54 protein-coding genes (2 of these 54 running past the window's edge) are annotated in these 56702 nt (G+C 71.6%); 18 read left to right on the top strand and 36 right to left on the bottom strand.

Annotated features, from left to right (window positions below; genetic code table 11):
- Positions 1-153 carry the start of a sensor histidine kinase gene (locus SALPAC3_RS0118455; RefSeq protein ID WP_018222665.1) on the bottom strand. 1095 nt of this gene lie to the left of the window's left edge, so the window shows 153 of its 1248 coding nt (coding positions 1-153); its start codon is at positions 151-153; its stop codon lies off the left edge, out of view.
- A 196-nt stretch (positions 154-349) separates the two neighbouring features.
- On the opposite strand from SALPAC3_RS0118455, the gene SALPAC3_RS0118450 reads away from it, so the two are divergent.
- The 3 genes from SALPAC3_RS0118450 (at position 350) to SALPAC3_RS0118440 (ending at position 3398) form a co-directional block, all read left to right on the top strand.
- Positions 350-1705 carry a PspC domain-containing protein gene (locus SALPAC3_RS0118450; protein ID WP_018222664.1) on the top strand — a complete coding sequence of 452 codons (1356 nt, stop codon included), beginning with the start codon at positions 350-352 and terminating at the stop codon, positions 1703-1705.
- A complete protein-coding gene (locus tag SALPAC3_RS0118445) occupies positions 1702-1971 on the top strand; it encodes a hypothetical protein (RefSeq protein WP_018222663.1) in 270 nt (89 codons plus the stop codon). Before SALPAC3_RS0118450 ends, SALPAC3_RS0118445 begins: the two co-directional genes overlap by 4 nt.
- A gap of 173 nt (positions 1972-2144) precedes the next feature.
- Positions 2145-3398 carry a phosphatidylserine decarboxylase gene (locus SALPAC3_RS0118440; RefSeq protein WP_018222662.1) on the top strand — a complete coding sequence of 418 codons (1254 nt, stop codon included), beginning with the start codon at positions 2145-2147 and terminating at the stop codon, positions 3396-3398.
- 73 nt (positions 3399-3471) lie between these two features.
- Here SALPAC3_RS0118440 and SALPAC3_RS0118435 read toward each other — a convergent pair whose 3' ends face one another.
- The 3 genes from SALPAC3_RS0118435 to SALPAC3_RS0118425 all read right to left on the bottom strand — a co-directional run bounded on the left by SALPAC3_RS0118435 (position 3472) and on the right by SALPAC3_RS0118425 (position 6807).
- Positions 3472-4374 (bottom strand): CDP-alcohol phosphatidyltransferase family protein, encoded by a 903-nt coding sequence (locus SALPAC3_RS0118435; RefSeq protein ID WP_018222661.1) that lies wholly within the window; start codon positions 4372-4374, stop codon positions 3472-3474.
- Positions 4375-4812: 438 nt separating this feature from the next.
- Positions 4813-5763, bottom strand: coding sequence for an NUDIX hydrolase (locus SALPAC3_RS0118430; RefSeq protein WP_026185700.1), 951 nt, complete (start codon positions 5761-5763; stop codon positions 4813-4815).
- A 96-nt stretch (positions 5764-5859) separates the two neighbouring features.
- A complete protein-coding gene (locus tag SALPAC3_RS0118425; protein WP_018222659.1) occupies positions 5860-6807 on the bottom strand; it encodes an NUDIX hydrolase in 948 nt (315 codons plus the stop codon).
- 143 nt (positions 6808-6950) lie between these two features.
- On the opposite strand from SALPAC3_RS0118425, the gene SALPAC3_RS26015 reads away from it, so the two are divergent.
- Positions 6951-7262: a PspC domain-containing protein gene (locus SALPAC3_RS26015; RefSeq protein ID WP_018222658.1), complete on the top strand. Its 312-nt coding sequence runs from the start codon at positions 6951-6953 to the stop codon at positions 7260-7262.
- Positions 7263-7269: 7 nt separating this feature from the next.
- On the opposite strand, the gene guaA is transcribed toward SALPAC3_RS26015, so the two are convergent.
- From guaA to guaB, 5 genes are all read right to left on the bottom strand, one after another.
- A complete protein-coding gene (gene guaA, locus SALPAC3_RS0118415) occupies positions 7270-8823 on the bottom strand; it encodes a glutamine-hydrolyzing GMP synthase (protein WP_018810163.1) in 1554 nt (517 codons plus the stop codon).
- Between the two features lie 99 nt (positions 8824-8922).
- On the bottom strand, positions 8923-10614 hold the full coding sequence (locus tag SALPAC3_RS0118410; protein WP_018222656.1) for a GMC oxidoreductase: 1692 nt from the start codon (positions 10612-10614) through the stop codon (positions 8923-8925).
- Between the two features lie 43 nt (positions 10615-10657).
- Positions 10658-12076: a M1 family metallopeptidase gene (locus SALPAC3_RS0118405; protein WP_018222655.1), complete on the bottom strand. Its 1419-nt coding sequence runs from the start codon at positions 12074-12076 to the stop codon at positions 10658-10660.
- A gap of 49 nt (positions 12077-12125) precedes the next feature.
- Positions 12126-13289 carry a GuaB3 family IMP dehydrogenase-related protein gene (locus SALPAC3_RS0118400; protein ID WP_018222654.1) on the bottom strand — a complete coding sequence of 388 codons (1164 nt, stop codon included), beginning with the start codon at positions 13287-13289 and terminating at the stop codon, positions 12126-12128.
- Between the two features lie 30 nt (positions 13290-13319).
- Positions 13320-14882 carry an IMP dehydrogenase gene (gene guaB / locus SALPAC3_RS0118395; RefSeq protein ID WP_018222653.1) on the bottom strand — a complete coding sequence of 521 codons (1563 nt, stop codon included), beginning with the start codon at positions 14880-14882 and terminating at the stop codon, positions 13320-13322.
- Between the two features lie 206 nt (positions 14883-15088).
- On the opposite strand from guaB, the gene SALPAC3_RS0118390 reads away from it, so the two are divergent.
- Positions 15089-15496, top strand: a complete 408-nt coding sequence (locus SALPAC3_RS0118390) for a DUF5319 domain-containing protein (RefSeq protein WP_018222652.1) — start codon at positions 15089-15091, stop codon at positions 15494-15496.
- Positions 15497-15612: 116 nt separating this feature from the next.
- Here the strand turns inward: SALPAC3_RS0118390 and SALPAC3_RS0118385 are convergent, their stop codons facing one another.
- From SALPAC3_RS0118385 to groES, 4 genes are all read right to left on the bottom strand, one after another.
- A complete protein-coding gene (locus SALPAC3_RS0118385) occupies positions 15613-16422 on the bottom strand; it encodes a response regulator transcription factor (RefSeq protein WP_026185699.1) in 810 nt (269 codons plus the stop codon).
- A gap of 827 nt (positions 16423-17249) precedes the next feature.
- Positions 17250-18845 carry a molybdopterin-dependent oxidoreductase gene (locus SALPAC3_RS0118380; protein WP_018222650.1) on the bottom strand — a complete coding sequence of 532 codons (1596 nt, stop codon included), beginning with the start codon at positions 18843-18845 and terminating at the stop codon, positions 17250-17252.
- 127 nt (positions 18846-18972) lie between these two features.
- Positions 18973-20604, bottom strand: coding sequence for a chaperonin GroEL (gene groL, locus SALPAC3_RS0118375; protein ID WP_018222649.1), 1632 nt, complete (start codon positions 20602-20604; stop codon positions 18973-18975).
- 70 nt (positions 20605-20674) lie between these two features.
- Positions 20675-20989, bottom strand: a complete 315-nt coding sequence (gene groES / locus SALPAC3_RS0118370; RefSeq protein ID WP_018222648.1) for a co-chaperone GroES — start codon at positions 20987-20989, stop codon at positions 20675-20677.
- A 307-nt stretch (positions 20990-21296) separates the two neighbouring features.
- Between groES and SALPAC3_RS0118365 the strand changes: the two genes are divergently transcribed.
- Both SALPAC3_RS0118365 and ybaK read left to right on the top strand, forming a co-directional pair.
- On the top strand, positions 21297-22526 hold the full coding sequence (locus SALPAC3_RS0118365; protein ID WP_018222647.1) for a class I SAM-dependent methyltransferase: 1230 nt from the start codon (positions 21297-21299) through the stop codon (positions 22524-22526).
- 9 nt (positions 22527-22535) lie between these two features.
- Positions 22536-23018, top strand: coding sequence for a Cys-tRNA(Pro) deacylase (gene ybaK / locus SALPAC3_RS0118360; protein WP_026185698.1), 483 nt, complete (start codon positions 22536-22538; stop codon positions 23016-23018).
- Positions 23019-23165: 147 nt separating this feature from the next.
- Here ybaK and SALPAC3_RS0118355 read toward each other — a convergent pair whose 3' ends face one another.
- A complete protein-coding gene (locus SALPAC3_RS0118355) occupies positions 23166-23903 on the bottom strand; it encodes an ABC transporter permease (protein ID WP_018222645.1) in 738 nt (245 codons plus the stop codon).
- A complete protein-coding gene (locus SALPAC3_RS0118350; RefSeq protein ID WP_018222644.1) occupies positions 23884-24795 on the bottom strand; it encodes an ABC transporter ATP-binding protein in 912 nt (303 codons plus the stop codon). The genes SALPAC3_RS0118355 and SALPAC3_RS0118350 overlap by 20 nt, the downstream gene beginning before the upstream one ends.
- 84 nt (positions 24796-24879) lie before the next feature.
- On the opposite strand from SALPAC3_RS0118350, the gene SALPAC3_RS0118345 reads away from it, so the two are divergent.
- The 5 genes from SALPAC3_RS0118345 (at position 24880) to SALPAC3_RS0118325 (ending at position 30182) form a co-directional block, all read left to right on the top strand.
- Complete coding sequence (locus SALPAC3_RS0118345; RefSeq protein WP_018222643.1) at positions 24880-25470, top strand: TetR/AcrR family transcriptional regulator; 591 nt, start codon at positions 24880-24882, stop codon at positions 25468-25470.
- 199 nt (positions 25471-25669) lie between these two features.
- A complete protein-coding gene (locus SALPAC3_RS0118340; RefSeq protein ID WP_018222642.1) occupies positions 25670-26758 on the top strand; it encodes a sugar ABC transporter substrate-binding protein in 1089 nt (362 codons plus the stop codon).
- Between the two features lie 104 nt (positions 26759-26862).
- Positions 26863-27678: an ATP-binding cassette domain-containing protein gene (locus SALPAC3_RS0118335; RefSeq protein WP_018222641.1), complete on the top strand. Its 816-nt coding sequence runs from the start codon at positions 26863-26865 to the stop codon at positions 27676-27678.
- Positions 27675-28937, top strand: a complete 1263-nt coding sequence (locus SALPAC3_RS0118330) for a sugar ABC transporter permease (protein ID WP_018222640.1) — start codon at positions 27675-27677, stop codon at positions 28935-28937. Before SALPAC3_RS0118335 ends, SALPAC3_RS0118330 begins: the two co-directional genes overlap by 4 nt.
- Positions 28938-29000: 63 nt before the next feature.
- Positions 29001-30182, top strand: coding sequence for an ROK family protein (locus tag SALPAC3_RS0118325; RefSeq protein ID WP_018222639.1), 1182 nt, complete (start codon positions 29001-29003; stop codon positions 30180-30182).
- A 34-nt stretch (positions 30183-30216) separates the two neighbouring features.
- On the opposite strand, the gene SALPAC3_RS0118320 is transcribed toward SALPAC3_RS0118325, so the two are convergent.
- From SALPAC3_RS0118320 to glmS, 11 genes are all read right to left on the bottom strand, one after another.
- Positions 30217-30471, bottom strand: coding sequence for a hypothetical protein (locus tag SALPAC3_RS0118320; protein ID WP_018222638.1), 255 nt, complete (start codon positions 30469-30471; stop codon positions 30217-30219).
- Positions 30468-31532, bottom strand: coding sequence for a tRNA (adenosine(37)-N6)-threonylcarbamoyltransferase complex transferase subunit TsaD (gene tsaD / locus SALPAC3_RS0118315; protein WP_018222637.1), 1065 nt, complete (start codon positions 31530-31532; stop codon positions 30468-30470). Before tsaD ends, SALPAC3_RS0118320 begins: the two co-directional genes overlap by 4 nt.
- Positions 31525-32028, bottom strand: coding sequence for a ribosomal protein S18-alanine N-acetyltransferase (gene rimI, locus SALPAC3_RS0118310; protein ID WP_018222636.1), 504 nt, complete (start codon positions 32026-32028; stop codon positions 31525-31527). The genes tsaD and rimI overlap by 8 nt, the downstream gene beginning before the upstream one ends.
- The gene (tsaB, locus tag SALPAC3_RS0118305; RefSeq protein WP_026185697.1) at positions 32025-32702 is read right to left on the bottom strand and encodes a tRNA (adenosine(37)-N6)-threonylcarbamoyltransferase complex dimerization subunit type 1 TsaB; all 678 of its coding nucleotides are present in this window, start codon (positions 32700-32702) and stop codon (positions 32025-32027) included. Before tsaB ends, rimI begins: the two co-directional genes overlap by 4 nt.
- 55 nt (positions 32703-32757) lie before the next feature.
- Positions 32758-33459: a uracil-DNA glycosylase gene (locus tag SALPAC3_RS0118300; protein WP_018222634.1), complete on the bottom strand. Its 702-nt coding sequence runs from the start codon at positions 33457-33459 to the stop codon at positions 32758-32760.
- Between the two features lie 142 nt (positions 33460-33601).
- Complete coding sequence (gene tsaE, locus SALPAC3_RS0118295) at positions 33602-34111, bottom strand: tRNA (adenosine(37)-N6)-threonylcarbamoyltransferase complex ATPase subunit type 1 TsaE (RefSeq protein WP_018222633.1); 510 nt, start codon at positions 34109-34111, stop codon at positions 33602-33604.
- Positions 34108-35202 (bottom strand): alpha/beta fold hydrolase, encoded by a 1095-nt coding sequence (locus SALPAC3_RS0118290; protein WP_018222632.1) that lies wholly within the window; start codon positions 35200-35202, stop codon positions 34108-34110. The genes tsaE and SALPAC3_RS0118290 overlap by 4 nt, the downstream gene beginning before the upstream one ends.
- Positions 35199-36317, bottom strand: a complete 1119-nt coding sequence (gene alr / locus SALPAC3_RS0118285) for an alanine racemase (protein WP_018222631.1) — start codon at positions 36315-36317, stop codon at positions 35199-35201. Before alr ends, SALPAC3_RS0118290 begins: the two co-directional genes overlap by 4 nt.
- 21 nt (positions 36318-36338) lie before the next feature.
- Positions 36339-37844, bottom strand: coding sequence for an NAD(P)H-hydrate dehydratase (locus tag SALPAC3_RS0118280; protein ID WP_026185696.1), 1506 nt, complete (start codon positions 37842-37844; stop codon positions 36339-36341).
- 43 nt (positions 37845-37887) lie between these two features.
- On the bottom strand, positions 37888-38256 hold the full coding sequence (locus SALPAC3_RS0118275; protein ID WP_018222629.1) for a holo-ACP synthase: 369 nt from the start codon (positions 38254-38256) through the stop codon (positions 37888-37890).
- Between the two features lie 123 nt (positions 38257-38379).
- Positions 38380-40293, bottom strand: coding sequence for a glutamine--fructose-6-phosphate transaminase (isomerizing) (glmS, locus tag SALPAC3_RS0118270; RefSeq protein WP_018222628.1), 1914 nt, complete (start codon positions 40291-40293; stop codon positions 38380-38382).
- Between the two features lie 164 nt (positions 40294-40457).
- On the opposite strand from glmS, the gene SALPAC3_RS0118265 reads away from it, so the two are divergent.
- Positions 40458-41645, top strand: a complete 1188-nt coding sequence (locus SALPAC3_RS0118265) for a pyridoxal phosphate-dependent aminotransferase (RefSeq protein WP_018222627.1) — start codon at positions 40458-40460, stop codon at positions 41643-41645.
- Between the two features lie 42 nt (positions 41646-41687).
- On the opposite strand, the gene glmM is transcribed toward SALPAC3_RS0118265, so the two are convergent.
- The 6 genes from glmM to SALPAC3_RS0118235 form a co-directional block, all read right to left on the bottom strand.
- Complete coding sequence (gene glmM, locus SALPAC3_RS0118260) at positions 41688-43043, bottom strand: phosphoglucosamine mutase (RefSeq protein ID WP_026185695.1); 1356 nt, start codon at positions 43041-43043, stop codon at positions 41688-41690.
- Between the two features lie 114 nt (positions 43044-43157).
- The gene (gene rpsI, locus SALPAC3_RS0118255; protein ID WP_018222625.1) at positions 43158-43622 is read right to left on the bottom strand and encodes a 30S ribosomal protein S9; all 465 of its coding nucleotides are present in this window, start codon (positions 43620-43622) and stop codon (positions 43158-43160) included.
- 20 nt (positions 43623-43642) lie between these two features.
- Entirely contained in the window at positions 43643-44086 is a 444-nt protein-coding gene (gene rplM, locus SALPAC3_RS0118250) for a 50S ribosomal protein L13 (protein ID WP_018217015.1), read from the bottom strand.
- Positions 44087-44328: 242 nt separating this feature from the next.
- Complete coding sequence (locus tag SALPAC3_RS0118245; protein ID WP_018222624.1) at positions 44329-45696, bottom strand: NarK family nitrate/nitrite MFS transporter; 1368 nt, start codon at positions 45694-45696, stop codon at positions 44329-44331.
- 195 nt (positions 45697-45891) lie between these two features.
- On the bottom strand, positions 45892-46197 hold the full coding sequence (locus tag SALPAC3_RS0118240) for a type II toxin-antitoxin system PemK/MazF family toxin (RefSeq protein ID WP_018222623.1): 306 nt from the start codon (positions 46195-46197) through the stop codon (positions 45892-45894).
- The gene (locus tag SALPAC3_RS0118235) at positions 46175-46432 is read right to left on the bottom strand and encodes a DUF6364 family protein (protein WP_018222622.1); all 258 of its coding nucleotides are present in this window, start codon (positions 46430-46432) and stop codon (positions 46175-46177) included. Before SALPAC3_RS0118235 ends, SALPAC3_RS0118240 begins: the two co-directional genes overlap by 23 nt.
- A 121-nt stretch (positions 46433-46553) precedes the next feature.
- On the opposite strand from SALPAC3_RS0118235, the gene SALPAC3_RS0118230 reads away from it, so the two are divergent.
- Genes SALPAC3_RS0118230 through SALPAC3_RS0118210 form a run of 5 tightly spaced genes read left to right on the top strand, consistent with a single transcriptional unit; the run spans position 46554 to position 54074 of the window.
- The gene (locus SALPAC3_RS0118230; RefSeq protein ID WP_050563702.1) at positions 46554-48701 is read left to right on the top strand and encodes a molybdopterin oxidoreductase family protein; all 2148 of its coding nucleotides are present in this window, start codon (positions 46554-46556) and stop codon (positions 48699-48701) included.
- Positions 48698-50134, top strand: coding sequence for an FAD-dependent oxidoreductase (locus SALPAC3_RS0118225; protein ID WP_018222620.1), 1437 nt, complete (start codon positions 48698-48700; stop codon positions 50132-50134). The genes SALPAC3_RS0118230 and SALPAC3_RS0118225 overlap by 4 nt, the downstream gene beginning before the upstream one ends.
- Positions 50131-52644, top strand: coding sequence for a nitrite reductase large subunit NirB (nirB, locus tag SALPAC3_RS0118220; protein WP_018222619.1), 2514 nt, complete (start codon positions 50131-50133; stop codon positions 52642-52644). Before SALPAC3_RS0118225 ends, nirB begins: the two co-directional genes overlap by 4 nt.
- Positions 52641-52985: a nitrite reductase small subunit NirD gene (gene nirD / locus SALPAC3_RS0118215; protein ID WP_018222618.1), complete on the top strand. Its 345-nt coding sequence runs from the start codon at positions 52641-52643 to the stop codon at positions 52983-52985. Before nirB ends, nirD begins: the two co-directional genes overlap by 4 nt.
- Positions 52986-54074, top strand: coding sequence for a uroporphyrinogen-III synthase (locus SALPAC3_RS0118210; RefSeq protein ID WP_018222617.1), 1089 nt, complete (start codon positions 52986-52988; stop codon positions 54072-54074).
- Positions 54075-54163: 89 nt separating this feature from the next.
- Here the strand turns inward: SALPAC3_RS0118210 and SALPAC3_RS0118205 are convergent, their stop codons facing one another.
- The 4 genes from SALPAC3_RS0118205 to SALPAC3_RS0118190 all read right to left on the bottom strand — a co-directional run.
- Positions 54164-54781 (bottom strand): GTP-binding protein, encoded by a 618-nt coding sequence (locus SALPAC3_RS0118205; protein WP_018222616.1) that lies wholly within the window; start codon positions 54779-54781, stop codon positions 54164-54166.
- Positions 54762-55127 (bottom strand): DUF742 domain-containing protein, encoded by a 366-nt coding sequence (locus SALPAC3_RS0118200; protein ID WP_018222615.1) that lies wholly within the window; start codon positions 55125-55127, stop codon positions 54762-54764. The genes SALPAC3_RS0118205 and SALPAC3_RS0118200 overlap by 20 nt, the downstream gene beginning before the upstream one ends.
- An 86-nt stretch (positions 55128-55213) precedes the next feature.
- Positions 55214-55621 carry a roadblock/LC7 domain-containing protein gene (locus SALPAC3_RS0118195; protein ID WP_012015079.1) on the bottom strand — a complete coding sequence of 136 codons (408 nt, stop codon included), beginning with the start codon at positions 55619-55621 and terminating at the stop codon, positions 55214-55216.
- On the bottom strand, positions 55621-56702 hold the 3' portion of the coding sequence (locus SALPAC3_RS0118190) for a sensor histidine kinase (RefSeq protein WP_018222613.1). Its footprint extends 1993 nt past the window's final position; the window shows 1082 of its 3075 coding nt (coding positions 1994-3075); its start codon lies off the right edge, out of view; it ends in the stop codon at positions 55621-55623. The genes SALPAC3_RS0118195 and SALPAC3_RS0118190 overlap by 1 nt, the downstream gene beginning before the upstream one ends.

Raw genomic sequence — 56702 nt, 5'->3', positions numbered from 1 at the left:
CAACAGCAACCCGAGGCCGTTGAAGCCGAGCAACACCAGGAACGCGACCCGGACCCAGAGCACCGGGATGCGAAGGTGCCCGGCGATCCCCGCCGCCACCCCAGCAGCGATCCGGTGCTCGCGGGCGCGATAGAGGCGCGGGGGGTTGGTCACGACACTGATCGGGGCTCCCTAGCTAGTCGCGGCGGTTCTTCCCGGCGAGCGGCACGCGCCGCTGGTTCCGATCGTCACACGCCAGGTAAGCACTCGACCACGGGGGCGTCCCGGAGATCCTGCTGCCCGGATCTCAGGGTGAGGTCAGGGTCTCCGCCGGAGGCCGACGAGGCGACGAGGGAGCAGGATCGAGGTCATGACCGAGGAAGCCGCCCAGCACCAGCCAGCCGCGGCGACGCCACCACCTGCGGCGCCGGCGGGTGAACCGCCACCACCCACGGGTCCGCCCACCCCGCCGCCGCCCGGGAGCCCGCCCACCCCGCCGCCGCTCGGGGGCGGCGGCTTCACCTCGCGGTACGGGCTGGTCCGTCCGCGCGACGGCCGCTATCTGGCTGGCGTCTGCGCGGCGATCGGCCGGGCGACGAACACCGATCCGGTGCTGTGGCGGGTGCTGCTCGCGGTGCTCGGCTTCTTCGGCGGCGTCGGCATCCTGGTGTACATCTCCGCCTGGCTGATCATCCCGGGCGAGGGCGACACCGCCTCACCGATCGAGTCGATGTTGGGTCGGGGACGCTCCAGCATGTCCCCGGTCACCGTGATCGTGCTCGGCATCCTGGTGGCGGTCAGCTTCGCCTTCATCGTCACCGACGCGTTCCGGGCCGTGCTGCTCGGCGCGGCGATCCTGATCAGCGGGGCGCTGTTACTCAACCGCGAACGTCCGGGCCAACCCGGCCCGCCCGTTGCACCGCCGCCGGCCTGGCCGACCTCGGCACCGCCGCCGCCCTGGCCGACCTCGGCACCGCCGCCGGCCTGGCCGACAGCGCCCGAGGCTCCACCTGGCGGCGTCCGCCTGCCGTTCGCCCCACATGGGCCGTACGCCTCACCGACCCCGCCGCCCGCACCACCGGCCCCGCGGCCGGAGCGGAAACGACCGCGGGAACGCTCCGCGCTCGGCGGGGTGACCTTCTCGCTGGTCTTCCTCGTCCTCGGGTTGCTGACCCTCCTCGATCTGACCGGCGTACCCGCCCTCGGCGCGTCCGCGTACTTCGCGGCCGTCCTGGCCACCATCGGCCTCGGCCTACTCGTCGGCGCCTGGTTCGGCCGGGCCCGCTGGCTCATCGCGCTCGGCCTGATCACCGCCGCCGCACTGGGGGTGGCCACGGTGGCCGAGTCCGACCGGTTCCGAACGGTGAACCAGGCGGTGACCTGGGCGCCGGCCAGCCATGCCGAGCTCGCCAACCGCTACGAGAACCTCTCCGGCAACTCACTACTCGACCTACGCTCGGTGGATTTCACCGGAAAGCGCAGCGAGGTCACGGTGACGGTCACCGCCGGGAAGGCCACCGTGATCTTGCCCCCGGACGTCGACGCCACCGTCACCGCGACCGTCACCGTCGGCGACGCGGTCGTCTTCGACCAGGGCGTCGCCAAGCGCAGCGGCTCCACCGGTTCGCGCCACGAAAGCACCGACCTGGGGGCGGACGGCCCCGGCGGCGGAACGCTACGCCTCTCCGTTCACGTTGACGTCGGCACGCTGGAGGTGACCCGGTGAAACCCCATCGCACCGACTCGGTGTCGTTGATCTTCGGGCTGCTCTTCCTTCTCCTTGCCGCCTGGTGGCTGGTCGCCCGGTTGCTCGAACTCACGCTCCCCCCGGTGGGCTGGTTCCTGGCCGGCGCGCTGCTACTGATCGGTGTACTGGGGCTGGTCGGGGCGCTTCGCGCGGCCCGGTTCGGCAGCCCGGCCGCTCCGGAGGCGGAGGCGCCGCCAACCGGTGCGACGCCGGAGCCCGGGCCAGCCGAGGGGGATCGGCGCTGAGCGCAACGCCGGCTCGACCCGGCTCGGGGCATATGCTGGCCGGTGGCGCCCGCCCCGCCACGCACTCGCCGGGTTCGACCCGGCAGCGCGCCCACGGGCGATGCCGAGCGACCCGACGCCGATCGCGCCGATCTCACCGACCCGTCGTCCCGACCGTCAGGAGCTTGTCCGACATGACCCAGTCCCCCGCCGTGCCTCCCACCGGCCGCTCCGGTCCGGTCCGTATCGGCGAGCGCGCCGCCCGTGTCCTCGTCTCGGAACTCGCCCGGATCAACGCGCCGAAGGCCGCCCTGCTGGTCGACGCCAGCCTGGAGTCCCCGGTACTCGCCGCGGCGATCGAGGCGCTGTTGCCCGGTGACACGCTCACCGTCGTACCGGCCGGCTGGTCGGACGCCGAGATGCTGCGCGCGCACGTAGCCGCCCAGGGCCCCTGGGTCGCCGAGCGGGTCCGGGTCGTTGACGCGCTGGCCGACGCCGAGGCCGCAGCGGTGGCGATCATCGGTGAACCGCTCACCGGGACGATGGAGGAGACCCGCGCCACCCTCGACGGGCTCGGCAAGTACCTCGACAACGGGGCCACGTTGAGCCTCGCCACCCCCGCCATCACCAGGCGCACCGGCGGCGCGAGCGACGAACTGGCCCGCCAGGCCGCGCTGCACGGCGTCGGTAGCGACCTGCTGCTGCGCAACAACCCACCGCTGCGGGTGCACCGGCTCCGCTTCAGCCCGGCCACCGCGGCGGCGGCGGTGGGGCTGGCCCCGGCGTACCGACCCGCCAGCGTGCCGCTGACCCGCACGATGCACATCGACAGCAACGGGGTGGCCGCCGCCGGGATCGCCCTCGGGCTGGCGGCGGTGGCCCGTGTCGCCCGGCCGACCTCCAAGCTGTGGCTGCTGCCGGCCCTTGCCGCCGCACCGGTCGCCGCCTTCTTCCGGGACCCGGAGCGGGAGGTGCCAGCGGATCCGTCCGCGGTGGTCGCCTCGGCCGATGGCAGGGTGCTCTCGGTACAACGCCTCTCCGACGAGCGGTTCGGCGACGGCGAATGGCTGCGGATCGCCGTGTTCCTGTCGGTGCTCGACGTCCACATCAACCGCTCCCCGGTGGCGGGCAAGGTGGTCGACCACTTCGTGACCGACGGCGGCTTCGCCAACGCGATGAAGCCCGATGCGGAACACAACGTCGCCGCGTACACGGTGTTGGACACCACCAACGGAACGGTGGTCGTGGCGCAACGTACCGGATTGATCGCCCGGCGGATCGTGCAGCGGGCGCCCATCGGTTCGCTGCTGGCCAAGGGCGAGCGGTTTGGGCTGATCAGGTTCGGCTCACGCACCGATGTCTACCTGCCGGCCGAGGCGGCGCAGCCACTCGTCGGGCCCGGCGACCGGGTCGTCGGCGGGTCGTCGGTCATCGCCCGCTGGCACTGACCGCGTCGCACGGGCGCCGGAAGGAGCTGTGGCGGGGCGCCGGGAAACCACGGTGCCCCGCCGGGAAGCCGAATCAGACGGTACGGCGCTGCCGCAGCCAGAGCACCGGACCGCTGAGCAGGTAGCCCACCACGACCAGGGCGAAGGTGAGCCGGATGTCGACCAGCGCGCCGACCAGCGGAGCCAGCCAGACCCAGGGTGGCAGCTTCACCAGGCGAGCGAGCTTCGCGTACGGAAAGCTGGAGACCATCGCGAAGGCGAGCAGCGCCACCCCGCCGAGCAGGACCAGCCCGGACACCGGCAGCCCGATGGCGACGGTCAGGGCCAGCATGGCGGCCGCCATGGTGGTGGGCACCCCGCAGAAGAAGCGGCTGTCCTTCGGCGAGACATTGAACCGGGCGAGACGGATCGCGGCACAGGACGCGACGAGCGCACAGGCCACCGCTGCGGCGGCCGGGGGCACCGAGCCAGCCAGTGAGGCGTAGACCACGACCGGGGCGGCGAGGCCGAAGGAGCACATGTCGGCCAACGAGTCCATCTGGGCGCCGAACGGGCTGGCCACGCCGAGTCGGCGGGCGAGGGCACCGTCGAGACCGTCGAAGGCGACGCAGGCGATCAGGCAGAGCGCCGCGGGCCGCACCTCGCCCTGCATGGCCAGGAAGATCGCCAGCATGCCGAGGGTGAGGCTGGCGAGGGTACAGCCGTTGACCAGCACGAATTTCATCCGCCGGGCCGGCGTCCGGACACCGGGAAGGAGCGGAGTCGAGATCGCCACCGCTTCGTCCACCGGCGGCGCCGGGGCGACAGCAGGGCTGACCGGGACGATCGCCTCCACCTCGGCGTCGTACCGCGGGTAGCGGCGCTGCGGGAACCGGCGCTCGATCAGCGGCCGGTCAACGCCGCCACGGAGGCCACCGTCCGGGCGGCCCGCCCGAACCCACAGCACCTGACGGGCGATTGTGCCGCTGCGCCGCAACGGGCCTGCCCATCGACGCCCTGCAGGACGTGGACTGTCTGTCGTACGACGCCGGCGCCAGGGGGCTCTCGGCACGTTCCCTCCATCACCGGATCGGCGCACCGCCGCGGTGGCAGGGCGTCCGGCTGTCTCGTGCCAGACCTTCTTGGCCCGGCAGCCGTTTTGCGGGGTACACCATCGCACAGGCAAACGGGGCTTGGCGATAGCTGCCGGCGGTACTTAAAACTCCCTTAAACCGCGCGAACCGCCCTCATACTCCTAATCCGGATCGCATCGCCCGTTACACCGTTAACTCCCCGCACTCAAATGTACCGGAGTCCAGCGGCATCACATGATGAGCACTCTTCAGCGTCCGCAATGCCCCAATTACAGCTATATTGGGATCGCATTTCCAACCGGGTCACCCACCCGGGGCCAACACACACCGGACCAGGATGGTCAGCGGAGCTCAGCGACCGTCCGGGCAGCGATATCGCTGAGCCGCAGCCCGCTGAGCTCGTCAACGCCAAACCAGCTCGCCCGTGCGGTTGACCCCCCAGCCAGCTCCAGCACCCGCGCCTCGGTCGGCTCCTCCACCACCACCGTGTAGATGGCCCGAACGGTGTGCCAGTCCAACGGACGCCCCTCCGGCCCGACCCTGCTGGGGTGGTGAAAGCTGTCCACACCGATCAATCTGACGACCCGTCCGACCTGACCGGACTCCTCCACCAACTCGCGGAGCAGCCCCGTCTCCGGCGCCTCACCGTAGTCGGTGCCACCGCCGGGCAGGTGCCAGCTGCCAGCGCCCGGGTAGCCCTCCGCGATCAGCGTCAGCAGCACCCGCCCAGCCGGGTCGGTGACCAGCCCGTACGCACCGAAACGGTGCCGCAGAGCGGTCGCCCCCGGAGCCGTTGCCGCCGGAACCGTTGCGGCCGAGGTCATCGGCACCGGAGCCATCGGCGCCGACGGCAGCACCCGGGACGACCCCGAAGGCAGGGGCGCGCCCGACAGGCCGAGCAACTCCGCCGTGAACGGCAGCACGGGCGCCGCCGCCGCTGATTCGGGCGTGAACCACCCCAGCCTGGCACTGCCGCCGCCCTGCTCCGGCTGGAGTACGCCATCCGTCGCGGTCACGTCGAACACCAGCCGATCGGTGTGCAGCCCGGATCCGGCGGCGTAGGTGGCCACATCGGCTACCGCCGCCCGGACCCCGGCCACCGTCACGGCCAACCCGGTCTCCGCGGCGAACCCGCGGACGACCGTGGCGGCGGGATGCTCGGCGTGCCGAAGGTCGCCGCCCGGCAGCCGCCAGGCACCCCGATCCGGGCTCCCGTCCCCACCCCGTACGAGTAGCACCCGCCCACCGTCATCCCGCAGCACCCCATATGCCGCCGTCCGCCGCTGCTGCACCCTGCCCCCGCCCTACGCCGAATCGATGAGAAGTTGCCGCGACCGACGATAGCTGCGGGAACGTCAGGCTGGGGCGGTCAGGTCAGGCTGGGGCGGTCAGGTCAGCCGAGCGGCCTGGACCGCCTCGGCCGTCACCTCGGTCAGCCGATCGGCCGGGAGGGCGCCCAGTTCCTCCTTCGCGAACCAGCGAGCCTCGCAGGTGGAACCGCCGACGTCGATCACGGTTGGCGGGGCGGGGCGGTCGACCACGACCCGGTAGAAGGCCCGAACCCCGTGCCAGTCGATCGGGTAGCCCTCCGGACCGAGCGAGGCGGCGTCCCGGTGACTCGCCACGCCGAGGAGCTCAACCAGCCGCCCGGTCTGCCCGGTCTCCTCAACCAGCTCACGGATCAGCGCCGCGCCCGGCTGCTCACCGTAGTCTGTCCCGCCACCCGGCAGGTGCCAACAACCGGCACCCGGGTACCCGTCCGAGACCCGGGTGAGCAGGACCCGCTCGTCGGGGTCGGTGACGACGGCGTACGCGGCGAAGCGCTGTGCCCGATGCAGACCGTCGGGCCCCTCGACCGCATAGAAGGACGGAAACTCGGGCGGTTCGTCCGGCACGATGTCCGCCGCCGAGGCGGGCAGGCCGAGGGCGCGCGCCGTGAACGAGCGTAGGGGCAGCTCGCGGGCCTGCTCAAGGGAGAACCAGCGGACCAGGTCGGTGGGCTGGTCGGCGCGGTCGGCGAGCGTCCCGCCCCGCACCGAGACCTGGTAGAGCAGGCGGTCGGTGTGGATCGTAATGCCCCGCTCGGGCAACGCTCGCATGTCGGCGAGCACGTCGGCGAGGGTGGCCACGCTGACCGACAGCCCGGTCTCGGCGGCGGTCTCCCGCACGACCGTGTCGCAGGGGTCCTCGCCGTGGTCGACCGCGCCCCCGGGCAGCGACCAGGCGCCGGGGGTCCCGGAGCGCTGCGACGCACGGACCAGCAGCACCTGACCGACCGAGTTGGTACAAACCGCGTACGCCGCAATCCTACGAAGCGGCTCCAGCATGAGGGTCACAGAGCCAAATTCTCCCCGTTCCCCGCCACCAACGCCGAAAAGGGTCGGAATAATGACTCCCGGCTCGCGGGCAAGGGGCAGATCAGGGTAAGGCCCGGGAAATCACCGAGGTCGGCCGGAGCCGGGCGACGCACCATGAGGAGATGACAAGCACCGGAACTGCCCAGCCCCCGTACAAACAGCTCCGTCGCCCCACCACCGACCGAATGATCGCCGGAGTGGCCAGTGGCGTCGGCCGCTACTTCAACCTCGACCCCACGCTGATTCGGGTCATCTTCGCGGTGACCGGCCTGCTCACCGGTGGGATCGCGGTGCTCGCGTACCCGATCATGTGGTTCCTGATCCCGGCGGAGCCGGCGGGCGCGCCGGCCTGGCCGCACCCGACGGCGCCCGGGGCGACCACCGCCACCCCCACCTGGCCGGGGCCGCAGCCGCCGGCTCCCCCCGTCAGTTGAACGCGACTCACTCCCACTCGATGGTGCCCGGCGGCTTACTGGTGACATCCAGCGCCACCCGGTTCACCTCAGCGACCTCGTTGGTGATCCGGGTGGAGATCCGGGCAATCAGGTCGTACGGCAGCCGCGACCAGTCGGCCGTCATCGCGTCCTCGCTGGAGACCGGGCGCAGCACCACGGGGTGCCCGTAGCTGCGTCCGTCCCCCTGCACACCCACACTGCGTACGTCGGCCAGGAGGACCACCGGGAACTGCCACACGCCGCGGTCCAGGCCAGCAGCGCTGAGCTCCTGCCGGGCGATGAAGTCGGCCCGACGGAGCACATCGAGCCGCTCCCGGTCCACCGCGCCGATGATCCGGATCGCGAGCCCCGGACCGGGGAACGGGTGCCGCCAGACCATCGCCTCCGGCAGGCCCAGTTGGAGGCCGAGTGCGCGAACCTCGTCCTTGAAGAGCGTGCGCAGCGGCTCGACCAGGGAGAATCCGAGATCCTCCGGAAGCCCGCCAACGTTGTGATGGCTCTTGATGCTGGCCGTGCCCGCACCGCCGCCGGACTCCACCACGTCCGGATAGAGGGTGCCCTGCACCAGGAACTCCACATCGCCGTGGGCGGCGATGTCCCGGGCAGCGGCCTCGAAGGTCCGGATGAACTCCCGGCCAATGATCTTGCGCTTCCGCTCCGGATCGGTCACCCCGGCCAACGCGGTCAGGAACTGGTCCGCCGCGTCAACCACCCGCAGCTTGATTCCGGTGGCGGCGACGTAGTCCTTCTCCACCTGCTCCGCCTCGCCCGCCCGAAGCAGACCGTGGTCAACGAAGACACAGGTCAACTGGTCGCCGATGGCCCGGTGCACCAGCGCCGCGGCGACCGCGGAGTCAACGCCGCCGCTGAGACCGCAGATGACCTCCTTGGCACCCACCTGCTCCCGGATCCGGGCCACCTGCTCGTCGATGATGTTCTCCGGCGTCCAGGTGGGCTCGATGCCGGCGATGTCGTAGAGGAAACGGGTCAGCATCTCCTGGCCGTGCGCCGTGTGCCCGACCTCCGGGTGGAACTGCACCCCGGCCCGGCGCCCGGCCCGATCCTCGAAGGCCGCCACCGGGGCCCCCGCTGACTCGGCGGTCACCGCGAAGCCAGCCGGCGCCTCCGTCACACAGTCGCCGTGGCTCATCCAAACCGGAAGATCATCAGGGAGATCGCGCAGCAGCATCCCGGCTTCCGGCCGCTGGCGCAACACCGTGCCGCCGTACTCCCGATTGCCGGTCTGCGCGACCGTGCCCCCGAGTGCCTGCGCCATCGCCTGGAAGCCGTAACAGATGCCGAAGACCGGCACCCCGGCCTCGAACACCCCGGCGTCGACACCGGGCGCGTCGGGCGCGTAGACGCTGGACGGGCCACCCGAGAGGATGATCGCTGCCGGGTCCTTCGCCAGCATCTCGGCCACCGACATCGTGTGCGGGACGATCTCCGAGTAGACCCGGGCCTCCCGCACCCGACGTGCGATGAGCTGGGCGTACTGGGCTCCGAAGTCCACCACCAGGACAGGGCGCGGGGTGCTCATGTGCAGAAAGCCTACCCACCGACACGCCCGACGCCGACCCGGGACCCGAGTCGGCGCAGCGGCCCCGCCGACCGCGCCGTGCCGCGGTCTCCCCCGGTGCTACCGCAGCGCACCAGGGGCATGCGCCGGCACCGCCGGATGGCGCGGGGCCACCGGGGTCAGCCGCACGTACGGGGCGCCGAGCGGAGGGCGGGGATCCGGCTCCCCCTGGTTCGGCCAGAACGACATGGCCCGCTCGGCCTGGGCGGTGATGGTCAGGCTTGGGTTCACCCCGAGATTGGCCGAGACCGCCGCGCCGTCAACGACGTGCAGCCCGGGGTGCCCGTACACCCGCTGCCACGGGTCCACCACGCCGTCCTCCTCGGTGGCGCCGATCACCGCGCCGCCCAGGATGTGCGCGGTCACCGGGATGTTGAATGGTTCGGTGAGCGCACCGCCCGGCACCCCGTTGATCTCCTCGGCCAGGAGCCGAACCGCCCGGTTGCCGGCCGGTATCCAGGTCGGGTTCGGCTCCCCGTGACCCGGTTCGCAGACGAGTCGACGACCGCCGAGCCCACGGCGTAGCCGGGTGGTCAACGAATTGTCCGCCGACTGCATGACCAGGGCGATGACCGTGCGCTCGGACCAGTTGCGGACCGACAACATCTGCGCCGCCGCACGCGGCCGCCGCACGAGCGCGCCCAGCCAGCGACGTATCCGGCGCGGGCCGCCGTCTACCAACAGGGTCTGGAGCAGCCCCATCGCGTTCGAGCCCCGGCCGTAGCGGACCGGCTCGATGTGGGTCTGCGAATCAGGGTGGAACGAGCTTGTGATCGCCACCCCCTCGGTGAAGTCGACCCCCGCCGCCCGCGCCGCCCGTCGGGACACCGACGCGCCGAGAACCGCCTCCGAATTGGTACGGGTCAACGCGCCGAGGCGGGACGAGAGCCGCGGCAGCGCCCCAGCCACCTTCATCCCGTGCAGCAGACGCTGGGTACCCAACGCACCGGCGGCGAACACCACCTGGTCGGCGTGGATCACCTGCGAACGCCCCCGCAGCCAGGAACCGGTGCGCCGGGTCTGCACCGCGTACCCGCCCCCCTCGACCGGCGTGACCGCGGTCACGGTCGTCAACGGATGCACCTGTGCACCGAGCCGCTCGGCCAGCCACAGATAGTTCTTGGCCAGCGTGTTCTTCGCGCCGTACCGGCAACCCGTCATGCAGGCGCCGCAGTGCGTGCAGCCGGTTCGCTCCGGCCCCGCCCCGCCGAAGTAGGGATCGGGCACCCGCTGTCCCGGCTGGCCGAGGTGCACGCCGACGGGGGTGGCCCGGAAGGTGTGCCCGACCCCCATCCGCTCCGCCACCGCCCGCATCGCCCGGTCCGCCCCGGTGGTTCCCGGGTACGTGCTGACGCCGAGCATCCGCTTCGCCTGATCGAAGTGGCGGGTCAACTCCTCCCGCCAGTCGGTGATGTCCCGCCACTGCGGATCTTGGAAGAAGGCGTCCAGCGGCTCGTACAGGGTGTTCGCGTAGACCAGGGAACCGCCGCCCACCCCGGCGCCGGAGAGCGCCAGCACGCCACCGGCCCGGCGCCGGCCCGCCCGCAGCAGGGTGATCCGCTGTATGCCGTAGCAGCCCAGCCACGGTGCCCAGACGAAGCGGCGCAGCTGCCAGGAGGTCTGTGGGAAGTCGCCGTCGGCGAAGCGTCGGCCCGCCTCCAGCACCCCGACCCGGTAGCCCTTCTCGGCCAGCCGCAGCGCGGCGACGCCCCCGCCGAAGCCGGACCCGATGACGACCACGTCGTACCGCATAGCTGCATCATTACCGACCGGTAGCAATCGCGCCAGAGGCAGCTCAGCCCGGTTCGGGGAGAGCGGGCCGGGTGGCGCCGGAGAGCCAGGCGTCGAAGAAGTCGTCGAGCTGCGCCCCGGAGACCCGCTCAGCCAGTTCGATGAAGTCACCGGTGGTGCCGTAGCCGTCACGCCGCTCGGCCGTCCAGGCCCGCAGGATGGCGAAGAAGGCATCGTCGCCGACCGTCCGCCGCAGCGCGTGCACGGTCAGTGCTCCGCGCTGGTAGACGGCGGTGCCGAACATCTGCTCCGGCCCCGGGTCCAGGGCCGGCAGCGACCAGTCCGTCACGGCGTAGAGCTCCTCGAACGCGCGCTGCAACGACCGACCCTCCTCGTGCTCCGCCCAGAGCCACTCGGCGTAGGTGGCGAAGCCCTCGTTCAGCCAGATGTCCCGCCACCGGGTCACCGCCACGCTGTTGCCGAACCACTGGTGCGCCAGTTCGTGGACGACCACATCGAAGTTGGGCCGCCCACCGAGGAAGAAGGCGGGGCCGTACACGGGACGGGACTGCGTCTCCAACGCGTACCCCACCCGTGGGTCGGCGACCACCACCCCGCCGTAGGAGTCGAACGGGTACGGCCCGAAGCGGTCGGCCAGGAAGTCGGCGATCTCGCCCGTACGGGCCAGCGAGACGGCCTCCGGGCCGGTCTCCGCGAGCGACTCCGGCACGGCCGTGACGATCGGCTTCCCGGCGTGGGTGCCGGTCTCCACCCGGTAGGCGCCGATCACCAGGGTGGTCAGATAGCTCGCCATCGGGGCCCGCTGCGCCCAGCGCCAGGTGGTCCGGCCGTCGGCGCTGCTCTGCTCCCCGGGCACCCCGTTGCTGAGCGCGGCGAGCCCGTCCGGGACGGCGACCTCGATGTCATACGTCGCCTTGTCGCTCGGGTGGTCGTTCACCGGGAACCAGGCGGCGGCCGAGTAGGGCTGGCCGAGCACGATCGCACCGTCCTCGGTGTGCAGGAAACCACCGCCGCCCAGCGGACCGTTCGGCCGGGTGCCGGGGCGGCCGGCGTACTCGACCGTGACGGTGAAGCGGTTGCCCTGGGCCAGCCCCCGCGCCGGCGTCACCACCAGCTCGTCGCCGTCGCGGTGGTGCCGGGCCCGGTCCCCATCCACCCCGACCGCCGTGACCTCCAGACCCTGTAGATCCAGGTTGAACCGGGACAGCGGTTGGGTGGCGACGGCGGTGACCGCCGCCTGTCCCCGGAGCCGGTCGCTGGCCGGGTCGTAGTCGACGGCGAGCCGGTAGTGCTCCACGTCGTATCCGCCGTTGCCCGCGCCCGGCACGTACGGGTCACCCAGCTCGGAGGCGCCCGGGCGGAAGTCGTCGCCCGGGCTCGCGGAGGAGCAGCCGGTGAGCAGGGCCGCCGCCACGACGGCGGCGGCGAGGCCGGGTCGAACCCGGGCGGAGGTGGAACGCACCGGTCGAGCCTAACCACCCGACCGGCGCAATGATGTCCCTCCGCGCTGGCTAGCGATCCAGGACCAGGCCGACCTTCTGGAACTCCTTGAGGTCACGGTAGCCGCACTTGGCCATCGCCCGGCGCAGCCCACCGAAGAGGTTGAGCTGGCCATCCGGCTCGTCGGCCGGGCCGTACAGCAGCCGTTCCATCGAGCCGACCGGCTCGCCGGCGGCCTCGAAGGCGCCCCGGGGCAGTGCCGGGTGGCTGGCGGCCGAGTGCCACCAGGCGCCGCCGGCCGGCGCCTCCGGGCAGAGCGAGAGCGGCTCGCCCAGCATCACCGCGTCGGCGCCGCAGCCAAGCGCCTTGGCGATGTCACCGGAGGTCCGAATATCGCCGTCGGCGATCAGGTGGACGTAGCGGCCGCCGGTCTCGTCCAGGTAGTCGCGGCGCGCCGCCGCGGCGTCGGCGATCGCGGTGGCCATCGGCACCCGGATGCCGAGCACCGACTCGGTGGTTGACCAGTCGTCACCGCCGATCCCCACGATCACCCCGGCGGCGCCGGTGCGCATCAGGTGCAGGGCGGTCTTGTAGTCGGTGCAGCCGCCGACGACCACCGGTAGGTCGAGGTCGGCGATGAACTCCTTGAGGTTCAGCGGCTCGTCGGTGGTGGAGACGTGCTCGGCGGAGACGATGGTGCCCTGGATCACCAGGATGTCCACCCCGGCGTCGAGGATCACCGGGGCGAGCGCCAGGGTGTGCTGCGGCGAGACACGTACCGCCACCGTCTGGCCGCCGGCCCGCAGCTCACGAACCCGCTCGGCGATCAGGTCCGCGCGGATCGGCTCGGCGTACACCTCCTGAAGCCGCCGGGTGTGGTGCAGCCCGGTCGCGCCGGCGCGGGTGGGGCGGGGCGACGGGCCGGTGGCGTCCGCGCCCAGGCTGGCCAGCTCCGCGAGCACCTTCGCCGGGTTCTCGTACCGGGTCCACAGACCCTCCACGTTGAGCACACCGAGGCCGCCGAGCTGGCCGAGCCGCACCGCCGAGGCCGGGCTCATCGTCGCGTCGGAGGGGTGGCCGACGCAGGGGATGCCGAACGGGTACGCGTCGAGCTGCCAGGCCGTCGACACGTCATCGACGTCCCGGGTACGGCGGCTCGGCACGATCGCGATGTCGTCCAGGTGGTAGCCGCGCTGCGCGGTCTTGCCCAGCCCGATCTCGACCACGTCACGCATGGGGACTCCAGACGGTAGGGGGTGGTGGGGTCAGCGGGTGTGGTAGTTGGGCGCCTCAGCGACCATCTGGATGTCGTGCGGATGGCTCTCCTTGAGCCCGGCCGCGGTGATCCGAATGAGCTGTCCGCGCTGGTGCAGCTCGGCAACGCTCTCCGCGCCGGCGTACCCCATCGCCAGCCGCAACCCGCCGACCAGCTGATGGGCGACCTGGGCGAGCGGGCCACGGTACGGCACCTGACCCTCGACGCCCTCGGGGACGAGCTTCTCGTCGCTGGTGACATCCTGCTGGAAGTAGCGGTCCTTCGAGTACGACCGGACCTGACCCCGGGACTGCATCGCGCCCAGCGAACCCATCCCCCGGTAGGCCTTGTACTGCTTGCCGTTGATGAAGATCAGCTCACCGGGGCTCTCCGCGCAGCCAGCGAGCAGGCCGCCCAGCATCACCGTGTCGGCACCGGCCACGAGCGCCTTGGCTATGTCGCCGGAGTACTGGATGCCACCGTCACCGATGACCGGAACGCCGGCCGGCCGGGCCGCCCGGGCCGCCTCCATGATCGCGGTCACCTGCGGCACACCGACACCGGCCACGATCCGCGTCGTGCAGATCGCCCCCGGCCCGACCCCGACCTTGACCCCGTCCACACCGGCCTCGACGAGCGCCTTCGCCCCCGCGTACGTGGCGACGTTACCGCCGACGACATCGACCCGGACATCCTTCTTGATCCGGGCCACCATCTCCAGCACCGCCCGCTGGTGACCGTGCGCGGTGTCCACGATCAATACGTCCACGCCGGCGTCCACCAGGGCGCGGGCCCGCTTATACGCGTCCTCGCCCACGCCGACGGCGGCGGCGACGCGAAGCCGGCCGGCGGAGTCCTTGGTGGCGTTCGGGTACTGCTCGCTCTTGGTGAAGTCCTTGACGGTGATCAGGCCCCGCAGCTTGCCGGCGCCGTCAACGATCGGCAGCTTCTCGACCTTGTGCTGCCGCAGCAGGCCGAGCGCGTCCTCCTTGCTGACGCCGACCGGGGCGGTGACCAGCGGGGTCCGGGTCATGATCTCGCGGACCGGCGTGGCCGGGTCGGAGACGAAGCGCATGTCGCGATTGGTGACGATGCCGACCAGTTGCCTGTCGCCGTCCACCACCGGCACCCCGGAGATCCGGTACTGCCCACAGAGCGTATCCACGTCCTGCAGGGTGTCGTTCGGGCCCGCGGTCACCGGATTGGTGATCATGCCCGACTCGGAGCGCTTCACCAGATCGACCTGGAGCGCCTGGTCCTCCACGGAGAGGTTGCGGTGTAGCACGCCGATTCCGCCCTGGCGGGCCATCGCGATCGCCATCCGGCCCTCTGTCACCGTGTCCATCGCGCTGGACAGCAGTGGAATGTTCAGCTCCACGGTGCGGGTCAGCATCGTGCGGGTGTTCACCCGGCTCGGCACGACATCCGACTCGCCCGGCTGGAGCAGCACATCGTCGAAGGTCAGACCGAGTGGAACCACCCGCGCCGAACCGGCGGGCAGCTCCGGCAGGTGACCGCCCAGCTCACCGCTTTCGGCCTCGGTCGGTTGAACGGTGCTGGGCGAATTTTCCACGGTTGCTCTCCTGAGCTGGTCGAACGGGCTTCAGCGAGGTGGCGCGGGCGGGCACCGGCAGAAACCGGGTAGCGGCGCTTCGCCCATCGTACCCATCGACTGGCCGCACCCCTGCTGCCGGCGGGCCGGGTAGGTATACCCGGGGCCGGGCAGGTCACGCCGGCCCAGGGCGGGCGGCGAACGGGCGTTGGGTCTACGGTGAGAGGGTGCACGACGAGCCCATCGATCCCTTCAACGGAGAGCCAGCCGACTCAGTGGCGGGCCAGCCCGATTCCGGCGACGCGGAGCTCGACCCATTGAGCGACGCCGAGCGGCAGGAGGTGCTGGAGGACCTGGCCGACCTGGAGATCTACCAGGCGCTGCTGGCGCCGATCGGCGTACGCGGTCTGGTGATCAAGTGCGAGGACTGCCGGGAGCCGCACTACTTCGACTGGGATCTACTTCGCGGCAACCTGCGCCACCTACTCAGCTCCGGGCACCCCCGGGTACACGAGCCGGCGTACGACCCCGACCCAGATCACTACGTGACCTGGGACTACGCCCGCGGGTACGCCGACGGGGTGCACGACACCCTGAGCGAGGGCACCGACGAGGAGCCGGGCTCCAACCGCTGATCCTGGCGCTCGACCAGGTCTCGGGCCTGGTCGATACCGGTCTCGCGGGCGACACCCGGGTCCGGGCTGATCGACTCCCGGGCCTCGGGCTGATCGACCGACACGTCAGCGACGCATCAGGCGACCAGTCCGGCGCGGAAGCCGGCGGCGACGGCGTGGGCACGGTCCCGGGCGCCAAGCTTGCGGAAGAGGCGTCGGGCGTGGGTCTTCACCGTGTCCTCGGAGACGAACAGCTCCCGGCCGATCTCGGCGTTGCTCTTGCCCTCGGCCATGCCCAGGAGCACCTGTAGCTCCCGCTCGGTCAGCCCGACCGCCGGCCGTGACTCCCGAGCCGGGCCGCCGGCGGGCACCGCGACGGGCTCACCCGCCGGGTCGGCGGGGTCGTCGCCGCGCTGCACCGGTACGACCGTGGGCCCCCCACCGGCCCCCTCGACGGCCCCGGCCGGCCAAGCCGACGGTGGGTCGACGGGAGCCCGGCCGCCGGGGGTAGCGCGGGCCGACCCGCCCACCGAAGCCGCGTCCCGGGCCGGATCGACCCGGTGGCGGTTGGCGGCCCGCCCGGGGGCGGAGAGCAGCAGCAGCGCCTTCGCCACCGAGCTGGTGAGGTCGTGGTCGGCGCCCTGAATCAGCCCCCGGGCACCCGCGCTGATTGTCGCCGCCGCCGACTCGGACTCCTCGACTCCCAGCAGCACCACCGCCGCCTGCGGTGCCCGGGCCAGCACCCGGCGAACGAACCCCGCGCTGTCTGGCCGGGTCAGCGCCGTATCAACCAGCACCACGTCGGCGGGGCGTTCGGCGAGCCGCAGCATCACCTCCGGGTCGGAGACGGCAGTCCGCACCGCTCCAGATAGCCCCAGCCGCGCCGCGGCGGAGGTCAGGTGTTGCGCCGCCAAGGGCGTCCGAACGCACACGAGAACCGTACGCACAGTGGTCTCCTCTCCGTCAACGAGCAGACCATGACGGAGTCCGGTCGGGAGGGGGTTCCCGCCAATCCTTCGAACTTTTCCGACAGTTGGGGCATTTGCCGCGAGTTGTCCGAGGTTCCCGGTCCTGGGGGACAACCAGATGGACAGACAACACGATCAACCGGGCCACACCGAGGCACTGAGCGTCTCCAAGAGCGCGGCACCCCGCTCTCGCCGCGTCCTACCCAGCCACGATGCGTGGTTTGTACTCCACCGCGAACGTCCGCCCGTTTCGGGCGGCCGCCCTGCTACCAGGCGTGCTGGGAGCGTCCGGATGATCCTCTTCCTGGCTCCCGGCAAGCCTGGCTTCACCAGGGAGGCTGCCTCCTCAACCTGGCGGACAGGGATGCGCCAAAGCGAGCGCCGTTGCTACTTCGTGGGTTGGCGGGTTCCGGGGCAGTCGCCCCGACCGCCCATCGGCGTGTGTGGTGGGCAAGAGCTGCCAGGCCTCACCCCGACGCGGGCCCCGCAGGTTGAGCACTGTGACTGAGGCGACATAACTGGGCTCCCTTCTCGGGTGAACTACCGAACCACCAAACCTTCATTACTCCCCGAGGCGGCAGTGCGGCGGGCACAGCCAACCCGACCGGCATGCCAACCGGACCTCGACACACCCGGGCCCGGCTCCGGGACCTCTCCACCGGCAGCTGGGCTTTCCCCCTCACGGCGGCGTCAACCCCCGCGTTCACGCCGCTGCCACGCCAGGTCAAGACCCCGCCCTGGGCGCGGTCCCGGTCGGAGCGCAGACCCAGGGGCAAGAGCAGCCGCGAGACGGCGCACCTGGCGGGTCAGCCAACGGTGACGCGCACCGTGTGCCAACCGGTCGCGCCGTCCGGAGCCACCGGTGCGCTCCGGCCGGTCTGGGTCTCACCGGTCACATCGGTGGCCCGAACCTGAAGCGTGTGCTCCCCCGGCGTCGCGTCCCACCGCCACGACCACTGCACCCAGGTATCCACCGAGACCGTCGGCGCGAGGTCCGCCTCCCGCCAGGGCCCCTCGTCCACCCGGACCTCCACCCGCCGGATGCCCCGGTGCTGCGCCCAGGCGACACCGGCGACAACCACCTCCCCCGCCACCAGCCGACTCCGCCGTCGGGGCGTGTCGATCCGCGACTGGGTCTTCACCGGGCCCTGCGCCGACCAGCCGCGCGGCACCCAGTACGCGTCGAAATCCGCGAAGCTGGTCAACTCCAGCTCGGTGACCCACTTACAGGCCGACACGTAGCCGTACAGGCCCGGCACCACCATCCGAACCGGGAAGCCGTGCTCGACCGGCAGCGGCTCACCGTTCATGCCGACCGCCAGCAACGCGTCCCGGCCGTCCCGCAGCACCGCCGTGGGGGTGCCGCAGGTCCAGCCGTCAACGGACCGCCCAACAACCTGATCCGCGCCCTCCAGCGGCTCCGCCTCGGCCAACAGATCCCGCAACGGCACCCCCAACCAGCGGGCATTGCCGATCAGGTCACCACCTACCTCATTGGACACGCAGGCCAACGTGACATACCGCTCGACCAGCGGCCGGGCCAGCAGGTCGGCGAAGCTGAGGGTGATCGGGTTGCGGACCCGGCCATGGATGCGCAACCGCCAGGTGGCCGGATCCACCTGCGGCAGCACCAGGGCGGTGTCGATCCGGTAGAAGCTGGATCTGGGCGTGACGTAGGAGGCGAGTTGGGCCAGGTCCAGGTCGGCTCCGGCCGGCACCGCGGCGGCCGGCGAGGCCGGGGCCGGCAGCACGACCGCCGCTCGGGCCGCCGACACTCCCCGCCGGCCACTCAGCCACCGGCCGCCGACGCCGGCCGCCGACGCCGCCCCGAGCAGTAGCCCACTCGCGGTGAGGAAGCGTCGCCGGGACTCCGCACTCGGTCCCACGGCCTGCCCCCGGTCAGCTGACCCGGCCACCGGCGCGCCGGAGTCGGCCGGTGGGGTGGGTGCGGACCAGCGCCATGGATCCAACTCCAACGGGCCCCGGATGAACGCCCAGAGCACCAACCCACCGAGGCTGCCCCCGGCCAGCGCCGGCAGGGCGTCGGTGAGATCCGCATCGGCCCGGGTCAGGGCGGCGAACGCCCCCAGCGCCGTAAACGCCGTGACGCCGGCCAGCCCGTACGCCAGGTGCCGCCGGGACAGTACGCCGAGCAGCGCGGCGAAGCCGGCCAACAGCAGGGCCGTACCCACCAACAGGGCGACCTTGTCGTAGCTGCCGAAGAGCGCGATGCCGAACTGTTTGAGTGGCTCCGGCACGGTGTCGACCACCAACCCGCCGACGGCTACCAGCGGAGCGGAACGGGGGCCGGTCAACACCGCGACAAGCTCCGCCGAGCCGATCGCCACCGCAGCGGCGATCACCCCGGCCGAAGCGGCGTGGCGACGGGTCGTACTGGTCACGCGGACCAGTGTTGCCAATCTCGGTCCACGGCGGTAGTCACGTCAGCGTTCCGTAAGCAGTCCGGAAGACGCGTCGGGGCGCGTCGCCACTGTGGACGACGCGCCCCGACCGAGCGTCCGGCGTGGGTCAGAAACCCGGGCCGTGCTGGTGACCGTGGCCGTGACCAGCCGCAGCCGGCTCCGGCTCCTGCGGCTTCTCCACCACGAGGCTCTCGGTGGTGAGCAGCAGGCCCGCGATCGACGCGGCGTTGGCGACCGCGTTGCGGGTCACCTTCACCGGGTCGAGGATGCCGGCCTTGGCCAGGTCGACGTACTCGCCCGTCGCTGCGTCGAGGCCGTGGCCCCAGTCCTTGTCGACGACCTTCTGCACCACGACGTAGCCGTCGTGGCCAGCGTTCTGGGCGATCCAGCGCAGCGGCTCGACCAGCGCCTTGCGCACGATCGAGACGCCGACCTTCTCGTCCCCGACGAGGCCGAGGTCATCGTCGAGCGCCGGCAGGACCTGGGCCAGCGCGGCACCACCGCCGGGCACCGTGCCCTCCTCGACCGCGGCCTTGGTGGCGGCGATGGCGTCCTCGATGCGGTGCTTGCGCTCCTTCATCTCGACCTCGGTCGCCGCGCCAGCCCGAATCACGGCGACGCCACCGGAGAGCTTGGCCAGCCGCTCGGCGAGCTTCTCCCGGTCCCACTCGGAGTCCGAAGCCTCGATCTCCTTGCGGATCTGGGCGACCCGGTCGACGGCGTCGGCGGCCTTGCCGCCGCCGTCAACGACGGTGGTGTTCTCCTTGTCGACCACCACCCGGCGGGCGGTGCCGAGCACCTCCAGCCCGACCTGGTCAAGCTTGTAGCCCAGCTCCGGGGCGACCAGCTCGGCACCGGTCAGGATCGCCATGTCCTGCAGCATCGCCTTGCGGCGGTCACCGAAGCCGGGAGCCTTCACCGCGCAGACCTTCATGGTCTTGCGGAGCGCGTTGACCACCAGCGTGGACAGCGCCTGACCCTCGACGTCCTCGGCGATGATCAGCAGCGGCTTGCTCTCCTGGAGGACCTTCTCCAGCAGCGGCAGCAGCTCCTCGATCGCCGAGATCTTCTGCGTGGTGATGAGGATGTACGGGTCCTCCAGGACCGACTCCTGCCCCTCCGTGTCAGTGACGAAGTTGGGCGAGATGAAGCCCTTGTCGAACTGGAGACCCTCGGTCACGTCCAGCTCGGTGGCGAGGGTGGAGCCCTCCTCGACGGTGATGACACCGTCGCGGCCGACCCGCTCCATCGCCTCGGCGATGAGCTCACCGATCGTGGCGTCCTGCGCGGAGACGGTCGCGACGTGCGCGATCGCCGCCTTGTCCGACACCTCGACGGCCTTGCCGAGCAGCGCCTCGGAGACCTTGGTGGCCGCCGCGTCGATGCCCCGCTTGAGGCCGGTCGGGTTGGCGCCGGCTGCCACGTTCCGCAGGCCCTCCCGGACCAGCGCCTGGGCCAGCACGGTGGCGGTGGTGGTCCCGTCGCCGGCGACGTCGTTGGTCTTGGTCGCCACCTCCTTGACCAGCTGCGCGCCGAGGTTCTCGTGCGGGTCGGTGAGCTCGATCTCCTTGGCGATGGTCACGCCGTCGTTGGTGATCGTGGGTGCGCCAAACTTCTTGTCCAGGACGACGTTGCGCCCGCGGGGGCCGAGGGTGACCTTGACCGCATCCGCGAGGGCGTTGACACCGTGCTCCAGCTGGTGCCGAGCGTCGTCCGAGAAGCTCAGGATCTTCGCCATGAATGTCCCTTCGAAGCGTCGTCGCCCCGGCCCGGCGAGCCGGACCGGGGCGACGACACTGCTCGGTTACCTACTTCTCGATGACCGCGAGGACGTCGCGGGCGGAGAGCACCAGGTACTCCTCGCCGGCGTACTTGACCTCGGTGCCGCCGTACTTCGAGTAGAGGACGGTGTCGCCGACCTTGACGTCGATCGGCACGCGGTTGCCCTTGTCGTCGATCCGGCCCGGGCCGACAGCGAGGACAGTGCCCTCCTGCGGCTTCTCCTTGGCGGTGTCGGGAATCACGATGCCCGACGCCGTGGTGGTCTCAGCCTCATTCGCCTGGACCACGATGCGGTCCTCAAGCGGCTTGATCGCAACCTTGGTCGCGGTAGTCACGGGCATACCCTCCTGGGGTACTTGGTTTCGTTACCGACCGGCAAACCGGCCAGCTCAATCTGCCACATGCCACCGGGCGGGGCCGTCGTCGCGGGTGCCGGTCCGCCTGGCGTTAACCTGCCGGGCACCAGGGCCCGGAGGTTGGCACCCTCAGGTCGAGAGTGCTAATCGCAGGTTATTCCTCGGCTAGCACTCCGTCAAGGAGAGTGCCAACGAACCGCCCAGCGCGTCGCGCGTACCACGTGCGTGGGCCGGCGCCGGCCCGGCAACACCCCAACTCAGACGCTCGCGGACCAGCCGGAAGAATGGCGGGGTGGACCTCGGACAGCTGGCGCGGCTGCGTACCCCCGCGGGGTCGGCGGCGCTGACGGCGGCCACCGAGGTGGCCGGGGGTGACCCGCTGGCCGCGGCGACGGCGCTCCGCTCCGCCGGGTTCCCGGCCGACCTGGCCGCGGCGGCGCTGACCCAGGCCGAGCTACGCCGACGTGCGGTGGGCAAGTTCGGTTCGGTAGCGGCTGACATGTTCTTCACCCGGGCCGGCCTGGAGCAGGCCACCCGCCAGGTGGTGGCGCGGCGACGCGCCGAACGGCTGCGCGCCAGCGGCGTCCGCGCCCTGGCCGACCTCGGCTGCGGAATCGGCGCGGACGCGCTCGCCGCCGCCCGGGCCGGGATCCGGGTGTACGGGGTGGAGGCCGACCCACTCACCGCCGCGACCGCCACCGCGAACGCCGAGGCGACCGGACTCGCCGAGCGCTTCACCGTCAACCAGGGGGACGCGACCACCTTCGATCTGCGCCGGGTGGACGGGGTCTTCTGTGACCCCGCCCGCCGGGCCTCCGGTCGACGGATCTTCGACCCGAACGCCTACTCCCCGCCGTGGGACTTCGTGCTCTCGCTGACCGAACGGGTGCCGCGGACGGTCGTCAAGGTGGCGCCCGGCCTGGACCACGCACTGATCCCACCCGACGCGGAGGCGGAGTGGGTCAGCGTCAACGGCGACCTGGTCGAGGCCGCCCTGTGGTGCGGCGAGTTCGCGACGGTGGCCCGCCGCGCGACCGTGCTGCGAGAAGAGCCGCCGACCGACACCACCGGCCGGGTCGATCCCGCCACGCACCGCACCAGGGTGCACGAGCTGACCAGTTACCGCGTCGCCGAGGCCCCGGTCGGGCCGGTCCGCCGCTATGTCTACGACCCGGACCCGGCGGTGGTCCGCGCGCACCTCGTCGCCGAACTGGCCGGCGCCCTCGACGCCACCCTCGCCGATTCGGCGATCGCCTATCTGTACGCCGACACTCCCACGCCGACCCCCTTCGCCCGCTGCCTGGAGATCACCGACGTGCTGCCGTTCTCGCTGAAGCGGCTTCGTGCCCTGCTGCGCGAGCGGCGGGTCGGCCGGGTGGAGATCCGCAAGCGGGGTTCGGCCCTCGAGCCGGAGCAACTCCGCCGCGATCTGCGGTTGACCGGCGACCAGCCGGCCAGCCTCGTGCTGACCCGGGTGGACGGCGCCCCCACGGTGCTTATCTGCCGTCCGGCCACCAGCTAGCGTGATGGGGTGGCACGACGACAGGCTACGCCGGCGACCACGCTGCTGAGCAAGCGGAAAGTCAGGTACCGCACCCATCCGTACGACGTGCCGGCGGACGCCCCGAACTACGGAGCACTTGTTGCGGCGACGCTCGGCCTGCCGGCCGACCGCGTGTTCAAGTCACTGGTGGCCGTGGTCGATGGCGCGCTCACCATCGCGGTCGTCCCGGTGACCGGAGAACTCGGCCTCAAAGCCCTGTCCGCCGCCGTAGGCGCCAAACGGGCCGTGCTGGCCGACCGGGCAACGGCCGAACGTGCCACCGGGTACGTACGCGGCGGCATCAGTCCACTCGGACAGCGGCGCAACCTGCCGACCGTGCTCGACGAAAGCGCCCTTCACCACGAGACCATCTACGTCTCGGCTGGCCGTCGGGGGCTCCAGCTGGAACTGGCGCCACAGGATCTGGTCGCCCTCACCAACGCCCGAACGGCACGGATCGCCGCCACCTAGACCAGCTGGACAACCCGCGCTCTGGCCTGGTGCCCTGGCCGGATGCGGGCTGATCGCGCCACCCTCCCGAAGCGCCGGCTACGTCCGACGCGGTCTGGCGGCTTGCCGCCCAGGCCTGTCCGCGAGTGGACCGGCGACCGGCCCGGCTCAGGTTCGTCGGGTCATGATGTGCAGGGTGGCGGCGAAGCCGAGGGCGCACCACGCGGCCAGGACCGCGTACGGCGCGGCCGAGACGCCCTCCGGGCCGGCGGTGAGGGAGTCGCGAACCACCTGCGCCATGTGCTGGAACGGCAGCACCTGGTGGACCGTCTGCAGCCACTCCGGGAGCCGGTCGGCGGGGAAGTTGATCGGCGAGAACATCAACGCGATGAAGACGATGAGCTGGGTCACCATGTTCGTCACCGGTGGCGCGGCCGCGTAGGCGATCGCGAGGCCGACGGTGGTCGCGGCGAGCGCGACCAGGACCGCGGCGGGTACGGCCAGCCAGCTCACTCGAAGGGTGAGATCAAAACGCAGTACCGCGACCAGTAGCCCGAGGAGCAGTCCCGGCGCCCCGACGACCAACCAGGTGGTGACCTCCGAGAGCACAACCGCGGTCCGCGGTACGGGCAGTGTCTGGTTGTAGGTGAAGGTGCCCTCGGTCTTCGCGGTGGCGACCAGTTGCGGTGCCATCACCATGCCGATCGTGATCAGGCCCAGGGTCGGCGCCCCGGTGGCGAGGTAGCGCGCGGTGGCCGAGTCGATCTGCGGCAGCAGGAAGGCGAACCCGAGGACGATCCCCACCGAGAGGAAGATCTGGACGACCAGCACCAGCGAGAGCAGGTAGCGCAGCCGGATCGCCGACCAGCGCAGCAGGAGCAGGTAACTACGAAACCAGGGTCGCATCAGGGTTGGTCTCCGGGTTCGCGGTCAGGGTGAGGTAGAACTCTTCGAGGCCGACGGGGTTGAGCGAGAAGCGGCCGGTTATCGACGCTGCCCAGGCCACCGCGAGCTGCGCGTGCTCCGCGGCGAGGGTGATGGTGAGCCGGTCGCCCGCCCGGCTGGTGCGCAGCGCCCAGGCCGGCACGGCCGGTGCGGCGGTCCCGCTCATCTCCAGGCGCAGCTGTCGGTCCGGGGCCAGCGCGGCCGGCGGGCCGGTGGCGGTGACCCGGCCGTGGTTGAGGATCACCACCGTGTCGATCACCCGTTCGGCCTCGGCGATGTTGTGGGTGACCAGGACGACTCCGTGCCCCGCCGCGGCCAGTTCCCGAACCTGTGCCCAGAGCAGGCGCCGGCGGGCCGGGTCCACGTCGTTGGTGGGTTCGTCCAACATGACCAGCCGGCCCGGCTCGACGACCGCCATGCAGAACGCGGTGAGCCGCCGCACCCCGCCGGAGAGGCGTTCGCCGGGCTGGTCCGCCCACTGCTCGATGTCCAGGGCGGCGAGCAGTTCGGTGGTCCGACGTCGCACCGCCCGGCGGTGACCACCGCGGATCCTGCCGATGCTCTCGATCGCCTGACGGACGGTGACACCGGTGAGTGGGGCGTGGGCCTGCGGCTGGAACGAGCAGACCGAGCGCGCCCAGGCGGGCTCGGCGACCGGGTCGCGGCCGAGCAGGGTGATCGTGCCGCCGGTTGGTCGAGCCAGGCCGACGACCTGGTTCAGCAGGGTGGTCTTGCCGGCGCCGTTGTGTCCGAGCAGGCCGAGGAGTTCACCGTCGGCTACCGCCAGGCTGATGTCGTCGTTGGCGCGCACCCCACGGCGATAGACCTTGGTCAGGTTGTTGATGTACAGCATGAGACTCCGAATACCGATTAGTATCTGGATACCAGACGGTATGTAGATACTGGGTCGTATGTCAATGGGGTAGGTTCGGTACCCATGGCGGAGCGACTCACCCGGGCACAGCGACAGGAACTCACTCGGGCCCGCCTCCTGGACGCCGCGGAGGCCCGGTTCGGCGACCGCGGGATTCACCAGACCTCACTGGATGAGATCGCCGCCTCCATCGGCCTGACCAAGGGCGCCATCTACGCGAACTTCAGCAGCAAGAACGACCTCATCGCGGCGATCCTGGAGCGCAGGGTCGGCGGCCACGAAGAACCGCACCCGATCCAGTCCCTGGCCACCTGGGCGGCTCGCCTCGGCGACAGCTACGAGTCCAACGTGGACAGGGACGAGAACCGCCGCTTCGCGCTGGCGCTCATCGAGTTCTGGCTCCACGGCATGCGCAACGAACCCGCGCGAGCGCTCCTGGCCCGATGGCTCCAGACCGCCCGCGAAGCCACCGCCCAGGACGCCGCCACCCTGACCGGCGTCGATCTCCCCCTCCCCGCCGACCAGCTGGCCACCCTGCTCCTGGCGCTCGACATCGGGGTGGGCCTCCAGCGCCTACTGGACCCCGAGTCGGTGCCGGCCGAGGTCTACACCGCCGGCGTCCAGGCGATTCTGGGGCGCGAACACCCGAAGTGACCCCCGCGCCGGTGACCGCACCGGGCAAGGACACGGCAGACCGGGCCCGTCACAGCCCAGAGACCACGACGTTGCCGAATTGTTACTGCCGACAACAAACTCATGACCTCGACACTCTTGTGTCCTCCAGGGATCGCGGAATACGTTGCCGGGCACAACAAACCATCCCCCAATCCCCCACCTGGAAAGGACCCTGCAGATGCGCAAGGGTTTCCTCGCCGCTGCCACCGTCGGCCTCCTGGCCACCGGCAGCATGGCGGCCTGTGGCGACAACTCCGACGAGGAGTCGGCCGGCAAGACCCCCAAGGTCGGCGTGATCCTCCCGGACAGCAAGTCCTCCGCCCGCTGGGAGGGCGCGGACCGCAAGTTTCTGGAGGAGGCCTTCAAGGAGGCCGGCGTGGAGGCCGACATCCAGAACGCGCAGGGTGACAAGACCGAGTTCCAGACCATCGCCGACCAGATGATCACCCAGGGGGTCACCGCCCTGATGATCGTCAACCTGGACTCCGGCACCGGCAAGGCCGTCCTGGACAAGGCCAGGTCGCAGGGGGTCGCCACCATCGACTACGACCGCCTGACCCTCGGCGGCTCCGCGGAGTACTACGTCAGCTTCGACAACGAGGCCGTCGGCAGGCTCCAGGGCGAGGGCCTGATCAAGTGCCTCACCGACGGCGGCGTGCCGAACCCGTCGATCGTGTACCTGAACGGCGCGCCGACCGACAACAACGCCACCCTGTTCAAGAACGGCTACGACTCGGTCCTCAAGCCGAAGTTCGACGCCGGCGAGTACCAGCAGGTCGCGGACGACTCCGTCCCGGACTGGGACAACGCGCAGGCCGCCACCATCTTCGAGCAGCAGCTCACCAAGTCCGGCGGCAAGATCGACGGGGTGCTGGCGGCGAACGACGGGCTCGGCAACGCCGCCATCTCGGTGCTGAAGAAGAACAAACTCAACGGCAAGGTCCCGGTCACCGGCCAGGACGCCACCCCGCAGGGCCTACAGAACATCCTCGCCGGTGACCAGTGCATGACCGTCTACAAGGCGATCAAGCAGGAGGCCCAGGCCGCCGCCGAACTGGCCATCTCGCTGGCCAAGGGGGAGCGGAAGGAGACCGGCCAGACCGTCAAGGACCCGGAGAGCGGCCGGGATGTGCCCGCCGTGCTGCTCACCCCCCAGGCGATCTACCAGGAGAACGTCAAGGACGTCATCGCCGACGGCTTCGTGACCAAGGACGAGGTCTGCACCGAGGCGTACGCCGAACTCTGCGCGAGCGCCGGCATCAGCTGACCGCCAGCGTGGCCGTCGCCCGGCACGGGCCACCCCGTGCCGGGCGACGTGTCGCCGCATCCGGTGGTACGACGATCTCCCCTCACGTGCGTTAAGGAGTCCCCGTGTCCGCGACCCCCCTGCTGGAGCTGCGCGGGATCGACAAGAGCTTCGGTCCCGTCCAGGTCCTGCGTGATGTCGCTCTCTCCGCCTTTCCCGGGCAGGTGACCGCGCTGGTCGGCGACAACGGCGCCGGTAAGTCCACCCTGGTCAAGTGCATCAGCGGCATCTACCCGACCGATGCCGGCGAGTTCCTCTTCAACGGCCGCCCGGTGAGCATCCACAACCCCCGCGACGCCGCCGCACTCGGCATCGAGGTCGTTTACCAGGACCTCGCGCTCTGCGACAACCTCGACATCGTGCAGAACATGTTCCTCGGCCGGGAGAAGCGGCGCAGCCTCGTGCTCGACGAGCCGACCATGGAGCAGATGGCTGCGGACACGCTCGCCGGGCTCTCCGTCCGCACCGTCAAGTCGCTCCGCCAGCAGGTTTCCAGCCTCTCCGGAGGCCAACGGCAGACCGTGGCGATCGCCAAGGCGGTGCTCTGGAACAGCAAGGTCGTCATCCTGGACGAGCCGACCGCGGCGCTCGGGGTCGCGCAGACCGCACAGGTGCTCGAGTTGGTTCGCCGGCTGGCCGACAACGGCCTCGCGGTCGTACTCATCTCCCACAACATGAACGATGTCTTCGCCGTCTCCGACCGGATCGCCGCGCTCTACCTGGGCCAGATGGTCGCCCAGGTGAAGACCACCGACATCACCCACGCCCAAATCGTTGAGCTGATCACCGCCGGCCGCTCCGGTGCGCTCGGGCGCAACGCGGGCAACGGATCGAACGACACCGGCGGGGAGCCCGCCGCCGCCCCGGGAGCCGCCCGATGACCAGCGCCGCCCTCCCCGACCAGGAATCCGTGGCCACCCCCGCCGCCGTGCCCACCCTCACCAGCCACGTGCGCGGCTACCTCAGCCGGGTGCGCGGTGGGGAGATCGGTGCCCTACCCGCCGTCCTCGGCCTGATCGTGCTCTGCACCGTCTTCGCGATCATGCGGCCGTCGTTCCTCACCACCGCCAACTTCGCCAACCTGTTCACGCAGGGGGCAGCGGTCACGCTGATCGCCATGGGGCTGGTCTTCGTCCTGCTGCTCGGTGAGATCGATCTCTCCGCCGGCTTCGCCAGCGGAGTCTGTGCCGCGGTACTGGCCAATGTGGTCACCGTCCTCGGCTACCCGTGGTACGTCGCGGTGCTCGCCGCGGTGCTCACCGGAGTGTTGATCGGCAGCGTGCTCGGAATGCTGGTCGCGAAGATCGGCATTCCGTCCTTCGTGGTCACCCTCGCCGGCTTCCTCGCCTTCCAGGGCATCGTGCTGCTGCTGATGGAGGAGGGCAGGAACATCTCGGTCCGCGACCCGGTGCTGGTGGCGATCGCGAACCGCAACCTGCCACCGGCTCTCGGCTGGGCCCTGGCCGGGCTCGCCGTCGCCGGCTACGCCGCGGTCCAGACGACGCGGTACCGCAGCCGTGCGGCCCGGGGCCTGGTCACCGACCCACTCACCGTGGTTCTCGCCCGGGTCGTCGGGCTGGCCACCGTGCTCGGCACGACGGTCTACCTCCTCAACCAGGAACGCAGCTTCAACGTCCTGATCAATTCCCTGAAGGGCGTACCGATCGTGGTGCCGCTGATCGCGGTACTGCTGATCGCCGGAACCTTCGTACTGCAGCGCACCAGCTACGGCCGGCACGTCTACGCGGTCGGCGGCAACAAGGAAGCAGCCCGCCGAGCCGGCATCAACGTCGACCGGATCCGCATCTCCGTCTTCGTGATCTGCTCCGCGATGGCCGCGATCGGCGGCATTGTCGCCGCCAGCCGGGCCAACTCGGTCGACCCGAACACCGGTGGCAGTAACGTACTGCTCTACGCCGTCGGCGCGGCGGTGATCGGTGGCACCAGTCTCTTCGGTGGCAAGGGTCGGGTCCTCGACGCGGTGCTCGGCGGTGCGGTCGTCGCAGTGATCGACAATGGGATGGGTCTGATGGGCTACAGCTCAGGGGTCAAGTACGTGGTAACCGGGGTGGTCCTACTCCTCGCTGCCAGCGTGGACGCGCTGTCCCGGCGCCGGGCCGCCGCCAGCGGCGGCCGCTGACCGGGCCGGCCCGACCAGGCCACCGACGCCGCCCGTCACCGCACTGAGGAGCAGTACGCCGCGATGCGCGCAGGACCCAGCCAGGACGAGATCCGTCGGCAGAACCTCGGAGCGTTACTGCGGTACGTCCATATGCACGGGGCGACGTCCCGGGCCGAGCTGACCACCACGCTGGGGCTGAACCGCAGCACCATCGGCGCGCTCACCACCGACCTCGCCGCGGCCGGCCTGGTGAGCGAGGGGGCGCCGAAGGAGACCGGCCGGGCCGGACGACCGTCGCTGGTCGTCCGGCCCGAGTCGGCCCGGGTGTACGCGTACGCGTACAGCATCGAGGTGGACCGGCTGCGGGCCGCGCGGATCGGTCTCGGCGGCGGGGTGCTCGACCGACGGGAACTGGCGCGTCCGCGCGGCATCACCGCCGCCGAGGCCGCGCCGTTGCTGGCCCGGGCGGCGCGGGAGATGCGACAGTCCGTGCCCGCCGACGCGATCTGCGTCGGCGCGGGCGTCGCCGTCTGCGGCCTGGTCCGTCGGGACGACGGACTGGTCCGGCTCGGCCCGACGCTGGGCTGGGTGGACGAGCCGATCGGTGCGGCGATCGGTGCCGAGTTGGGGCCGGACGTTCCGGTCGTCGTCGGCAACGTCGCCGACATGGCGGCCTTCGCCGAACACACCCGCGGCGCCGCCACCACCTGCGACAACCTGATCTATCTGTACGGCGATGTCGGCGTCGGCGCCGGCATCATCGCCGGCGGGCGTCGGCTGACCGGGCACGGCGGCTACGGCGGCGAGGTCGGGCACATGGTGGTCCGGCGGGACGGCACCCGCTGCGAGTGTGGGTCACGCGGCTGCTGGGAGACGGAGATCGGCGAACACGGTCTGCTGCAGGCGGCCGGCCGCTCCGACACCCAGGGCCGAGAAGCGCTGCTGGCAGTCTTCGAGGCCGCCGACCGGGGCGACGCCCGAGCCCAGACCGCCGTGCGCACCGCCGGCGACTGGCTCGGCTTCGGCGTGGCCAACCTCGTCAACATCTTCAACCCGGAGTTGGTCATCTTCGGCGGTGCCATGCGGGACCTCTACCTGGCCGCCGCCGCCCAGGTACGCAGCCGGCTCAACGCCAGCGCACTGCCCGCCTGTGTGGAACACGTCCGGCTGCGCACCCCCGAACTCGGCGACGACGCCGCCCTGATCGGCGCGGCCGAACTCGCCTTCGAACGGCTCCTCGCCGACCCGCTCGACGTCCACTGAACCCAGTCCCCGAGTGGACTGGGCGGCGCTGGGGTCAGCGATCGACCGGCGTGAAGTCCCAGGAGTACGGGGGACGCGCGACCAGGGTCACCGGCGGGTCGGGCAGGGGACGGGGGTTGCCCCGCCACTTCGAGATCACCACGACCCGGTGATCGGTGGAGGAGAAGACCTCGCTGGAGACGTGCAGCGGGTCGTGTTCGAACTCCGGCAGGGCGGTCTCACACACCCAGGTGATCAGGTCGGCCATCCCGTACGGCTCGGCCCGTACCTCCCACATCCGCACGATCATGTCTGCTCCTCCCCGGTAACACTGACTGTCGTCAGTGGCATCGCCGAATCGGCGGGCAGGTCCAGGCGGCTCGGCGCGACACCGGCGGCGACCAGGTGTGAGCCGAGCGCGGCGACCATCGCGCCGTTGTCCGTACACAACTTCGGGCGGGGCGTCCGCACCCGGATGTCGTACTTCGCCGCGCGCTGCTCGGCCATCGCCCGCAGCCGCGAGTTGGCCGCCACTCCGCCCCCGATCACCAGGGTCTGCACCCCACTCGACCGGCAGGCATCCAGTGCCTTCCCGATCAGCACGTCGCACACCGCCTCCTGGAAGGAGGCGGCGACGTCGGCGACCGGGATGGGCTCGCCGGCCCGCTGCCGACGCTCCACCCAACGCGCCACCGCGGTCTTCAACCCGGAGAAGGAGAAGTCGTAGCGGTGCGCTGCCAAGTCCTTGGCCGCGGTCAGCCCCCGGGGGAACGCGATGGCCGCCGGGTCACCGGCGCGGGCCTCGCGATCGATGTACGGGCCGCCGGGGAAGGGCAGCCCGAGGAGGCGGGCGACCTTGTCGAACGCCTCGCCGGCCGCGTCGTCGATCGTGGCGCCGAGCGGGGTGACACCGTAGGCCAGGTCGTCGACGAGCAGCAGCGACGAGTGCCCGCCCGAAACCAGCAGGGCGATCGCCGGCTCGGGCAGCGGCCCGTGTTCCAGGGTGTCCACGGCGACGTGCGCGGCCAGGTGGTTCACGCCGTACACCGGCTTTTCGGCGGCGACCGCGTAGCCCTTGGCCGCGGCGACCCCGACCAGCAGCGCCCCGGCCAGACCGGGGCCGGAGGTCACCGCGATGGCGTCGACGTCAGCGAGCGTCACCCCCGCCTCCGCCAACGCCCGGTTCATCGTCGGGACGATCGCCTCCAGGTGGGCCCGGCTGGCCACCTCGGGCACCACGCCGCCGAACCGGGCATGTTGCTCGACGCTGCTGGCCAAGGCGTCGGCGAGCAGGGTGTGGCCCCGGACAACACCGACCCCGGTCTCGTCGCAGGACGTCTCGATCCCCAGGACCAGGGGTTCGTCAGCCATCGATCAACTCCTCGTCCCGGCGCATGACCAACGCGTCGGTGTTGCGCGGCTGGTAGTACCCGCGCCGCACCCCGATCGCCTCGAAGCCGTGCGCCGCGTAAAGCTTCTGCGCCGGGGCGTTGTCCGCGGCCACCTCCAGCAGCGTGCCGCGCACCCGCAGTCGCGCCGCCTCGGCCAACAACGCGCGCAACAGCAGCCGCCCGACCCCCCGCCGCTGCGCGGACCGGCGGACGGCGATGTTCTGCACCCATGCCTCCTCGCCGGCGACGGCGGTGAGCCCCGCGTAGCCGAGCAGGGCTTCCCCCTCGGTCACCACCAGGTAGTGGTGCCCGTTGGCGAGTTCGTTCCAGAACATGGCGGCAGACCACTGCTCGACACCGAAGAGGTCCGCCTCGATCGGCAACACCTCGGCGATGTGCCACCAACGGAACCGCTCCAGTTGGAGGCCACGCCCCCCGCCACCCGGTTCGCCGCCCCGGTTCGCTTCCCCACTCACGGCAGGACCGACTTGCGGCCCGCCGCCGCGACCGCGTCCGGGCGGCGCAGGTAGAGCGGGGTGAGCGGCTCATCGGGGGCACCGGCGGCGATCCGCGCCGCCGCGAGCCGCGCCAGGGCCACCGGCATCGGGTAGCGGGGCTCGTCGGCGACCGGCAGCTCCAGCGTCGCCGCGTACCGGTGCGCGCCGTCGCCGACCGCGGCGACAACCGCCAGGTCACGGGCGCGCGCGGCGGCGACCGCCGGAGCGGAGACCTCGGGGCCGACGACCCGTTGGCCGGCTTCGTCGTACACCGCCCAGTAGATCTCCCGGCGGCGCGCGTCGGTCGCCGCCAGGACCGGCTCGCCGGCGGCGGCCGGGAAGCCGACGGCGTCCAGCGAACAGACCCCGTAGGTTGGCACGCCGAGCGCCTGCCCCATCGTGGCGGCGGTGACCAGCCCGACCCGCAGCCCGGTGAACGGGCCCGGCCCGAGGCCGGCGACGATCGCACCGAGAGCGGAGGGGCGCACACCGACGTCGGCCAGGACCGCGTCCACCTGTGGGGCGAGCAGCTCGCCGTGGGCTCGGGCGTCCACGGCACAGCGCTGCGCCCGCACCTCGACGCCGGCCGCCGTGACCTGCGCCAGCGCGGCGATCACCGCGGGAGTCGAGCTGTCCACCACGAGTACGAGCACGGTGAACCAGCCTAGCCGCCCGGCTGCCGGGACCGGCCCCACCCCGGCAGAGCGATCAGGCGGCGGCGCGTTCCCAGTCGATCGTCGGCAGACCGGCGTCGGCGAGCGCCTTGTTGGCCGCGCTGAACGGGCGGCTGCCCAGGAACCCCCGCGGGTTCATCGGGCTGGGGTGTCCCGCCTCCAGCACCACGTGGCTCGGGTTTGTCACCAACGCCGCCTTCTTCCGGGCATATCCACCCCAGAGTAAGAAGACCACCCGGTGATCCACCGCGTTCAGCGCCCGAATTGTCGCGTTGGTGAACTCCTCCCAGCCGCGGTTGGCGTGGGAGCCGGGGCTGGCCTCGCGAACCGTCAGCACCGAGTTGAGCAGCAGCACACCCTGCGCGGCCCAGCCGGCCAGATTTCCACCGGCCGGTCGCGGCACGCCCAGATCGGCGCCCAACTCCTTGAAGACGTTGCGCAGTGAGGGCGGCGTCGGCACGCCGGGGCGGACGCTGAAGCTCAGCCCGTGTGCCTGCCCGGCCCGGTGATAGGGATCCTGGCCGAGGATCACCACCCGGGTCTCCGTCGGCGGGCAGAGCCGGTAGGCCGAGAAGAGGTCCGCCATGGGCGGAAAGACGGTCTGGGTGGCGTACTCCTGCGCGACGAAACCGGCAAGCGCCGCAGTGCGGGCCGGATCGAGCTCCGGGGCGAGCGCGGACCGCCACCCCGGTGACAGCAGGGCCAGCAGATCCAGGGTGGGTGCGTCGTCGGGCATCGGCGGCCTTTCCGGTCGGGGCGTCCCGCGCACTCTAGTCGCCGGCTCCGACACCACCGGCCACCTCCCCGCGAGGCTCCTCCGGGTCGCCACCGCAACCCCAACCAGGACGGCCCGCCCCCTACGGGACCGGTCGATGGTGTCAGCTGTCGATGAATCCGGGGGTGCCGGTCAACCGCGCGCTCCAGTCGCCACCGACCGGTTCCAGGTCGACCAGCCGGGTGTCGTCGTCCCGGCGGTCGATCCGAACCCACAGGTGCTCCGCGACGAGCTGCTCGGCGAGCCCCTCGCCCCACTCGACCACGGTCACCGCCTCGTCCACCGACGCGTCCAGATCCAGGTCGTCGAGCTCGGCACGGGGGTCGCTCGCATCACCCAGGCGGTACGCGTCGGCGTGCACGAGGGGCACCGAGCCACCCCGGACCGGATCGGGTTGGTGTACCCGCGCGATCACGAAGGTGGGGGAGGTGACCGCCCCGGCCACCCCCAGGCCGGCGCCGATGCCCTGGGTGAGGGCCGTCTTGCCGGCACCGAGGGGACCTGTCAGCAGCAGCAGGTCCCCCGCTCGGAGGAGGCCGGCCAGCCGGCGGCCGAAGGCGTGCGTGTCGGCGACGGTCGGCAGGGTGAATCGGATCGGCCTTCCGGGGTTCACAGCTCCTCCAGAAACCGGATCAACGCCGCGTTCACCTCGGCGGCGTGTTCCAACATCACCACATGCCCGCTGTCGGGGATCTTGACGAACTCGGCGTGCGGCAGCCGGCGGACGATCTCCTCCGAGTGCGCCACCGGCGTGATCATGTCCTTCTCCCCCACCAGCACCAGCACCGGCGCGCTGGCGAGCGCCGCCAGAGCCGGAAACCGGGAGTGGGTGGCGAGCGTTCGCAGGTAGCGGGTGACGGTGTCGGCGGAGGTCCGGGAGTTCATCTCCTCGACGTAGGAGACCAGAGCCGGGCTGGGGTGACCGGTGCCGAAGCCATACCGGCGGGTGAGCAGCCAGGCCACGTTGGAGGTGGACCGACGCGCTCGGTCGATCACCGGGCTCCCGTAGCGGGCGGCGTTGCTCATCAGGTGCAGCACCGGCGGACCGACCCGGCCCAGCAGCGCCGGGGCGACCAGCTTGGTCTCGGCGAGCAGCCCGCCGGAGGTGGCCAGCAACACGGTGCCCACCACCCGGTCCCCGAACAACTCCGGGAAGAGTTCCGCGAACGCCATGATGGTCATACCACCCATCGAGTGGCCGACCAGCACCAGCGGGCCCTCCGGCGCGGTCTGGTCGAGCACCGCGCGCAGCGTCCGACCGAGTGCGGTCAGGTCGTACTCGCCGGTTTCCAGCTGGCCGGAGCGCCCGTGCCCCGGCTGGTCGTACGCCACGATCCGGTGCTCACCCCGGGCGGCGAGCAGCTTGCGCTGGAAGTGGAAGGTCCCCTGGTCCAGGCAGAATCCGTGCACCAGCACGATGGTGGGGTTCCCGGTAACCGGCCGGGCCGGCTCGACCACCTCCACGTGGATGTCGGTGCCGTCCGGCATCTCCACCCGCAACGCCTCGTCGAACCGCCGCTCGCCGAAGTCCTCGCCGGCGTACCGGTCGGTAGGGTCAGCCTTCAGCCGACGGACCAGCGCGCGTTCGGTCGCGACGCCGGCGACGAGACCGGCGGCCGCGACACCGACGGCGGCCAACGCGCCGATCGCGGCCCGGGGGTGGCTGGCCCGGGGCAGCGGAACCCGGAACCGGGACGCCGTCACGAACGCTCGCCGTCATAGCAGCGGGGCACCCGGGTGCTGCCGAAACGGGTGACGATCTCGTAGTTGATCGTCCCGACCGCCTCGGCCCAGTCGTCGGCGGTGGGCTCCCCGTTCTGTCCGGCGCCGAAGAGGGTGGCCACGTCGCCCGGCGCGACCGGATCGTCGCCGCAGTCGAGCACGAACTGGTCCATGCAGACCCGGCCGGAGATGGTCCGCCGAACGCCACCGAGCTGCACCGGGCCGCAGTTGGACGCGTCCCGGGGGACGCCGTCGGCGTACCCGAGCGGAATCACGGCGAGGTTGCTCGCCCGTTCGGTGGTGTACGTGTGGCCGTAGGAGACTCCGGCCCCCGCCGGTACCTGCTTGGTGAGCATGACGCGGGCCCGGGCGGTCATCGCCGGTCGCAGGCCGAATCGCTCTCCGGCCACCGGCGAGAGCCCGTAGACGGCCAGCCCGGGACGGACCAGGTCGAAGTGGGCGTCCGGCCGGGTCAGCGTGGCCGCCGAGTTGGCCAGGTGGCGGTAGCGCGGACGCAGCCCCGCCTGCTCCACCATGCTCAACCCCTCGTGGAAGACGGCAAGCTGCCGGTCGGTGGTCGGGTGTCCGGGAGCGTCGGCGTACACGAGGTGGCTCCACACCCCCACCACCTCGACCGCGCCGTCAGCCTGCGCCTTCGCCGCGGCATCGAGCAGCTCCGGCCACTGCGAGACGGTCGCGCCACCCCGGGACAACCCAGTGTCGATCTTGAGATGCAGCCGGGTGGGACGCCCGGCCACCCGGCCCGCATCAACCATCTCGTCGAGCTGCGCCACGCTGGCCGCACTGAGATCAATACCGGCCAGCACCCCTTCGTGCAACGGCAGGCCCGGCGCGAGCAGCCAGGCCAGGATCGGCACGGTGAGCCCGGCCCGGCGCAGGGTGAGCGCCTCGTCGAGGGTGCAGACACCGAGCCAGTCGGCACCACCATCCAGCGCGGCGTGGGCGGCCGGGACCATGCCGTGGCCGTACCCGTCCCCCTTGACCACCGCCATCAACTCGGCGGCGCTACCGGAGCGCAACCAACTCACGTTCTCACGGATCGCGTCAAGGTCGACGCGTACCTCGGCCTGCCACATGCCCCCAGCCTACTGAGTTGATCAGGAATTGGGCCCGGCCCAGGTCGATCCACCGATCCACCCGAGCCCGGCCAGCACCGGGCGCAGGGCGACGGCGACATCGGGCGAGGCCACCGGGCCGCCCCGCGCCGCCTCCCGACCGGCGAGCCCGTGCAGGTAGGCCGCCGCGGCGGCGGCCCGCTCCGGCGCGAGACCCGCAGCCAGCAACGAGCCGAGCAGCCCAGACAGCACGTCGCCCGTACCGCCGGTGGCCAGGGCCGCGGTCCCGGTCTGGTTGACATAGGCCCGGCCGTCGGGCGTACCGATCACCGTCCGGTCGCCCTTGAGTAACACCACAGCGTTCATCCGGGTGGCCAGGCCCAACGCGGCAGCGACCCGGTCGTCGCCGGGAGCCTCGCCGGAGAGCCGGGCGAACTCCCGATCATGCGGGGTGACCACGACCGGGGCGTCCCGCCGCCGGAGCTGGTCGGCGAGGGAGCCCGTACCGAGCAGGGTCAACGCGTCCGCGTCGAGCACCGCCGGCACCGGTGCCGCGAGCACCGCCCGCAGCTCACCCGCCGCCTCGTCGCCGGTACCCAGCCCGGAACCGCACACCCACGCCTGCACCCGACCGGCCTCGGCGACCCGGTCGGTAGCGATCACCGACGGGTGTTGGCGCAGCACCTCCGTCCGGGCGGTGCCGGCGTAGCGGACCAGGCCGGTCGGGCCGGCCAACGCACCGGCCACCGAGAGCACCGCGGCGCCGGGGTAGCCGGCCGAGCCGGTGGCGAGACCGACCACACCCCGGCTGTACTTCTCTGCCGCCGGTCCGGGCCTGGGCCACCAGTCGGTCACATCCGCCCCCTCGGTGATCTGCAGCGCCGCGGTGCCACGCAGCCAGGGTTCCAGCCCGATGTCGACCAACTCAACCTGGCCGGCCAACGGCGCCGCCGCGCCCACCACCAGCGCGGGCTTCAGGGCACCGAAGGTCACCGTGACGTCGGCGTGGATCGCGGCCGGCTGACCAGCCGCGGTCAGCGGCACCTGCCCGGTGTCGACCGACACCCCACTCGGTACGTCCACCGCGACCACTGTCGCCCGGCCACCGGCCCGCCCGCGATACTGCGCGAGGCCCGCCGCGAGCTGCGCCGCCGGTGCCCGGAGCCCACCGCTGCCACCGATCCCGACGATGCCGTCGAGCACCAGGTCCACCCGGGCCGGTGGGCGGTCGACCAGCCGACCACCCGCGGCCCGCAGCGCCGCTAACGCCTCGGCGTGCGCCCGGCCCGGAGTCAGTAACAGCGCCGACACCGCCGCCCCGCGCCGGGCCAGCCGGGCGCCGGCGAAGAGCGTGTCACCGCCGTTGTCGCCCGAGCCGACCAGCAGCAGCACCGGGGCGCCGTAGACACCACCCCGGTCGGCGAGGAGCTGCGCACAGCGGCGGGCGAGCCCCGCAGCGGCCCGCTGCATCAACGTCCCGGGCGGGAGCGTCGCCAGCAGGCCCGCCTCGGCGGCGCGTACGTCCGCCACCCGCCACACCGGTCTCATCCCACTCCGTCCCCGTGCCCGGCTGGACCGGGCACGCCACCGATCAGCGTTCCGCGACCACCATGGCCGACGCGATCCCCCCGTCGTGCGACAGCGACAGGTGCCACCGGTTGGCCCCCCGCTCGACCGCCGCCGCCGCGACCGTGCCGGAGACGGTCAACCACGGCCGGCCATCCGGATCCGGCACGATCTCACAGTCGTGCCAGCTCAGCCCGCTCGGTGCACCGAGCGCCTTGGCCACCGCCTCCTTCGCCGCGAAGCGGGCGGCGAGCGACTCGGGCGAACGGGCGTTACCAGAACTGGTGTACCGCTCGGCTTCGGTGAAGAGCCGGTCGGCGAGCAGCGGCGTCCGGGTCAGCGCCCGCGCGAACCGCTCCACCAGGACCACGTCGATGCCGACCCCGACGATCATGCGCCCACCCTACCGGCGCGGTGCCCGCGCATGCTGCCGTTGCCGCCACTCGGTACACCCACCGGGCCGTGGTGCGTGGGCCCGTCGGCCGCGGGGCCACCACGTTCCCCGCGCCCTCGGTACTCACTCGACGGTTACGGACTTCGCCAGGTTGCGGGGCTGGTCTACGTCGTGGCCCCGAGCAGCGGCGATCTCCGCGGCGAAAACCTGCAACGACACGGTGGTCACCAGCGGCGCAAGCAGGGTCGGCGTACGCGGTACGTAGACCAGGTGGTCGGCGTACCGGACGACAGACTCGTCCCCCTCCTCCGCGATCACGATGGTCCGGGCGCCCCGGGCCCGCACCTCCTGAATGTTGGAGACGATCTTGTCGTGCAACATGCCGCGGCCGATCGGCGACGGCACTATGCAGATCACCGGGGTGCCCTCATCGATGAGCGAGATCGGGCCGTGCTTCAACTCGCCCGCGGCGAAGCCCTCGGCGTGCATGTACGCCAGTTCCTTGAGCTTCAGTGCGCCCTCCAGGGCTACCGGGTAGCCGACATGCCGACCGATGAAGAGCACGGTCGACTCGGACTTCAGCTCCCGGGCCAGCTCGCGTACCGGCTCGATCCGCCCCAGCAGCTCGCGCAGCTTGCCCGGAACGTCCTGGAGCTGGGACACCACCGCGGCGACCTCGTCGGCGAACTTGATCCCGCGCACCTGGGCCAGGTGCAGGCCGATCAGGTAGCAGGCGACGAGCTGGGTCAGGAACGCCTTGGTGGAGGCGACCGCGATCTCCGGTCCACCGTGGGTGTAGAGGACCGCGTCGGACTCCCGGGGAATGGTGGAGCCGTTGGTGTTGCAGATCGCCAGGATGCGTGCCTTCTGGTCCTTGGCGTGCCGCAGCGCCATCAGGGTGTCCATCGTCTCGCCGGACTGCGAGATCACCACGATCAGGGTGGACCGGTCGAGCACCGGGTCTCGGTAGCGAAATTCGCTGGCCAGCTCCACCTCGCAGGGGATCCTTGTCCAGTGCTCGATCGCGTACTTGGCCACCATCCCGGCGTGGTACGAGGTACCGCAGGCGACGATGAAGATCTTGTCCACGTCGCGCAGGTCCTGATCGCTGAGGCGAACCTCGTCGAGCATGATCTCGCCGGTCTCGGCGAGCCGGCCCAGCAGCGTGTCGGCGACGGCCTGCGGCTGCTCCGCGATCTCCTTGAGCATGAACCAGTCGTAACCGCCCTTCTCCGCGGCGGAGGAGTCCCAGTCGATGTGGAAGTCCCTGCCGGTGGCGGGCCGGCCGGCGAAGTCGGTGATCTCGATGCTGTCGGCGGTGATCAGAACGATCTGATCCTGACCCAGCTCGATCGCTTCGCGGGTGTGCTCGATGAACGCCGCGACGTCGCTCGCCAGGTAGTTCTCGCCGTCGCCCCGGCCGACGACCAGGGGCGAGTTCCGCCGCGCGCCGACCACCGCGCCCGGAACGCCGGCGTCCACGGCGAGCAGGGTGAAGGCGCCCTCCAGGCGCTGACAGACGACCCGCATGCCGGCGGCGAGCAGCTGCGGCCCCTCCGGATGCCCGGCGGACCGCAGGTCGGCGAGGGCCGCGGCGAGCAGGTGGGCGGTGCACTCGGTGTCGGTGTCGCTGCCGAACTGGATCCCGTCGGCCTCCAACTCGGTGCGCAGCTTCGCGAAGTTCTCGATGATGCCGTTGTGAATCACCGCAACCCGTCCGTCCGGGGAGAGGTGCGGGTGGGCATTGCGGTCGGTGGGGCCGCCGTGGGTGGCCCAACGGGTGTGGCCGATTCCGGTGACCCCATCCCCGATCCCGATCGGGGATGCGGCGCAGGCCTCCGGATCCCGCGCGGACCGCTCGGCGAGGACCTTCTCCAGGTTGGCCAGCTTGCCGGCCTTCTTCTCCGCCAGTAGTTCATCCGCGCAGATGACGGCGACGCCGGCCGAGTCGTAGCCGCGGTACTCCAGCCGTCGCAGCCCATCGAGCACGATGCCGAGCGCCGGGCGCGCGCCGGCGTAACCCACGATTCCACACATGGGTGGCAGCCTAACCCAGTTTCACTCATCCGTGGCGCTCGAAAGGCGGGTAAACAAGCATCCGATTTGAGTGAATGGTGCGAGCGACTACCGAGCGTCACGAAAGACGATCTACGACCGCGGCGGGGGTTGAACGGACCCGGACAGTCCGTAGGCTGACAGACGTGACGACCGCCCATGTCGATGCCCTGGTAGCCCGAATGCGCCCCTTCGGGACGACGATCTTCGCCGAGATGTCCGCCCTCGCCGGCCGTACCGGGGCGGTCAATCTCGGCCAGGGCTTTCCGGACACCGACGGCCCACCCGAGATGTTGGCCGCCGCGGCGGAGGCGCTGCGCGGCGGGCAGAACCAGTACCCGCCCGGCCCTGGCATCCCCGCACTCCGCACCGCCGTGGCCGCGCACCAGCAACGGTTCTGGGGCCTGGAGTACGACCCCGACGGCGAGATCGTGGTGACCGCGGGCGCCACCGAGGCGATCGCAGCGGCGATCCTGGGCCTCTGTGAGCCCGGCGACGAGGTGGTCTGCTTCGAGCCCTACTACGACTCGTACGCCGCCTCGATCGCGCTCGCCGGAGCCCGTCGACGCCCCGTGACGTTGCGCCCCGGAGCAGCCGGCCGGTACGCGGTCGACCCGGACGAGCTGCGCGCCGCGTTCGGGCCGCGTACCCGACTGGTGCTGCTCAACTCCCCGCACAACCCCACCGGCAAGGTCTTCACCCCCACCGAACTGGCCCTGGTGGCCGAGCTGTGCCACGAGTACGACGCGTACGCGGTCACCGACGAGGTCTACGAACACCTCGCCTTCACCGATGCCACCGCTGGCCACGTGCCCCTCGCCACGTTGCCCGGGATGCGGACGCGGACGCTGCGGATCTCCTCGGCCGGCAAGACCTTCTCCTGTACCGGCTGGAAAGTCGGCTGGGCGAGTGGGCCGGCGTCGCTGGTGTCGGCGGTCCTGCGGGTCAAGCAGTTCCTCACCTTCGTCAACGCCGCGCCGTTGCAACCCGCGGTCGCGGTGGCGCTGGGCCTGGCCGACAGCTACTTCACCGAGTTCCGGGCCGGGATGCAGGCCCGCCGGGACCAACTCGTCACCGGCCTCGCCGATGCCGGGTTCGGGGTCGGACCACCGGAGGGCACCTACTTCGTCACCGCCGACGTGACACCGCTCGGCGCCCAAGACGGGGTGGAGTTCTGTCGCGCGCTGCCGGAACGCTGTGGCGTGGTCGCGGTCCCGACCCAGGTCTTCTACGACGACTCGGAGGCCGGCCGGCGGCTGGTCCGGTTCGCCTTCTGCAAACGCCCGGAGGTCCTGGCCGAGGCCGTCACCCGGTTGCGGCGGCTGGCCCGGTGAACGCGCCCCGCCGGCACCCATCGCCGGCGGGCAAACACCAGGTCAGCTGACCGGGCTGGCGGTACGAACCTGTTCGGCGATCCGCTCGGCCACCGCCCGCGCCGTCGTCTCGGTACCGGCCTCCACCATCACCCGGACCAGTGGCTCGGTGCCCGAGGGACGCAGCAGGACCCGGCCGGTGTCGCCCAGCTCGGCCTCAGCCCGCGCGACCTCGGCCCGTACGGTCGGAGCCGCCGCACCCACCGTACGGTCACCGACCGGCACGTTGATCAGAACCTGAGGCAGCGGAGTAACCACGGCTGCCAGCTCGGCCAGGGACTTGCCGGTCCCCGCCATCCGGGACATCAGGTGCAGGCCGGTCAGCACGCCGTCGCCGGTGGTCGCGTGGGCGGGCATCACGATGTGCCCGCTCTGCTCGCCACCGAGCGCCAGGCCGGAGGCGCGCAGCTCCGCCAACACGTACCGGTCACCGACCTTCGTCTCGACCAGCCGAATCCCCTCCCGCGACATGGCTATCCGCAGGCCGAGGTTACTCATCACGGTCGCCACCAGGGTGTCGTCGGTGAGCGTGCCGGCCTCCCGCATCGCCAGTGCGAGGATCGCCATCACCTGGTCGCCGTCCACCTCGTCACCGTCGGCGCTGACCGCCACGCAACGGTCGGCGTCGCCGTCATGGGCGATGCCCAGCTGCGCGCCGTGCTCGACGACGGCCTGCCGGAGCGCCGCCACGTGGTTGGAGCCGCACTCGTCGTTGATGTTGAGGCCGTCGGGCTCCGCGTGGATCGCGACCACCTCGGCGCCGGCCTCCCGGTACGCCGCCGGTGCCACCTCGGCGGCGGCACCGTTGGCGCAGTCCACCACGACCTTGATCCCGTCCAGCCGGTGCGGCACGGTGCCGACCAGGTGCTGCACGTAGTGGTCGGCGCCGTCGAGCAGGTCGTGGACCCGGCCGACCCCCGCCCCGACCGGACGCTCCCAGGCGGTCGTCGCGTTCGTCTCGACCGCCGTCTCGATCTTCATCTCGATCTCGTCCGGTAGCTTGTGCCCACCGGCGGCGAAGAGCTTGATGCCGTTGTCCGGCATGGGATTGTGCGAGGCGGAGAGCATCACCCCGATATCGGCCTTGGCCTCCGCGGTGAGGAACGCCACCGCCGGGGTCGGCAGGACGCCGACCCGTACGACGTTCGCGCCGGCACTGGTCAGCCCGGCCACCACCGCGGCTTCCAGCATCTCGCCGCTGGCCCGGGTGTCCCGGCCGACAACGGCCAGCGGGGGGTGGCTCCGATCCGCTTCGGCGAGGGTGTGCGCGGCGGCGACCGCTACCGCGAGCCCCAACTCGGGGGTGAGATCCACGTTCGCCCGTCCCCGTACCCCGTCCGTGCCGAACAACCGACCCATTCCCGTCAAACCTCCGATACGACTGCCGATGGTGAAAAACGGGAACGGCCGGGCCACCTCCATTCGCAGGAGGCGGCCCGGCCGTCCGTCAGAAGTACAACGAGCAGCTGATCGTCAGCGCTTCGAGTACTGGGGAGCCTTACGGGCCTTCTTGAGGCCGTACTTCTTGCTCTCCTTGACCCGCGCGTCCCGGGTCAGGAAGCCGGCCTTCTTGAGCGCCGGACGGTCGTCCGGCTCGCTGGCGATCAGCGCGCGGGCAATGGCCAGCCGGAGCGCACCGGCCTGACCGGTGGTGCCGCCGCCCCGCAGGTTCGCGATGACGTCGAACTCCTCCGCCTTCTCGGTGGTGACCAGCGGGTCCTTGATCAGCTGCTGGTGCACCTTGCTCGGGAAGTACGCCTCAAGGTCCCGGCCGTTGCAGGTGATCTTGCCAGTGCCCGGGACGATACGGACCCGGACGATGGCCTCCTTGCGGCGACCCACGGTCTGGATCGGCCGGTCACCAAGGGGCGCGCGGACGACGGGCGCCAGCGCCTCGGCGGCCTCGGGGGCGACCTCGGTGGCGATGATGTCGGTCATGCTGCTTCCTTCGCCCGCGCTCACTGCGCGATCTGCTTGATCTCGAACGGCACTGGCTGCTGCGCGCCGTGCGGGTGCTCGGCACCGGCGTAGACCTTCAGCTTCTTAATCAGCTTCCGGCCCAGCTTGTTGTGCGGGAGCATGCCCTTCACGGCCAGCTCAACGGCCCGCTCGGGGCGCTTGGTCAGCAGCTCGTCGTAGCCGACCTGCTTGAGGCCGCCGGGGTAACCGGAGTGCCGGTAGGCGATTTTCTGCTGCCGCTTGTTACCGGTGAGCGCGACCTTGCCGGCGTTCACGATGACGACAAAGTCGCCCGTGTCGACGTGCGGCGCGAAAGTCGGCTTGTGCTTGCCGCGCAGCAGCGTGGCGGCGTGGGTGGCCAAGCGGCCCAGCACGACATCAGAGGCGTCGATAACGTGCCACTGACGCTCGATCTCACCCGGCTTCGGGCTGTACGTACGCACAGGTTTACCTTGTCTCGTCGTCGGTCTGGGGCCTGCGCGCCGGGTGACCATGACTTTCCGGCCGAGCCAGCGCGCACGAACGACCAAGCGCACCTCAGACGGCACGCCCCTAGATGTCGCACAACAGCAGGTAACGATACCCAACGTCAGGCCAGCCGGCAAAACGGGGTCCGGTCGGCCTGCCGGGCTGGGCCGGGACAGGCTGGCTTCCTACCCACGGCGCTGGTCGATGATGACCGAAATCACACCCGAGCCGAGGCCAGCCGGGCCCCCGGGCGCAGGTACACAACCCACGTCAGCACGGTCAGCAGCAGGAAGAAACCGACATAGAACCACAGCGCGGGCTGGATGCTGCCGTACGCCGACTTCGCCCACGCGTAGCAGATCGGGACCAGGAAGCCGCCGAAGGCCCCGACCGCGGAGATGATCCCGAGCGCCCCGGCCGCCTGCCGGCGCATGGCACGCATGATCTCCGGCGAACCACCAAGCTCCTCCCCCCGCACCTGGAAGATCCGAGAGATCATCCGGTACGTCGATCCGTTGCCGACCCCGGTGGCCACGAACAACAGCATGAAGGCCAGGAAGAAGAGCTCCAGCCAACGCTCCCGTACCGACCACAGCGCCAGGTACGCGCCGCCGGTCATCAACACGAAGCTGGCCACGGTGATCCGGGCACCACCGACGGCGTCGGCGAGACGACCGCCGAAGGGTCGGCAGAGTGAGCCCACCGCCGCACCGAGGAACGCCCAGGACAACGCGATGTCGGGCCGACCGAAGACCCCGTTGAGCAGCGTCGGGAAGGCCGCCGAGTAGCCGATGAAGGAGCCGAACGTGCCGACGTACAGCAACGACATGATCCAGGTGTTCCGGTCCCGCAGCGAAGACCAGACCGGCCCCACGTCCGCCTTGGCCTCGACCAGGTTGTCCATGAACAGGTAGGCACAGACCGCCGCGATCACCGCGAGCGGGAGGTACATCAGGCCGGCTCGGGCCAGCGCGAGGCCACCGCCCAGCACGATCACCTGCGGCACCAGGAACTGCACGACGGCGACCCCGATGTTGCCGCCCGCCGCATTCAGCCCAAGCGCCCACCCCTTCTCCCGCTCCGGATAGAAGAACGAGATGTTCGCCATGCTGGAGGCGAAGTTCCCGCCGCCGAACCCGGCCGTGGCCGCGATCAGCAGCAGCGGCACGAATCCGATCTCCGGGTGCTGCACCGCCCAGGCCAACCCGGCAGCCGGAATGATCAGCAGCAGGGCGGAGATCACGGTCCAGTTCCGCCCACCGAAGACCGGCACCGCGAAGGTGTACGGCAGTCGCAACAGTGCGCCGACACCGCTGGGCACGGCGGTCAGCCAGAGCGCCTGGCTCGTGGTCAGCGTCCAGCCGACATCGTCCAACCGGACCACCACGATGCTCCAGAGCAGCCAGACGGAGAACCCGATGTGCTCGGCGAAGATCGAATAGATGAGATTGCGCCGGGCGACAGCCCGACCGACGGTCCGCCAGAAGTTCTCGTCCTCCGGATCCCAGTGGCCAATCCAGCGGCCCCGGCCGCGGTGCAGGTCGATCTCCTCCGCCGTGGTCGTCGCGGGCACGCTCGTCGTCATCAGGCGCTCCTTCCGGCCGGGCCGTCCTGGCCCGCCGGCCGCACCGGTTGGTCGGTGTCGAACGGGCCCGGCTGGAACCTAGGAAGCCGGCGTTACCGCAGCGTTCGTCGCTGGATTCGGGGAGGCAACGGTGCGCGCACCGAACTGGACACCGACCGGTGAGGAGCGCTCGCAGCAGGGCGAGCGGCAGGTGACTCAGAGCTGTTGCAGGATGCGCAGCGCCCGGCCGACCCGACGCATGACCTCATGGTCGGCCACGTCCACGCACTCGGAGAACCACTGCTTCATCGGCGAGGAGAGCCGGTCCGGCATCACCACCCGCTCGCCCATCGACACCGCGAGGGGGGAGTCCCGCAGCAGCGCCGTCTCCACCACCTCCGCCACGATCACGATCGGCACCGCGGTGGAGTTGTAGACGTCGGAGCTGACGACCAGCCCCAGCCGCTCCCGGGCCCCCGAGATCCGCCAGACCTCGCCCCTATGCAGCACGCGGACGGCCACCGCGGAGCAGGTCGTTGACCAGCCCCACCTCGTGGGCGTCAGCGAGCGCGGGGGTTTCCCAGTCGAGACCGGCGCGGCTGACCGCGTCAGCGTGGGCGGAGAAAACCGCCCGCAGCGTCTTCTCCCGGGCGGCCTGGTCCATCCAGGCGGACAGAGAGAGCCCCTCGCGTCGGGCGAACCACCGGGCCTGCTCGATCGTCTCGTCGGCGAGCGACAGGGTCACCTTGGCAGTCATGCCGGCAGCCTACCCAGGGGTACGACCATCAGTCAGCCCGCCGAGGTGGTGCGCCCGTCTTGACCGGACCGAAACACGCGGGATCCGGGCCGGAAACCCCCTGCCGGCACGCTTCACCGGCATGACAGACGGTACGCGCCCCGCTACCGCATCCGGACAACCCGACTCCGAGGCGGCGACGCACTGCCCGTACTGCGCGCTCCAGTGCGGGATGACCCTGCGCGAGACGGCCGGCGAGGTGGCCGTCCTCCCCCGCTGGTTCCCCACCAACCAGGGCGGGCTCTGCCAGAAGGGCTGGACCGCCGCCGAGCTGCTGGACCACCCGGATCGCCTCACCACCGCGCTACTTCGCGACCCGGCCGACGGCGAGCTGCGCCCGACGAGCTGGGACGCGGCCCTGGACCGGATCGTCACCGGCATCCACGCCGTCCAGGCCAACCACGGGCCGGACGCGGTCGCCGTCTTCGGCGGGGGTGGCCTCACCAACGAGAAGGCGTACGCGCTGGGCAAGTTCGCCCGGATGGTGCTCCGAACCCGACACATCGACTACAACGGGCGTTTCTGCATGTCGTCGGCGGCTGCCGCCGGGATGCGCGCCTTCGGTGTCGACCGGGGTCTCCCCTTCCCCCTGGCCGACCTGGGCACCGCCGACACCCTGCTGCTGGTCGGCGCGAACCCGGCCGAGACGATGCCCCCACTGGTGCGCTGGCTGACCGCGCAACGCCGCCGCGGTGGGCGGCTGATCGTGGTGGACCCGCGCGTCACCGCCACCGCCCGCCAGGCCGACCTGCACCTACAACCACTACCCGGCACCGACCTGGCGGTGGCCAACGCGCTGCTGCACATCGCGCTCGCCGAGGGGTTCGTGGACCATAGCTACGTCGCCGGCCGCACCACCGGCTTCGACGAGGTTCGCCGGGCGGTGGCGGAGTGGTGGCCAGCCCGCGCCGAGGCGCTGTCCGGGGTGTCGGTCGCCGACCTGGAGACGACCGCACGTGCGCTGGGCGGCGCCCGCCGGGCGATCATCCTCACCGCCCGCGGCGCCGAGCAACACGCCAAGGGCGTCGACACCGTCACCGGGTACGTGAACCTGGCGCTCGCCCTCGGCCTGCCCGGCCGCCCCGGCTCCGGTTACGGCTGCCTGACCGGGCAGGGCAACGGCCAGGGCGGCCGGGAACACGGCCAGAAGGCCGACCAGCTTCCCGGCTACCGCCGCATCGACGACCCCGCCGACCGAGAGCACGTCGCCGCCGTCTGGGGCGTACCAGCGGAGGAGCTACCGGGGCCCGGGATGCCCGCCTACCGGCTGCTGGACTCGCTCGGCACCCCGGACGGGCCGAAGGCGCTGCTGGTGTTCGGCTCCAACCCGGTGGTCTCCGCGCCCCGGGCGGCCCGGATCGAGCGCCGCCTGCGCGACCTCGACCTGCTGGTGGTCGTCGACTTCCTGCGCTCCGAGACGGCAGCCCTCGCCGACGTGGTGCTGCCGACCGCGCAGTGGGCCGAGGAAGACGGCACCATGACCAACCTGGAGGGACGGGTCCTGCGCCGGCGGGCACTCCGCACACCACCGCCCGGCGTCCGTACCGACCTGGAGCTCCTCGCCGCCCTCGCCACGGCGCTGGAGCAGGACCCCGGACACCCGGCCGACCGGGACCGAGGGCCCGCCCTCTCCCCCGAGCCACAGGTGGTGTTCGAGGAGCTCCGAGCGGCCTCGGCCGGCGGGCTCGCCGACTACGCCGGGATCAGCTGGGAGCGAATCGACGCGCAGGAGGGCGTGTTCTGGCCCTGCCCGGAGCTCGACGGGCCGGACGCCCCCCGGCTCTTCGCCGACCGGTTCCCCACCCCCGACGGGCGTGCCCGATTCCACGCCGTGCAGCACCGACCCGCCGCGGAGCAGGTGTGCGCCGCCTACCCGCTGCACTTCACCACCGGACGGGTACTAGCCCAGTACCAGTCGGGAACGCAGACCCGCCGGGTACCCGCGCTGCGCCGGGCCGCGCCAGCGGCCTTCGTCGAACTGCACCCGGACGTGGCCGACCGACTGGGCGTGACCGATGGCGAGCCGGTCCGGGTGCGCTCCCGCCGGGGCGAGCTGGTCGCGCCGGCCCGGCTCAGCCCGACGATTCGGCCGGACACCGTCTTCGCCCCGTTCCACTGGGGTGGGACCGCCCGCGCCAACACGGTCACCAACGACGCCGTCGACCCGATCTCCGGAATGCCGGAATTCAAGATCTGTGCGGTCCGAGTGGAGAAGGTGGCGGCGACGTGACCGACCGAATCGTGATCGTCGGCAATGGAATGGCCGGCACCCGCCTCGCCGGTGAACTCTCCGCACGCGGCGGGGACCGAAAGGTCACCGTGCTCGGGGCAGAACCACACCGGGCCTACAACCGGATCCTGCTCTCCACCCTGCTGACCGGAGCGATCGGGGAACCGGACGTGCAGCTGACCGAGGTCGCCGGGCACGGAGTCGACCTGCGCACCGGGGTCCGCGTCACCGCGATTGACCGCGAGGACCGTACGGTCCGCACCGACCGGGGCGACCAGATCCACTACGACCACCTGGTCCTGGCCACCGGCAGCCGCTCCGTTGTCCCCCCACTGACCGGACTGACCGGCGGAGAACTGCCGGACCGGGTGGTGTCGTTTCGCACCCTCGATGACTGCCGCCGCATCCTCGCCGTAGCTGACCGGGCCCACCGCGTGCTGGTGCTCGGCGGCGGGCTACTCGGCCTGGAGGCGGCCCGCGGGCTCGCCGGCCGCGGGCTCGAGGTGACGGTGGTGCACCCGGTGCCGTACCTGATGGAGCGGCAACTCGACCCGGCCGCGGCGGCGGTGCTCGCCGGTACGCTCGCCGGCCTCGGGGTCACCACCCAGCTGGCCGTGCCGGCCACCGCCGTGCTCGCCGGCCCCCGCGGCGTCCGCCTCGAGCTGGCCGACGGCCGGTCGCTCGACGCCGACCTGCTGGTGCTGGCCTGCGGCGTACGCCCGGACACCGCGCTCGCCACCGCCGCCGACCTGGCCGTACGGCAGGGGGTCCTGGTCGACGACCGGCTGCGCACCAACGACCAGCGCATCTCGGCCATCGGCGACTGCGCCCAGCACGGCGAGACCCTGACCGGCCTGGTGGCCCCGGCCTGGGCGCAGGCACGGGTGCTGGCACAGCTGCTCAGCGGCGCGGACCCGTCGGCCCGGTACCGGCCGAGACCGGTGGTGACCCGGCTCAAGACCGCCGGCATCGACCTGGCGGCGATGGGGGACCCCGGCGACGGCCCCGGTGAGGAGCTGACCTTCACCGACCCGGCCGCTGGCACGTACGCCCGACTGCGGATCAACCACGAACGGCTGACCGCCGCGATCCTGCTGGGTGACAACCCGTCCGTCGGTACGGTCATCCAGCTCTTCGACCGGGGACAGCCGGTGCCCAGCGACCGGCGGTCGCTGCTGCTTGGCCGGGCACCCGGCCCGGGGTCGGCGGAGCCGGCCAGCACACCGGCGCTGATGCCGGCCGCGGCGACGGTCTGCCACTGCAACAACGTCAACAAGGGAACACTGGTGGAGAGTTGGCGCCGCGGGGCGCGGACGGTCGACGAGGTGGTGGCGGCCACCCGCGCCGGTACGGGCTGCGGCTCCTGCCGGGACGCGGTCGCCGGCATCGTCGACTGGCTCTCCACAGTGGAATCGGTGGAGGTGGGGCGATGAGGAAAGGTCGACTGGTCGTCATCGGCAACGGCATGGTCGGGCAACGCTTCGTGGACGCGTTGCGCGCCCGCGACAGCGACGATCGGTGGCGGGTAACCGTGCTCGGCGAGGAGCCCCAACCCGCGTACGACCGGGTGCGACTCTCTGCCCTCTTCGACGGGGTGGGCGCCGCCGAGCTGAACCTGCACACCCCGGATCCGCGGGTACGGCTGCGGCTCGGCGCGGCGGTCACCGCGATCGACCGGACCCGACGCGTCGTGACGACGACCGCCGACGAACACCCGTACGACGCACTGGTGTTGGCCACCGGCTCGTACCCCTTCGTGCCGCCGATCGACGGCATCGGCCTGCCGGGCGTCTTCACCTACCGCACTCTGGACGACCTGGCCGCGATCCGCGCGCACGCCCGGGGCCGCCGGCGGGGCGCGGTGATCGGCGGGGGCCTGCTCGGCCTGGAGGCGGCGAACGCGCTGCGGCTACTCGGGCTCGCCACCAGCGTCGTAGAGTTCGCACCGCGGCTGATGCCGGTGCAGGTGGACACCGCCGGCGGGGCACTGCTGCGCCGCTACGTCGAGGAGCTGGGCGTCGCCTGCCGCCTCGGGGTCGCCACCAGCGCGCTGCACCCCGGCCCGGACGGCGTGGTGGCCCAGCTGGAGCTGGCGGACGGCGGTCGGGTGGACGCCGACCTGGTCGTCGTGGCGGCCGGGATCCGCCCCCGGGACGAGCTGGCCCGCGCCGCCGGCCTGCCCCTCGGCAGCCGGGGTGGGGTGCTGGTCGACCGCGCCGGCCGCACTGCCGACGAGCGGATCTGGGCGGTCGGCGAGTGCGCCGCCGTGGACGGCACCTGCCACGGTCTGGTCGCCCCCGGCTACGCGATGGCGGAGACGGTGGCCGACCGACTGGTCGGCGGGACGGCCACCGTCCCCGACGCGGACACCGCCACCAAGCTCAAGCTGCTCGGCGTGGACGTCGCCTCCTTCGGCGACGCGCACGGCACCACCCCGGGCTGTCTCGACGTGACCTTCACCGATCCGGCCACCCGGGTGTACGCGAAGCTGGTCCTCTCCGACGATGCGCAGACGCTGCTCGGCGGCGTGCTGGTCGGCGACGCCGACGCCTACCCGACGTTGCGGGCCAGCGTCGGTCAGGCGCTGCCCGCCGCGCCGCTCGCGCTGCTCGCCCCGGCCGGTGCGGGCACCGGGGTGGCGGCGCTCCCCGGCTCCACGCAGGTCTGCTCCTGCAACGCGGTGACCCGCGCCGACCTGGACGCGGCGATCGCCGGCGGCGCGGCCGACGTGCCGGCGCTCAAGGCGGGTACCCGGGCCGGGACCAGCTGTGGCTCCTGCGTACCGATGCTCCGACAACTGCTCGACGCCGCCGGCGTTGGGCAGCCCCGCGGGCTCTGCGAACACTTCGAGGTGAGCCGCCAGGAGCTCTTCGACCTCATCCGGGTCCGGGGGATCCGCACCTTCTCCAGCCTGATCGCCGAGCATGGCCGAGGCGATGGCTGTGACATCTGCAAGCCGGTGGTGGCGTCGATCCTGGCCTCCCTCGGCGCCGGGCACCTCCTCGACGGCGAGCAGGCGTCGCTACAGGACACCAATGACCACTTCCTGGCCAACCTGCAGCGGGACGGCAGCTACTCGGTCGTGCCCCGAATCCCCGGCGGCGAGATCACCCCGGAGAAGCTGATCGTGCTCGGCGAGGTGGCCCGGGACTTCGCGCTCTACACAAAGATCACCGGCGCGCAGCGCATCGATCTGCTCGGTGCGCGGGTGGAGCAGTTGCCGCAGATCTGGCGCCGGCTGGTCAACGCGGGCTTCGAGTCCGGCCACGCGTACGGCAAGGCGCTGCGGACGGTGAAGTCGTGCGTCGGGTCCACCTGGTGCCGGTACGGGGTGCAGGACTCGGTCGGGTTGGCGATCGTGCTGGAGCTGCGCTATCGCGGGCTCCGCGCCCCCCACAAGATCAAAGCAGCCGTCTCCGGCTGTGCCCGGGAGTGCGCCGAGGCGCGCGGCAAGGACTTCGGCATCATCGCCACCGACGCCGGCTGGAACCTCTACCTCGGCGGCAACGGCGGATTCCGGCCCCGGCACGCCGACCTCTTCGCAACCGACCTGACCACCGAGGCGCTGGTACGGCTGGTTGACCGCTTCCTGATGTACTACATCCGCACCGCGGACCGGCTGCAACGTACCGCCGCCTGGATCGAGGCGATGGACGGCGGCCTGGAGCACCTCAGCGCGGTCATCGTGGACGACTCGCTGGGGCTCTGCGCCGAGCTGGACGCGGCGATGGCGCGGCACGTGGGGTCGTACTCCGACGAGTGGCGCGACGTCCTCGAGGATCCGGCCCGGCTGAGTCGGTTCACCTCCTTCGTCAACGCTCCCGAGGTACCCGACCCCTCCATCCGGTTCACCGAGGAACGTGGACAGCGAGTACCGGCGGGGACCGGGGAGACCGAGAACCGACAGCCGGTCGGGCTGGGAACGCCGCGGGTACGGCGATGACCGGCCAGCCGCGGGGGTGGACGGTGGTCTGTCCACTGACCCGCCTGGACCCGGGTCGGGGGGTGGCCGCACTCGTTGACGGTGTCCAGGTGGCGCTGTTCCGTACCGCCGCCGACCTCTTCGCCATCGACAACCGGGACCCGGTCACCGATGCGTACGTGCTCTCGCGCGGCATCGTGGGCAGCCGAGGCGGCGCGCCGACAGTCGCCTCCCCACTCCACAAACAGACATACGACCTGCGTACCGGAGACTGCCTGGACCTACCGGGCGTCGCGGTCCGGTGGCACGAGGTGCGGTGCCGGGCCGGGCTGGTCGAGGTACGGCTGCGAGAGGAGGCGTAGATGCGCGACGAACTGGCCGGCTTCACCGTCGGGGTGACCGCCGACCGGCGTCGGGAGGAACTGGCGACGCTACTCCAGCGGCATGGGGCCCGGGTGGTCTTCGCGCCGGCCCTTCGGATCGTGCCACTCGCCGACGACACCGAGCTGCGCGCGGCGACGCGGGCCTGCCTCGATCGACCACCGGATGTCCTGATGGCCGACACCGGGATCGGGATGCGGGGCTGGCTGGAGGCGGCCGAGGGCTGGGGGCTGGCCGAGCCGCTGCGCGCGGCGCTGCGTGGAGCGTACGTGGTGGCGCGCGGTCCGAAGGCCCGCGGCGCGATCCGAGCCGCCGGCCTGCACGACCAGTGGTCGCCCGGCTCGGAGAGCTGCGCCGAGGTGGTGGAGCACCTGCGTGACCGGGGGGTGGCCGGCCAGGTGATCGCCATGCAGCTGCACGGCGGAGCGCAGCCCGAGTGTACGAGGGCGCTGATCGCAGCCGGCGCGACCGTGATCGCGGTGCCGGTCTACCGCTGGGCCCCGCCGACCGACCCGACCCCACTACATCGACTGATCGACCTGGTCGCCGACCGGATGGTGGACGCGGTGACGTTCACCTCGGCGCCGGCCGCCGAGGCGTTGCTGCACGCCGCCGGGGACCGGACCGACCGGGTTCTCGACGCGTTCCGGGGTGCGGTGCTGGCGAGCTGCGTGGGGACGGTAACCGCGGAGCCGCTGCGGCGGCGGGGGGTGCCGGTCAGCGCTCCCGAGCGAGCCCGGCTGGGTGCTCTGGTCCGAACGATCGTGGCGGAGCTACCGCGGCGCGCGGTCACCCTGAAAGCCGCCGGTCACCTACTCACCCTGCGCGGGCACGCCGCCGTGGTCGATGGTGAGCTTCGACCGCTGGCGCCGGCCCCGATGGCGGTGCTGCGGAGGCTGGCGGCGTCCCCGGGGCGGGTCCTGTCCCGAGCGGCGCTACTCCAGACGCTGCCGCGCGGGGCGGACGAACATGCGGTGGAGATGGCGGTGGCGCGGCTACGCGCCGGGTTGAGGGCCCCCGGGGTGGTACAGACAGTGGTGAAGCGCGGCTACCGCCTCCGGGTCGACTGACGCGGAGCCGCCGCAGCCCCGGCCCGCAGCTAGGTGACGGGCCGGGGCGCGCAGCTAGGTGCCGGGCGTGCCGCTCCACCGGCGCCGGCTCACCCGACCGGAGTCGGGTAACCGCGATCGTGCTCCGCCTGCAGGCGGCTCATCGCGTGCTCGACGACGGTCACCAGCACCTGCTTGACCGAGTCCCGGCTGCGCGCATCGGTCAGCACGAGCGGCACGTCCGCCGGGATGGCGAGCGCCTCCCGCACCTCCGCCAACTCGTAGTCGGGGGCACCCTCGAACCGGTTGAGCGCGACCACGTACGGCAGTTTGCGGTTTTCGAAATAGTCCAGCGGGGCGAAGGCATCGGTGATCCGGCGGGTGTCCACCAGGACGGCCGCGCCGACCGCGCCACGGATGATCTCGTCCCACATGAACCAGAACCGGGTCTGGCCGGGCGTGCCGAACAGGTACAGGATCAGATCCTGCGCCATGGTGATCCGGCCAAAGTCCATGGCGACTGTCGTCGTCTCCTTGCCCGGCACCTTGGACGGATCGTCGATGCCGACACCGGCTGCGGTCATGACCGCCTCGGTGGTCAGTGGTGTGATCTCCGAGATCGCACCGACCAGCGTCGTCTTTCCCACACCGAAGCCGCCGGCGACGACGATCTTCGCGGAGATGATCTCCCGGCTCGCCCTGGCGGGGTCATAGTTCGCGAAGTCCACTTAGCACCCTTCCAAGCAGGTTCATCCGCTCCACAAACCCCATCGTGGGAGCGGCAGTGTGTAGCGTCAGCAAGCCCTCGGCCACCATGTCGGCCACCAGCACCCGGGTGACACCGAGGGGCATCCGGGTGTATGCGGCGATCTCCGCCAACGACTGCGCCCGGCCCTCACAAATCCTCGCGATGCGGTGCTTGTCGTGTCCCGCGAAACGTGACTCGGCAACCGCCGTAGCGCTCGCGGACAGCACCGCCTCCAGGGTGATGTCCTGCCGCGGCTCTGTCCGGCCGCGAGTAACCGCATACGGACGCACCAGCGCCCCCCGCGGTTCGGTCCGCCGGCCTTCCATCCGCTGTCACCTCCCCTCTCGCCCGACCAGCGCCCCTTCGGCGACGGATCTACTCTCCTCAGGTGGCGCTGTCCGGAGCCCGGTGATCACGAAGAAACCGCGTCCCGAGGCAGCGGCACCAGTGCGGCACCGACCCGTTCCACCAGGAGTGCCATCTCGTAACCAACCTGGCCGACATCGCAACTGCGGGCAGCGAGTACTGCCATCGACGAGCCGTCACTGATGGACATCAGGAAAAGGTAGCCGCTGTCCATCTCGATGACCGTCTGCAGCACTCCGCCGGCGCTGAACATGCGGGACGCACCGTCGGTCAGGCTCACCACGCCGGAGGTGATCGCCGCAAGCTGATCCGCACGGTCCGCGGGCAGATCCCGGGACGAGGCGAGCAGCAGCCCATCGGCAGACACCGCAACCACGTGGGCGATGCCCGCCACGCTGTCAGCGAAGTTACTGAGCAGCCAACCCATGTCCTGCATGGTTGCTGGCCTGTTCATCAGCTCGTCTCCTTGCTCGAAGTGCTGTTGGGGTCCGAGCCGGCCGCACGGCCCCGCTGCACGCCACGGTGATATGCCGACAGCAGGCCGCGGACTTCGTCCGGCGTCCGGCGGGTCCGTTCCCGGGTCTGGGGCTCGATCCCGCCGGGTACGAGTTGTGCCTTTGGCACCCGCTTCGGCAGACCGGAACGGGTGGTACCGCCGTTGGTCGGCTCGGCAGCCTGGGTGGCCCGGCTCCACCCCTCATCCGCGATGGTGCGCCACGCATCGCCACCGGAGGCACTCGGCGGCGACGCCGGCGGCGCGCTGGCCGGCGGCACGGCGGAGGCAGGAGCGGCGGGTGGCGGCCCTGCGGGTGGCGGCCCGACGGGAGCGGCGGAGTACGACGGCACCGGGGTGGCGGGTGGCGGCCCGGCGGGAGCGGGAGCATACGACGGCACCGGGGTGGTGGGGAGCGGAGTCGTCGTCATTCCGGGCACCCGGGTGGGTAGCTGCGGCTCAACCGGAGAACTCGCCGCCCCAGACGGGTCCGGGGCCGCCTTGTCGAAATCCGGCCGGGTGAAGATGGCGGTTGCGTCGTTGCCGTGCGTCCGGAACCAGACCGCCTCCATCTCCCGGAAGATCGGCGCCTCCGCCGGCGGCGCGGACAAGGGCGCCGCATCGATCGATGCGGTGGCGGCCAGATTCGCGCCGAGCCCACCGGTCAGCGTGCTGTCGGTGCCGAGCGAACCTGCGGGCGGCGGGACGACTGGCGATGGTGGGGTAGCGGCCACGGTAGGGAAGGCCGCAGTCGCAACCGACGACTCACCCGAGGGTTTCCGTTGGGGCAGTGGGTGCGACGCGGTGGGCGCTGCACCCAGCCCTCCGGCGACGCTGAGGCTGGGCTCGGTCCCGGTCACCCCGACGGTATGGTCCGGCACCACGCCGGCGACCACCGGCGCCGGCCACGGAGCCGGCTCGGGCTGCCGCTGCTCCGGCAGGGTGGTGCCGCTCCCGGCGACCGCCACCGGTTCACCGAAGCCGACCGGGGTGGACGGGCCCTGCTCCACCGCCAGCGGCTGACGAGGTGGGGCGAGCTGGG

It is taken from the genome of Salinispora pacifica DSM 45544, from assembly GCF_000378845.1.
GTDB lineage: Bacteria > Actinomycetota > Actinomycetes > Mycobacteriales > Micromonosporaceae > Micromonospora > Micromonospora pacifica.
The sequence above is the reverse complement of the archived record's forward strand: the minus strand, read 5'-3'. Positions and strand labels throughout refer to the sequence as shown.

What these genes read in the sequence shown, in the direction of transcription:
- SALPAC3_RS0118235 (WP_018222622.1), bottom strand. Translation starts at nt 46,432, where the DNA reads ATGACTGCCAAGGTGACCCTGTCGCTCGCCGACGAGACGATCGAGCAG.
- SALPAC3_RS0118280 (WP_026185696.1), bottom strand. Translation starts at nt 37,844, where the DNA reads ATGAGACCGGTGTGGCGGGTGGCGGACGTACGCGCCGCCGAGGCGGGC.
- SALPAC3_RS0118275 (WP_018222629.1), bottom strand. Translation starts at nt 38,256, where the DNA reads ATGATCGTCGGGGTCGGCATCGACGTGGTCCTGGTGGAGCGGTTCGCG.
- SALPAC3_RS0118400 (WP_018222654.1), bottom strand. Translation starts at nt 13,289, where the DNA reads ATGCGTGACGTGGTCGAGATCGGGCTGGGCAAGACCGCGCAGCGCGGC.
- SALPAC3_RS0118230 (WP_050563702.1), top strand. Translation starts at nt 46,554, where the DNA reads ATGACAGACGGTACGCGCCCCGCTACCGCATCCGGACAACCCGACTCC.
- SALPAC3_RS0118345 (WP_018222643.1), top strand. Translation starts at nt 24,880, where the DNA reads ATGGCGGAGCGACTCACCCGGGCACAGCGACAGGAACTCACTCGGGCC.
- rpsI (WP_018222625.1), bottom strand. Translation starts at nt 43,622, where the DNA reads ATGACCGACATCATCGCCACCGAGGTCGCCCCCGAGGCCGCCGAGGCG.
- SALPAC3_RS0118200 (WP_018222615.1), bottom strand. Translation starts at nt 55,127, where the DNA reads ATGGAAGGCCGGCGGACCGAACCGCGGGGGGCGCTGGTGCGTCCGTAT.
- glmS (WP_018222628.1), bottom strand. Translation starts at nt 40,293, where the DNA reads ATGTGTGGAATCGTGGGTTACGCCGGCGCGCGCCCGGCGCTCGGCATC.
- SALPAC3_RS0118450 (WP_018222664.1), top strand. Translation starts at nt 350, where the DNA reads ATGACCGAGGAAGCCGCCCAGCACCAGCCAGCCGCGGCGACGCCACCA.
- glmM (WP_026185695.1), bottom strand. Translation starts at nt 43,043, where the DNA reads ATGGGTCGGTTGTTCGGCACGGACGGGGTACGGGGACGGGCGAACGTG.
- guaA (WP_018810163.1), bottom strand. Translation starts at nt 8,823, where the DNA reads ATGAGCACCCCGCGCCCTGTCCTGGTGGTGGACTTCGGAGCCCAGTAC.
- groES (WP_018222648.1), bottom strand. Translation starts at nt 20,989, where the DNA reads ATGCCCGTGACTACCGCGACCAAGGTTGCGATCAAGCCGCTTGAGGAC.
- groL (WP_018222649.1), bottom strand. Translation starts at nt 20,604, where the DNA reads ATGGCGAAGATCCTGAGCTTCTCGGACGACGCTCGGCACCAGCTGGAG.
- tsaD (WP_018222637.1), bottom strand. Translation starts at nt 31,532, where the DNA reads ATGGCTGACGAACCCCTGGTCCTGGGGATCGAGACGTCCTGCGACGAG.
- SALPAC3_RS0118210 (WP_018222617.1), top strand. Translation starts at nt 52,986, where the DNA reads ATGCGCGACGAACTGGCCGGCTTCACCGTCGGGGTGACCGCCGACCGG.
- SALPAC3_RS0118355 (WP_018222645.1), bottom strand. Translation starts at nt 23,903, where the DNA reads ATGCGACCCTGGTTTCGTAGTTACCTGCTCCTGCTGCGCTGGTCGGCG.
- SALPAC3_RS0118440 (WP_018222662.1), top strand. Translation starts at nt 2,145, where the DNA reads ATGACCCAGTCCCCCGCCGTGCCTCCCACCGGCCGCTCCGGTCCGGTC.
- alr (WP_018222631.1), bottom strand. Translation starts at nt 36,317, where the DNA reads ATGTGGCAGGCCGAGGTACGCGTCGACCTTGACGCGATCCGTGAGAAC.
- SALPAC3_RS0118330 (WP_018222640.1), top strand. Translation starts at nt 27,675, where the DNA reads ATGACCAGCGCCGCCCTCCCCGACCAGGAATCCGTGGCCACCCCCGCC.
- nirD (WP_018222618.1), top strand. Translation starts at nt 52,641, where the DNA reads ATGACCGGCCAGCCGCGGGGGTGGACGGTGGTCTGTCCACTGACCCGC.
- SALPAC3_RS0118325 (WP_018222639.1), top strand. Translation starts at nt 29,001, where the DNA reads ATGCGCGCAGGACCCAGCCAGGACGAGATCCGTCGGCAGAACCTCGGA.
- SALPAC3_RS0118340 (WP_018222642.1), top strand. Translation starts at nt 25,670, where the DNA reads ATGCGCAAGGGTTTCCTCGCCGCTGCCACCGTCGGCCTCCTGGCCACC.
- SALPAC3_RS0118195 (WP_012015079.1), bottom strand. Translation starts at nt 55,621, where the DNA reads ATGAACAGGCCAGCAACCATGCAGGACATGGGTTGGCTGCTCAGTAAC.
- SALPAC3_RS0118320 (WP_018222638.1), bottom strand. Translation starts at nt 30,471, where the DNA reads ATGATCGTGCGGATGTGGGAGGTACGGGCCGAGCCGTACGGGATGGCC.
- SALPAC3_RS0118350 (WP_018222644.1), bottom strand. Translation starts at nt 24,795, where the DNA reads ATGCTGTACATCAACAACCTGACCAAGGTCTATCGCCGTGGGGTGCGC.
- SALPAC3_RS26015 (WP_018222658.1), top strand. Translation starts at nt 6,951, where the DNA reads ATGACAAGCACCGGAACTGCCCAGCCCCCGTACAAACAGCTCCGTCGC.
- SALPAC3_RS0118300 (WP_018222634.1), bottom strand. Translation starts at nt 33,459, where the DNA reads ATGCCCGACGACGCACCCACCCTGGATCTGCTGGCCCTGCTGTCACCG.
- SALPAC3_RS0118245 (WP_018222624.1), bottom strand. Translation starts at nt 45,696, where the DNA reads ATGACGACGAGCGTGCCCGCGACGACCACGGCGGAGGAGATCGACCTG.
- SALPAC3_RS0118410 (WP_018222656.1), bottom strand. Translation starts at nt 10,614, where the DNA reads ATGCGGTACGACGTGGTCGTCATCGGGTCCGGCTTCGGCGGGGGCGTC.
- nirB (WP_018222619.1), top strand. Translation starts at nt 50,131, where the DNA reads ATGAGGAAAGGTCGACTGGTCGTCATCGGCAACGGCATGGTCGGGCAA.